The organism is Arthrobacter sp. 2RAF22, assembly GCF_052115325.1.
Classification (GTDB): Bacteria; Actinomycetota; Actinomycetes; order Actinomycetales; family Micrococcaceae; genus Arthrobacter.
Map to the genome: position 1 here is coordinate 57,672 of NZ_JBFRGL010000010.1, position 55,969 is coordinate 113,640.

General features: G+C 63.6%; 54 protein-coding genes (1 of these 54 running past the window's edge). 29 read left to right on the plus strand and 25 right to left on the minus strand.

Annotation, left to right across the window (positions count from 1 at the left end; genetic code table 11):
• Both AB4068_RS09905 and AB4068_RS09910 read left to right on the plus strand, forming a co-directional pair.
• Positions 1–147, plus strand: the 3' end of a protein-coding gene (locus AB4068_RS09905) for a type II toxin-antitoxin system PemK/MazF family toxin (RefSeq protein ID WP_284989914.1). It extends 180 nt beyond the left edge of the window; the window shows 147 of its 327 coding nt (coding positions 181–327); its start codon lies off the left edge, out of view; the stop codon is at positions 145–147.
• A 97-nt stretch (positions 148–244) separates the two neighbouring features.
• Positions 245–1,645: an MFS transporter gene (locus tag AB4068_RS09910; RefSeq protein ID WP_284989916.1), complete on the plus strand. Its 1,401-nt coding sequence runs from the start codon at positions 245–247 to the stop codon at positions 1,643–1,645.
• Positions 1,646–1,664: 19 nt separating this feature from the next.
• On the opposite strand, the gene AB4068_RS09915 is transcribed toward AB4068_RS09910, so the two are convergent.
• Both AB4068_RS09915 and AB4068_RS09920 read right to left on the minus strand, forming a co-directional pair.
• A complete protein-coding gene (locus AB4068_RS09915; RefSeq protein WP_441433277.1) occupies positions 1,665–4,055 on the minus strand; it encodes an ATP-binding cassette domain-containing protein in 2,391 nt (796 codons plus the stop codon).
• 55 nt (positions 4,056–4,110) lie between these two features.
• On the minus strand, positions 4,111–4,470 hold the full coding sequence (locus AB4068_RS09920; protein WP_441433278.1) for a VOC family protein: 360 nt from the start codon (positions 4,468–4,470) through the stop codon (positions 4,111–4,113).
• 214 nt (positions 4,471–4,684) lie between these two features.
• Here AB4068_RS09920 and AB4068_RS09925 point away from each other — a divergent pair, with 214 nt between their 5' ends.
• On the plus strand, positions 4,685–5,116 hold the full coding sequence (locus AB4068_RS09925) for a YybH family protein (RefSeq protein WP_306961911.1): 432 nt from the start codon (positions 4,685–4,687) through the stop codon (positions 5,114–5,116).
• On the opposite strand, the gene AB4068_RS09930 is transcribed toward AB4068_RS09925, so the two are convergent.
• The 3 genes from AB4068_RS09930 to AB4068_RS09940 all read right to left on the minus strand — a co-directional run bounded on the left by AB4068_RS09930 (position 5,113) and on the right by AB4068_RS09940 (position 6,234).
• On the minus strand, positions 5,113–5,583 hold the full coding sequence (locus AB4068_RS09930; protein WP_441433279.1) for an NUDIX domain-containing protein: 471 nt from the start codon (positions 5,581–5,583) through the stop codon (positions 5,113–5,115). The two genes, AB4068_RS09925 and AB4068_RS09930, sit on opposite strands and share 4 nt — an antisense overlap.
• 19 nt (positions 5,584–5,602) lie before the next feature.
• Entirely contained in the window at positions 5,603–5,809 is a 207-nt protein-coding gene (locus tag AB4068_RS09935) for a hypothetical protein (protein WP_441433280.1), read from the minus strand.
• 62 nt (positions 5,810–5,871) lie between these two features.
• Entirely contained in the window at positions 5,872–6,234 is a 363-nt protein-coding gene (locus AB4068_RS09940) for a TetR family transcriptional regulator (RefSeq protein ID WP_441433281.1), read from the minus strand.
• Positions 6,235–6,316: 82 nt separating this feature from the next.
• Here AB4068_RS09940 and AB4068_RS09945 point away from each other — a divergent pair, with 82 nt between their 5' ends.
• Positions 6,317–7,096 (plus strand): SDR family NAD(P)-dependent oxidoreductase, encoded by a 780-nt coding sequence (locus AB4068_RS09945; RefSeq protein ID WP_306961905.1) that lies wholly within the window; start codon positions 6,317–6,319, stop codon positions 7,094–7,096.
• A 69-nt stretch (positions 7,097–7,165) separates the two neighbouring features.
• On the opposite strand, the gene AB4068_RS09950 is transcribed toward AB4068_RS09945, so the two are convergent.
• Positions 7,166–7,417 carry a DUF2630 family protein gene (locus AB4068_RS09950; RefSeq protein WP_059389430.1) on the minus strand — a complete coding sequence of 84 codons (252 nt, stop codon included), beginning with the start codon at positions 7,415–7,417 and terminating at the stop codon, positions 7,166–7,168.
• Positions 7,418–7,575: 158 nt separating this feature from the next.
• Between AB4068_RS09950 and AB4068_RS09955 the strand changes: the two genes are divergently transcribed.
• On the plus strand, positions 7,576–8,187 hold the full coding sequence (locus AB4068_RS09955; RefSeq protein WP_284989927.1) for a J-domain-containing protein: 612 nt from the start codon (positions 7,576–7,578) through the stop codon (positions 8,185–8,187).
• 9 nt (positions 8,188–8,196) lie between these two features.
• Here the strand turns inward: AB4068_RS09955 and AB4068_RS09960 are convergent, their stop codons facing one another.
• Both AB4068_RS09960 and AB4068_RS09965 read right to left on the minus strand, forming a co-directional pair.
• Positions 8,197–9,000, minus strand: coding sequence for an SDR family NAD(P)-dependent oxidoreductase (locus tag AB4068_RS09960; RefSeq protein ID WP_441433282.1), 804 nt, complete (start codon positions 8,998–9,000; stop codon positions 8,197–8,199).
• Positions 8,997–9,743, minus strand: coding sequence for a hypothetical protein (locus tag AB4068_RS09965; protein ID WP_441433283.1), 747 nt, complete (start codon positions 9,741–9,743; stop codon positions 8,997–8,999). The genes AB4068_RS09960 and AB4068_RS09965 overlap by 4 nt, the downstream gene beginning before the upstream one ends.
• A gap of 79 nt (positions 9,744–9,822) precedes the next feature.
• Between AB4068_RS09965 and AB4068_RS09970 the strand changes: the two genes are divergently transcribed.
• A complete protein-coding gene (locus AB4068_RS09970) occupies positions 9,823–10,332 on the plus strand; it encodes a MarR family winged helix-turn-helix transcriptional regulator (RefSeq protein WP_059389432.1) in 510 nt (169 codons plus the stop codon).
• A 141-nt stretch (positions 10,333–10,473) separates the two neighbouring features.
• Positions 10,474–10,776 carry a DUF4193 domain-containing protein gene (locus AB4068_RS09975; protein WP_059389433.1) on the plus strand — a complete coding sequence of 101 codons (303 nt, stop codon included), beginning with the start codon at positions 10,474–10,476 and terminating at the stop codon, positions 10,774–10,776.
• 54 nt (positions 10,777–10,830) lie between these two features.
• Here the strand turns inward: AB4068_RS09975 and AB4068_RS09980 are convergent, their stop codons facing one another.
• On the minus strand, positions 10,831–12,333 hold the full coding sequence (locus AB4068_RS09980) for a CYTH and CHAD domain-containing protein (protein WP_441433284.1): 1,503 nt from the start codon (positions 12,331–12,333) through the stop codon (positions 10,831–10,833).
• A gap of 190 nt (positions 12,334–12,523) precedes the next feature.
• Between AB4068_RS09980 and AB4068_RS09985 the strand changes: the two genes are divergently transcribed.
• The 3 genes from AB4068_RS09985 to AB4068_RS09995 all read left to right on the plus strand — a co-directional run bounded on the left by AB4068_RS09985 (position 12,524) and on the right by AB4068_RS09995 (position 14,201).
• Entirely contained in the window at positions 12,524–13,192 is a 669-nt protein-coding gene (locus AB4068_RS09985; protein ID WP_306961893.1) for an alpha/beta fold hydrolase, read from the plus strand.
• 205 nt (positions 13,193–13,397) lie between these two features.
• On the plus strand, positions 13,398–13,667 hold the full coding sequence (locus AB4068_RS09990; RefSeq protein WP_307053902.1) for a nuclear transport factor 2 family protein: 270 nt from the start codon (positions 13,398–13,400) through the stop codon (positions 13,665–13,667).
• 234 nt (positions 13,668–13,901) lie between these two features.
• Positions 13,902–14,201 carry a hypothetical protein gene (locus AB4068_RS09995; protein WP_172465630.1) on the plus strand — a complete coding sequence of 100 codons (300 nt, stop codon included), beginning with the start codon at positions 13,902–13,904 and terminating at the stop codon, positions 14,199–14,201.
• A 147-nt stretch (positions 14,202–14,348) separates the two neighbouring features.
• Here the strand turns inward: AB4068_RS09995 and AB4068_RS10000 are convergent, their stop codons facing one another.
• Together AB4068_RS10000 and AB4068_RS10005 are read right to left on the minus strand one after the other, a co-directional pair.
• Positions 14,349–14,690 (minus strand): hypothetical protein, encoded by a 342-nt coding sequence (locus tag AB4068_RS10000; RefSeq protein WP_059389438.1) that lies wholly within the window; start codon positions 14,688–14,690, stop codon positions 14,349–14,351.
• A gap of 173 nt (positions 14,691–14,863) precedes the next feature.
• The gene (locus tag AB4068_RS10005) at positions 14,864–16,573 is read right to left on the minus strand and encodes an alkaline phosphatase family protein (RefSeq protein WP_441433285.1); all 1,710 of its coding nucleotides are present in this window, start codon (positions 16,571–16,573) and stop codon (positions 14,864–14,866) included.
• A 630-nt stretch (positions 16,574–17,203) separates the two neighbouring features.
• On the opposite strand from AB4068_RS10005, the gene AB4068_RS10010 reads away from it, so the two are divergent.
• The 9 genes from AB4068_RS10010 (at position 17,204) to AB4068_RS10050 (ending at position 25,722) form a co-directional block, all read left to right on the plus strand.
• Complete coding sequence (locus AB4068_RS10010; protein WP_441433310.1) at positions 17,204–17,821, plus strand: hypothetical protein; 618 nt, start codon at positions 17,204–17,206, stop codon at positions 17,819–17,821.
• A 96-nt stretch (positions 17,822–17,917) separates the two neighbouring features.
• Positions 17,918–18,535 (plus strand): hypothetical protein, encoded by a 618-nt coding sequence (locus AB4068_RS10015; protein WP_441433286.1) that lies wholly within the window; start codon positions 17,918–17,920, stop codon positions 18,533–18,535.
• Positions 18,532–19,131, plus strand: a complete 600-nt coding sequence (locus AB4068_RS10020) for a hypothetical protein (protein WP_441433287.1) — start codon at positions 18,532–18,534, stop codon at positions 19,129–19,131. The genes AB4068_RS10015 and AB4068_RS10020 overlap by 4 nt, the downstream gene beginning before the upstream one ends.
• Positions 19,128–19,751: a hypothetical protein gene (locus tag AB4068_RS10025; RefSeq protein ID WP_307053899.1), complete on the plus strand. Its 624-nt coding sequence runs from the start codon at positions 19,128–19,130 to the stop codon at positions 19,749–19,751. Before AB4068_RS10020 ends, AB4068_RS10025 begins: the two co-directional genes overlap by 4 nt.
• 205 nt (positions 19,752–19,956) lie before the next feature.
• Entirely contained in the window at positions 19,957–21,036 is a 1,080-nt protein-coding gene (locus AB4068_RS10030) for a hypothetical protein (RefSeq protein WP_441433288.1), read from the plus strand.
• An 11-nt stretch (positions 21,037–21,047) separates the two neighbouring features.
• The gene (locus AB4068_RS10035; RefSeq protein WP_306961882.1) at positions 21,048–21,707 is read left to right on the plus strand and encodes a hypothetical protein; all 660 of its coding nucleotides are present in this window, start codon (positions 21,048–21,050) and stop codon (positions 21,705–21,707) included.
• Positions 21,704–22,447 carry a signal peptidase I gene (locus tag AB4068_RS10040; RefSeq protein WP_306961880.1) on the plus strand — a complete coding sequence of 248 codons (744 nt, stop codon included), beginning with the start codon at positions 21,704–21,706 and terminating at the stop codon, positions 22,445–22,447. The genes AB4068_RS10035 and AB4068_RS10040 overlap by 4 nt, the downstream gene beginning before the upstream one ends.
• Positions 22,448–22,563: 116 nt before the next feature.
• On the plus strand, positions 22,564–22,983 hold the full coding sequence (locus AB4068_RS10045; protein ID WP_059389446.1) for a hypothetical protein: 420 nt from the start codon (positions 22,564–22,566) through the stop codon (positions 22,981–22,983).
• A gap of 225 nt (positions 22,984–23,208) precedes the next feature.
• Positions 23,209–25,722, plus strand: coding sequence for a LuxR C-terminal-related transcriptional regulator (locus AB4068_RS10050; RefSeq protein ID WP_441433289.1), 2,514 nt, complete (start codon positions 23,209–23,211; stop codon positions 25,720–25,722).
• Positions 25,723–25,786: 64 nt separating this feature from the next.
• Here the strand turns inward: AB4068_RS10050 and AB4068_RS10055 are convergent, their stop codons facing one another.
• Complete coding sequence (locus AB4068_RS10055) at positions 25,787–27,961, minus strand: transglycosylase domain-containing protein (protein WP_306961877.1); 2,175 nt, start codon at positions 27,959–27,961, stop codon at positions 25,787–25,789.
• Positions 27,962–28,166: 205 nt separating this feature from the next.
• Here AB4068_RS10055 and AB4068_RS10060 point away from each other — a divergent pair, with 205 nt between their 5' ends.
• The 4 genes from AB4068_RS10060 to AB4068_RS10075 all read left to right on the plus strand — a co-directional run bounded on the left by AB4068_RS10060 (position 28,167) and on the right by AB4068_RS10075 (position 32,001).
• Entirely contained in the window at positions 28,167–28,439 is a 273-nt protein-coding gene (locus tag AB4068_RS10060) for a hypothetical protein (RefSeq protein ID WP_441433290.1), read from the plus strand.
• Between the two features lie 73 nt (positions 28,440–28,512).
• Complete coding sequence (locus AB4068_RS10065) at positions 28,513–29,445, plus strand: threonine/serine dehydratase (RefSeq protein WP_284989942.1); 933 nt, start codon at positions 28,513–28,515, stop codon at positions 29,443–29,445.
• Between the two features lie 97 nt (positions 29,446–29,542).
• Complete coding sequence (locus AB4068_RS10070; RefSeq protein WP_332602997.1) at positions 29,543–30,127, plus strand: adenylate kinase; 585 nt, start codon at positions 29,543–29,545, stop codon at positions 30,125–30,127.
• 41 nt (positions 30,128–30,168) lie between these two features.
• Positions 30,169–32,001, plus strand: coding sequence for a glycoside hydrolase family 15 protein (locus tag AB4068_RS10075; RefSeq protein WP_307053946.1), 1,833 nt, complete (start codon positions 30,169–30,171; stop codon positions 31,999–32,001).
• On the opposite strand, the gene AB4068_RS10080 is transcribed toward AB4068_RS10075, so the two are convergent.
• Positions 31,981–34,590, minus strand: coding sequence for a bifunctional lysylphosphatidylglycerol flippase/synthetase MprF (locus AB4068_RS10080; RefSeq protein WP_441433291.1), 2,610 nt, complete (start codon positions 34,588–34,590; stop codon positions 31,981–31,983). The genes AB4068_RS10075 and AB4068_RS10080 overlap by 21 nt on opposite strands.
• Positions 34,591–35,020: 430 nt before the next feature.
• On the opposite strand from AB4068_RS10080, the gene AB4068_RS10085 reads away from it, so the two are divergent.
• Positions 35,021–35,668 (plus strand): SGNH/GDSL hydrolase family protein, encoded by a 648-nt coding sequence (locus AB4068_RS10085; protein WP_441433292.1) that lies wholly within the window; start codon positions 35,021–35,023, stop codon positions 35,666–35,668.
• A gap of 99 nt (positions 35,669–35,767) precedes the next feature.
• Positions 35,768–36,013 (plus strand): hypothetical protein, encoded by a 246-nt coding sequence (locus AB4068_RS10090; RefSeq protein ID WP_059389455.1) that lies wholly within the window; start codon positions 35,768–35,770, stop codon positions 36,011–36,013.
• 61 nt (positions 36,014–36,074) lie between these two features.
• Here AB4068_RS10090 and AB4068_RS10095 read toward each other — a convergent pair whose 3' ends face one another.
• The 6 genes from AB4068_RS10095 to AB4068_RS10120 all read right to left on the minus strand — a co-directional run bounded on the left by AB4068_RS10095 (position 36,075) and on the right by AB4068_RS10120 (position 44,027).
• The gene (locus AB4068_RS10095; RefSeq protein WP_441433293.1) at positions 36,075–37,460 is read right to left on the minus strand and encodes an AAA family ATPase; all 1,386 of its coding nucleotides are present in this window, start codon (positions 37,458–37,460) and stop codon (positions 36,075–36,077) included.
• Positions 37,461–37,489: 29 nt separating this feature from the next.
• Entirely contained in the window at positions 37,490–38,644 is a 1,155-nt protein-coding gene (locus tag AB4068_RS10100; RefSeq protein WP_441433294.1) for a serine hydrolase domain-containing protein, read from the minus strand.
• A 257-nt stretch (positions 38,645–38,901) separates the two neighbouring features.
• Entirely contained in the window at positions 38,902–39,714 is an 813-nt protein-coding gene (locus tag AB4068_RS10105; protein WP_284753733.1) for a bifunctional allantoicase/(S)-ureidoglycine aminohydrolase, read from the minus strand.
• A 10-nt stretch (positions 39,715–39,724) separates the two neighbouring features.
• Entirely contained in the window at positions 39,725–40,993 is a 1,269-nt protein-coding gene (locus AB4068_RS10110; RefSeq protein WP_441433295.1) for a DUF6986 family protein, read from the minus strand.
• 2 nt (positions 40,994–40,995) lie between these two features.
• A complete protein-coding gene (aceB, locus tag AB4068_RS10115; RefSeq protein WP_306961862.1) occupies positions 40,996–42,591 on the minus strand; it encodes a malate synthase A in 1,596 nt (531 codons plus the stop codon).
• Between the two features lie 14 nt (positions 42,592–42,605).
• Positions 42,606–44,027 (minus strand): NAD-dependent malic enzyme, encoded by a 1,422-nt coding sequence (locus AB4068_RS10120; protein ID WP_441433296.1) that lies wholly within the window; start codon positions 44,025–44,027, stop codon positions 42,606–42,608.
• 210 nt (positions 44,028–44,237) lie between these two features.
• On the opposite strand from AB4068_RS10120, the gene AB4068_RS10125 reads away from it, so the two are divergent.
• Positions 44,238–44,993 carry an IclR family transcriptional regulator gene (locus AB4068_RS10125; RefSeq protein WP_059389461.1) on the plus strand — a complete coding sequence of 252 codons (756 nt, stop codon included), beginning with the start codon at positions 44,238–44,240 and terminating at the stop codon, positions 44,991–44,993.
• A 163-nt stretch (positions 44,994–45,156) separates the two neighbouring features.
• Here AB4068_RS10125 and AB4068_RS10130 read toward each other — a convergent pair whose 3' ends face one another.
• From AB4068_RS10130 to pucL, 4 genes are all read right to left on the minus strand, one after another.
• Positions 45,157–46,719, minus strand: coding sequence for an NCS1 family nucleobase:cation symporter-1 (locus AB4068_RS10130; RefSeq protein WP_441433297.1), 1,563 nt, complete (start codon positions 46,717–46,719; stop codon positions 45,157–45,159).
• Positions 46,720–46,873: 154 nt separating this feature from the next.
• Positions 46,874–47,698 carry a MurR/RpiR family transcriptional regulator gene (locus tag AB4068_RS10135; protein WP_441433298.1) on the minus strand — a complete coding sequence of 275 codons (825 nt, stop codon included), beginning with the start codon at positions 47,696–47,698 and terminating at the stop codon, positions 46,874–46,876.
• 119 nt (positions 47,699–47,817) lie between these two features.
• Positions 47,818–49,308: a nucleobase:cation symporter-2 family protein gene (locus tag AB4068_RS10140; protein ID WP_306961853.1), complete on the minus strand. Its 1,491-nt coding sequence runs from the start codon at positions 49,306–49,308 to the stop codon at positions 47,818–47,820.
• A 218-nt stretch (positions 49,309–49,526) separates the two neighbouring features.
• The gene (gene pucL, locus AB4068_RS10145; RefSeq protein ID WP_441433299.1) at positions 49,527–50,441 is read right to left on the minus strand and encodes a factor-independent urate hydroxylase; all 915 of its coding nucleotides are present in this window, start codon (positions 50,439–50,441) and stop codon (positions 49,527–49,529) included.
• Between the two features lie 416 nt (positions 50,442–50,857).
• Here pucL and AB4068_RS10150 point away from each other — a divergent pair, with 416 nt between their 5' ends.
• Entirely contained in the window at positions 50,858–51,034 is a 177-nt protein-coding gene (locus AB4068_RS10150; protein ID WP_172465634.1) for a hypothetical protein, read from the plus strand.
• Between the two features lie 131 nt (positions 51,035–51,165).
• Here AB4068_RS10150 and AB4068_RS10155 read toward each other — a convergent pair whose 3' ends face one another.
• A complete protein-coding gene (locus tag AB4068_RS10155) occupies positions 51,166–51,933 on the minus strand; it encodes a DUF2510 domain-containing protein (RefSeq protein WP_441433300.1) in 768 nt (255 codons plus the stop codon).
• Positions 51,934–51,973: 40 nt separating this feature from the next.
• On the minus strand, positions 51,974–53,536 hold the full coding sequence (locus AB4068_RS10160) for an 8-oxoguanine deaminase (protein WP_307053945.1): 1,563 nt from the start codon (positions 53,534–53,536) through the stop codon (positions 51,974–51,976).
• Between the two features lie 220 nt (positions 53,537–53,756).
• On the opposite strand from AB4068_RS10160, the gene AB4068_RS10165 reads away from it, so the two are divergent.
• Together AB4068_RS10165 and AB4068_RS10170 are read left to right on the plus strand one after the other, a co-directional pair.
• Positions 53,757–54,251, plus strand: a complete 495-nt coding sequence (locus AB4068_RS10165) for a nucleoside deaminase (RefSeq protein ID WP_441433301.1) — start codon at positions 53,757–53,759, stop codon at positions 54,249–54,251.
• A 15-nt stretch (positions 54,252–54,266) separates the two neighbouring features.
• The gene (locus tag AB4068_RS10170; RefSeq protein WP_441433309.1) at positions 54,267–55,838 is read left to right on the plus strand and encodes an NCS2 family permease; all 1,572 of its coding nucleotides are present in this window, start codon (positions 54,267–54,269) and stop codon (positions 55,836–55,838) included.
• Positions 55,839–55,969 lie beyond the last annotated feature (131 nt).

Consider the following 55,969-nt stretch of genomic DNA (forward strand, 5'->3'; position numbering starts at 1 on the left):
GGCTTGCGGCAGGAAAGCCACGTGATGATCGACAAGTTGACGACGGTCCGGCGTTCCAACGTGCAAAGCCGCGTCGGCCGTTTGACATCCGCACAGCTCGTAGAGATTGAAAGAGCTTTGCTGGTGTTCCTTGGACTTGCCGGTTAGCGCATCGCCGGGTGGCGGCACCTCCGTTGGGGGTCACTGCCAGTACCCCTCAAGACAGAGACTCCCTGATGTTCTCAACACGCTGTTTCCTTAAATCATGACTCGTCCCGAAACCACGTTGCCGGCTCCGGTTCCTCCCTCGTCCATGGCCGATGCGCCCCGCGCACGGCTCACGCTCATGATTGCGTCGCTGGGATTTTTCCTGATCACCCTCGACATCCTGATCGTCAACGTCGCGCTCACCAGCATCGGCAAGGAACTCGGGGGCGGAACAGCCAGCCTGCAATGGGTCATCGACGGCTACACGCTGATGTTCGCTTCGCTACTGCTGTTCGCGGGTAACCTGTCGGACCGGATCGGCGCGAAAAGAGCGCTGGGATGGGGCATCGCACTGTTCCTGGTGGCGTCGGTCGCGTGCGCCCTCGCGCCGACGTCGGGGATCCTCATCGCTGCCCGCTTCCTCCAAGGAGGTGCGGCATCGATCATGCTGCCGGCGTCGATGGCGCTGATTCGGCAGGCCTTTCCCGATCCCCGCCGTCGCGCACATGCGCTGGGGATCTGGGCAGTCGGCGGGGCCGTGGCTGGAGCAGTGGGACCCCTTGTCGGCGGGCTCCTCACCACCCTGGACTGGCGGCTCGTATTCGGCATCAACCTTCCCGTGTGCATCGCGATGCTGGTGCTCCTGGCTTCCGTTGCCACGTCGCCCCGACGGCCGACTCCGTTCGACTGGGCCGGGCAGGCTGCGGCGATCGTTGCCCTGACCACGTTGATGTATGGCCTCATCACGGGAGGGACCGAGGGGTTCGGCACGGTGCCCGTCATCGGGAGCCTGGTACTGGCAGCCGTAAGCCTCACGGCCTTCCTCTTGATTCAGGCGCGCGGCCGGCACCCGATGATGCCGCTTGAACTGTTTCGCTCCACCGGCATGAGAATCTCGCTCTCGGTGGGCTTCGCGTTCATGGTGGGCCACTTCGGCACGGTGTTTGTCGTCAGCCTTTTCCTCCAGCAGCACCTCGGGCTGACGCCACTTCAGGCCGGTTTCACGTTCCTTCCGTCCGCGGCGTTCAGCATCGTCGGCAACATCGTCAGCGGAACCCTCTCGAACCGGTTCGGGACGCGGGTGCCGGTGGTTGTCGGATTGACGTCCATGGTGGTGGGACTCACCGCGATGCTTCTCACCGCACCGTTGGGATCGCCGCTACTCGTCGGTGCCTTCCTGATTTTCACGGGTTCCGGCGGATCGATCGCGATGCCGCAGGTCACCGCCGTCGTGCTCGCGAGCGTGCCGAGCGAAAAGGCGGGCACGGCCAGCGCAGTCTTCAATACTTTCCGCCAAGTGGGCGGCGCCGTCGCCATCGCAGTCTTCGGCGCCCTCATCGCCGATCGCAGCAACTTCGTCCACGGGATGCAGACCAGCTTCATCATCGCGGCGTCGCTGCTCCTCCTTACCGCGTTCGCCAGCCTCTTCCTCCATTCACCGGGCGCCGCCAAAAGCTAGGGAGCGCCCTCCCGCGAGCTCACCGGCCGATGTAGGCCGCCAAATGCTCGCCGGTAAGGGTGGATCGCCCTGCGATGAGGTCGGCGGGGGTGCCCTCGAAAACGATCTGTCCGCCGTCGTGACCGGCGCCGGGGCCAAGGTCGATAATCCAGTCGGCATGCGCCATGACCGCCTGGTGGTGCTCGATGACGATGACCGACTTCCCGGAGTCGACAAGCCGGTCCAGCAAGCCGAGCAGCTGTTCGACGTCGGCCAGGTGCAGGCCCGAGGTGGGCTCGTCGAGAACCAGCACGCCGCCCTTTTCGCCCATGTGGGTGGCCAGCTTGATCCGCTGCCGCTCGCCGCCGGAAAGGGTGGTGAGCGGCTGGCCGAGGCTGAGGTATCCGAGTCCGACGTCGGCCAGCCGCTGCAGGATTGCGTGCGCTGCGGGGATCCTGGATTCGCCCGCGGAGAAGAACTCCTCGGCCTCTTTCACTGACATCGCCAACACCTCGGCGATGTTGCGGCCGCCGAGGCGGAATTCGAGCACCGACGCCTGGAACCTCTTGCCTTCGCATTCCTCGCACGGAGTGGAGACCGTGTCCATGAACCCGAGATCCGTGTAGATGACGCCCGCGCCGTTGCAGGTGGGGCATGCGCCCTCGGAGTTGGCACTGAACAGCGCAGGCTTCACGCCATTGGCCTTCGCGAACGCCTTCCGGATGGGCTCGAGCAGACCGGTGTACGTCGCGGGGTTGCTCCGCCGCGAACCCTTGATCGCCCCCTGGTCAATCGAAACGACGCCGTCCCGCTTGGACAACGAGCCGTGGATCAGCGAGCTCTTGCCGGATCCGGCGACGCCCGTGACGACAACCAGGACCCCGAGCGGAATGTCGATGTCGACGTCGCGCAGGTTGTTCTCGCTCGCGCCACGGATCTCCAGTGCGCCGGCGGATGCCCGCACCGTCTTCTTGAGGGTTGAGCGGTCCTCGAGGTGGCGCCCGGTCAGGGTGCCGCTGGAACGCAGCCCTTCGAGGGTGCCTTCAAAGACCACTTCGCCACCGGCGGTGCCCGCGCCGGGACCGAGGTCGACGACGTGGTCGGCGATCGCGATCGCCTCCGGTTTGTGTTCCACGACGAGTACGGTGTTGCCCTTGTCCCGCAGTTGCAGCAGCAGTTTGTTCATGCGCTGGATGTCGTGCGGGTGCAAGCCGATGGTGGGCTCGTCGAAGACGTAGGTGACATCGGTGAGCGAGGAGCCCAGGTGCCGGATCATCTTCGTGCGCTGTGCCTCACCGCCGGACAGCGTTCCGGCCGGCCGGTCGAGCGAGAGATAGCCGAGCCCGATCTCCGCGAAGGAGTCGAGGAGGTGCCGCAGTCCCTTGAGGAGTGGTGCCACGGAGGGTTCGTCGAGGCCGCGCACCCATTCGGCAAGGTCGCTGATCTGCATCGAGCAGGCGTCCGCGATGCTGATTCCCTTGATCTTGGACGAACGGGCCGCCTCGGTGAGCCGGGTTCCGTTGCAATCGGGACAGATCGTGAAGGTGATGGCCCGCTCCACGAAGGCGCGGATGTGTGGCTGCATTCCCTCCGGATCCTTGGAGAGCATGGACTTCTGGATCTTGGGAATCAGGCCCTCGTAGGTCAGGTTGATTCCCTCGACCTTGATCTTGGTGGGCTCCTTGTGGAGCAGGTCGTGGAGTTCCTTCTTGGTGTACTTGCTGATCGGCTTGTCCATGTCGAAAAAACCGGAGCCGCTGAAGATGCGCCCGAACCAGCCATCCATGCTGTAGCCGGGGATGGTGAGCGCGCCCCCGCTAAGTGACTTGCCGGCGTCGTACAGTTCGGTGAGGTCGAAGTCGGTGACCGAGCCCCGTCCTTCGCAACGCGGGCACATGCCGCCGGTGATGCTGAAACTCCGCCGCTCCTTCGTGGTGGTACCGCCGCGCTCGACAGTGACCGCGCCCGCGCCCGAGATCGAAGCGACGTTGAACGAGAACGCCTGGGGCGATCCGATGTGCGGCTGGCCGAGCCGGCTGAAGAGCATGCGCAGCATGGTGTTCGCATCCGTGGCGGTACCCACGGTGGAGCGGGGGTTCGCGCCCATCCGCTCCTGGTCGACGATGATCGCCGTCGTGAGCCCCTCGAGCAGGTCCACATCCGGCCGCGCCATGGTCGGCATGAACCCTTGCACGAAGGTGCTGTACGTCTCGTTGATCATGCGCTGCGACTCCGCGGCGATCGTGGCGAACACGAGGGAGCTCTTGCCCGAACCGGAGACGCCCGTGAACACCGTCAACCGACGCTTCGGCAGCTCGATGCTGATGTCCTTGAGGTTGTTTTCCCGTGCGCCCTGTACGCGAATCAGATCGTGGGTGTCGGCAGTATGAAGCTCAGGCGACTGGGTGTCCGTGCTCGTGGCCGTGCTCATCGTGTCTCCATCTTTTACGCGGGGTCGTCTTCGGTCTTCGTCGGCTATCGCTTGGCTAGTGAGGATCCTGAAGCAGCCCGAGGACATTGCCGTCCGGGTCGGTGACGGTGGCCACCAAACGGCCGCCCCCGACGTCGCGGGCTGCTTCCTTCAGCGTAGCGCCGGCGGCAGTCACCTCTGCCAGCTTTGACTCGATGTCCGAAACGTGCCAGTAGGCGACGGGCGAGGTCATGGCTTGCGGTCCGCCTCCAGGGACGAGCCCGATGTGCTGGCCCGCGACGTCGAAGCCGACGTAATACGGTCCGTCGGCCTGCGGCGGCGTCCCAAGCAAAGCGGTGTACACCGCCTTCGCGGCGGCGAGGTCGGAAACGGGATGCAGCACGGTCTTGATTCCCTCGTTGGAAGAGTCGCTCATGATCACTCCTGAAGTCATTAGGGGACGAAGCTGGCGTGGACGGTGTTGTCCATGACCGCCATTCTAGGCGCGGCCCGGGAGCGGCGCTTCTCCATTCCTGACCGGTCTTGTTGCGGGATATTCGTTGTATGGACATCCCCGGTGAGTGGTGCCACCATGGCCGAATACGGGGCCTTGGCGCCGCGCCAGGGCAAGAGCGTGGCTGGAGGAAGCAATGCCGGAATCCGATCTCGACCTGATGGTGGAGAAGTACCACCGAGCGCTCGATGCATTCATCAAGGGAGACCCCGGGCAGCAGAAGAAGCTATTCTCAAAGCGCGACGACGTCACGCTCGCTAATCCTCTCGGCCCGCCTGCGCGGGGCCCGAGTGCAGTCGAGGCGACCATGGATCGGGCGTCTTCCGGGCTCAGGGAGGGCGAGCCGATCAGGTTCGAGCGAATCTCCGGCGATGCCGGGACGGAGCTTGCGTACATCGTCGAAATTGAATGGGCGCGGGCCAAAGTTGGCGGATCTGATGAGGTGTCCCCGATTCCCCTTCGGGTGACGACGATTTTCCGCCGGGAAGACGGTGAGTGGAAGGTCGTCCACCGGCACGCGGATCCCATTCTTTCCCCGCGGCCAATCGAGTCGCTCGTCCAGAGCTAGTGTGGCCCAAGGTGCCGGATCAACGCGTCGAGGATCGGCACCTGCCCGCTCACCAATTTGGTGCGGGCGACGGCTTCCGTGGCCCACATGGCGTCGTCAATCTCCGGATAGCTCCGGATGACACCTGATCCGCGCGGCCACTCAAGCTCGAACGTGTTGCTCACGATGTTCTCCGGTTCAAAATCCGACTCCGCCGTGAAAGCCGCAACGAGTTTGCCCGACGGTTGCCGGAAGATGCCTAGCTGGTGATAATCGACGGCCGGCGGGGGAGTGCCTATCTCCTCGGCGAATTCGCGCTTCGCGGCCATCAGGGGGTCCTCATCCTCGAGGTATTCGCCTTTGGGAATTGACCAGGCGCGTGCATCCTTGTGGGCCCAGAAGGGTCCGCCCATGTGGGCTATCCATACTTCCAATTCCGTAGTGGAGCTCCGGCGGAACAACAGAATGCCCGCGCTTCGAACTGTCATTTGCCCTCCCAGGCACAGGTTATCCGCCGGGCCGGGAAGCCGGAACCCGCAGTACGCCAACGGCCTCCGCCAGGTAAGGCCCCGGATCCGGATCCGTGCCGGCGGCCCATTGCATCCAGGCCTCGAACGTCGCCCCGAGATAGGCGGCGCACAGATAGCGTGCCGCGCTTTCGCGGACGCCGTGCGCAACGAGGTAAAGCCGTGCCCGGTCCCGTTGTGGAGCCAAGGCATCGTAGCTCCTGCTCGCCAGCTCCGGGTGCTCTGCGATCAGGCGCAGGCGCCCTCGCGTTACGGAAAGATCCGGGATCGCCGAAATCCCGGCGATGGCGGCCGCCCGCAGTCCTGCGACGCTCCGCCGTCGGACGCTCCGCCGTCGGACGGCTCCGCTGTGCGGGCGGCCTCCAGCACACGGCCCGAAGCTTCCACTACCGGTTCCATGCCGCCCCAGACGAGATCAGCCTTGCTGGGGAAGTAGCGGTACAGGCTCTTCCGCCCGATTCCCGCCTCGCGCGCGATGTCCTCCATTGACGTCCGCTCGTAGCCGTTCTCGGCAAAAAGCCGGAGCGCGACGCCGGCCACGGCGTCGGGATCAATCGTCGCCGGGCGTCCGGTGGAGCGCCCGATGACGGGCTTCGTATGGTCTGAGGGCATCTCTCCAGTATCCACTCTTACATAATGACACGGAGTGTCATAAAGTGGACGGAAAGCCACCAGCACCTTCAGGAGGAACAACATGGGCAACGAAACTCCATGGCAGGAAGCCGCCATCAATGGCCGTTTTGCCGGGAAGACAGTCATCGTCACCGGAGCTGGCTCGGGCATCGGCCAAGCTACGGCCCTGCGCATCGCGAAGGAAGGCGGCAGGGTCATCGCCGCCGACATCAGCAAGGAGCGCCTTGACGCCTTGGTGGAGGAAAACAGCGGCCTGGACCTGCTGCCCGTGGCCGGCGACATCTCAACCGAGGAGACCGTTGCCGCCGTCGTCGTCGCTGCCGGCGGCCGTGTGGATGCCCTCGCCAACATCGCCGGGATCATGGATAACTTCACCCCGATCCACGAGGTGGACGACGCCATGTGGGAGCGCGTTTTCCGGATCAACGTCACAGCCCTCATGCGCCTGACCCGCGCCGTGGTGCCCTTGATGTTGGAGGCCGGCACCGGCTCCGTGGTCAACGTCGCCTCCGAGGCCGGGCTGCGCGGCTCCGCCGCCGGCGCGAGCTACACGGCGTCGAAGCACGCCGTCGTCGGACTGACCAAGAACTCGGCCGTGATGTACGGGCCGAAGGGGCTTCGCTTCAACGCCGTTGCCCCCGGGCCAACCATCACCAACATCGAGGCAACGTGGGGCTCCCAGCTGGCCGCCGAACGCCTCGGTCCGCTCATGCAGGCCACTGTCCCCACGCCGGCGACGGCCGCCCAGTTGGCGGCATCCATCACCTTCCTGCTCAGCGACGACGGCACCAACGTCAACGGCGCCATCCTCGCGTCCGACGGCGGCTGGTCGGCGCTGTAAGGCGGCTCTCTAGGCAAGACGACGACGGCGGGAGCGTCCCGCCGTCGTCGTCCTGGGTTTCCTGCGACTTCAGCCCGTGTAGCCCTCCACCTGCTTTGGGGGCCGTGGCTTGGCCTCGTTCGGGTTCTCCCCGTATTGCCTCTTGGCCCGCCGCTGGCGCAGCAGGTCCCAGCTCTGATCCAGGTCCTGTTCGATGCGCTCGAGCCTTGCCCGGTCGGGGGCATGCGCAGGACCCGGCGGGGCCGCCTCTGCCTTCTCCCGGAGTTCCCGCTCCTCCTCCACAAGTGACTGGATGTGGTGCAGAATGCCCTGTTCGTCCATGGTTACCTCTTCCTGAACTAGCCGTTACCAGTCAGGTTAGTGAGCTGCGCTAGGCGTGAACAGAGGCGGTGTTTGCAAGTGCCATCCCGCCAATGTCCCATTTGCGGAATACTTGGACGCAGATCCAGGATTTCCGCAAGCGAAGGCGGTGATTAGCCGTGAACGGCGAAAACGGTGCGTTCAAGCGCCGGCTGGAGCGAGCCATGGAGCTGCGGAATGTCCGCGCCACCGGCATGACGGCCGGGGAAGAAGCGGAACTCGAGGCCGCCGACGACGAAGAGCGGCGGAAGCGCAAGAAGGTGGACGACGCCGCTCGGGTGGAATACCTGATCCGCGACGCCATGGCGCAAGGGAAGTTCGACAATCTGAAGTACGCAGGCAAGCCGATCCCAGGGCTGGGGGAGCGCTACGATCCCGATTGGTGGGTCAAAGGCCTCATCCAGCGCGAACATCTCAGCGGCCTCGGCCCAAAAGCCATTCTGCTCCGCACCGAGGATGCCGAATTGGATGCGAAGCTTGACGCCCTGTATTCGGAAAAGCAGGTGCGCGATCTGGTGGAGGACTTCAACGCCCGGGTCATTGACGCGCGGCGCCAGCTCCAGGGCGGTCCTCCAGTGATCACGAAAACCCGCGATATCGGCGTCGAGCTGGAACGCTGGCGCGAGCGCCGTGCTGCGGCTGCCGAGGCAACCGCGGCCCAGGAAGCCGTGAACCAGGAGCTTGTGGACACGCGGCCGTGGTGGCGCCGCATCTGGAGCGGCTCGGGGTAAGTGGGGACCTCAGCGATTTCTGCCGGTGTTGAACGCAGGCGTTCCGGCCAGCCGGCCGCCGTCGACTGCGAGCACGGTTCCAGTGACGAACGAGGACTGCTCCGAGCAGAGCCAGACGGCGGCAGCGGCAACCTCGGCCGTGGAGCCGATCCGCCCGAGCGGCACGGCGGCGGCCACCCGATCCTGGGCGGATTGGCCGGCCCCGGCCAGCCGCTCGGTGAGGATAGGGCCGGGAGCGATCGCGTTGACCCGGATCCCGTGCGAAGCGTAGTCGAGCGCGGCCACCCGGGTCAGGCCGCCGACGCCGAACTTGCTCGCCACGTAGCCGCTCATGCCGGCGACTCCTTGTTCGCCGGCCGTGGAGGACATGTTGACGATCGCTCCGCCGTTCCCGCTCGCCAGCATGAGCTCGATTTCGTATTTCAGGCAGAGGAACACTCCGCGCAAGTTGACTGAGATGGCGCTGTCGAACTCCGCGCTCGCCCATTCGGCCAGGGGCGCCGGCGTCCGCCCGCCGCCTGCGGCATTATTGACGGCGACGTCGAGCCGGCCGAAGCGGTCCAGGATCTGGGCCAGCAGCGTCTTCACCGAATCTTCATCGCCCACATCCACGGACATCGCTACCGCTTTCCCGCCACCCGAGCTAATGGCGGCGAGCTGCCGAGACAGTCGAACACTGTCACGGGAGGCAAGGACGACGTCGGCACCGGCACCGGCCAGCGCAGCCGCGATCTCCGCACCGATTCCCCGGCTCGCTCCGGTCACAAGCGCGACCTTGCCTGACAGGGGACGGGTGGAATCCGCCGTCGTCATGGCGCTGTCCGGCTTGTCCGCGGCGTATGCGGCCGGGGCTCTTGGTTCGCGGCCGCGCGGTTGCGGGGGAGCAGGAAGCCTGCGGCAACCAGCCAGAGCAGCCCGCCGAAGCGCCCGAGCGGCAGAAGGAGCTGAAGAGGCTCGATCGCCATCGACAGGAAGCTCAACTCTGACAGTGCGGCGATGACCAGGCCGGTCCAAGCCAACCAACGGGGCATGAAGCCAAGGATCAGGGCCGGGACGGCGATTCCCGCCATGAGGAGGCCGGTTCCGACGACGAAGCCGACCCCACCGGTAATGAATGCGAGGAACGCGAGTGCGTGCGTCAGCGTCACATCCGTGGTGATTTCCGGCCGGCTCAGCAACCAGGTCAGGGAGCCCGACACCATGAGGAAGATGGCCGCGCTGACTCCGCCAAAGAAGCTGATGGCCGGTCCGGGAACGCGTACGCCGAGCCGGAGCTGCCGGGCGTAGACGGTGGCCGCGTAGATCCCCAAGGGCACGGCAGAACCGAATTGGAGCATGCCGCCGACCCGCACCGCGGCGACGTTTTGCTGGAAGAAAGCGGCCACCTGTCCGGTTGAAGCAAAGGGCGAGACGAACGTTTGGCCGCCCGTCAGGATTGCGGACGTGATGAGGCTGGCGAGGAAGATGCCCAAGCTGACCAGGGCGAGAATGCCGGGGTGCGGGCCGCCTGACCTGGCTGGACGGCCGCCCTCGCCGGGAATCGAACGACTACTCATGGCTGAACCTTTCCTAATTGCATCACTACTGAAATAGTTCACCTACAGAATTATTCTGTCAAGCCTGTATTCTGAATCCATGGACTTAGCCACACCGGGCCGGCCGAACCGGACCGCTTTTCTCTTGTCGCAGTTAGGCGCGGTCGCGTCGTCGCGCTTTGCCGACCGCACACGGGAGATCGGCCTCACGCCAAGCGACGCCGGCGTCATCCGCCTGCTCGGACGCGCCCCCGGGTTGAGCCAGCGCTCCCTCGCGGACAGGCTCGGCGCCGTCCCCAGCCGGGTGGTTTCACTCATCGACTCGCTGCAGGAGCGCGGCCTTGTTGAGAGGATCCGCAGCAGTACGGACCGGCGGAACTATGAACTGCACCTCACGGACGCCGGCAAACGCGTGTTGCGTGAACTGCGAGGTATCGCGGAACAGCATGAAGCGGAGCTTCTGGCCCCCCTGACAACGGAGCAGATTGGCCAGCTTGACGTGCTTCTCGCCCAACTCGCCAGCGGCCACGGGCTGGACAAGGACCTCCACCGCGATGTCGGTCGCCAGGCCGGAAGCGATGCCGGATCCGACGGCGTACGCAAGGCCTGATCGGGCGCCCGGGTCCCGTGCCGCCGTCGGGAGCTCTCATGACGATCGGGCCACGATTTTTGCCACTATGTGGGGAATAGCAGCTGCATGGTGTATGTTGCACATTCGCCAGCAAATACACAAGAGAAGAGATAACCCCAGGTGGCAACCGATTACGACGAACTCCGCTCCGACGTCGCGGAATCCCAAAGCACGTCACTCCAGGCCCTGCAGTCTGCCAATGCTCCGGACGCCCGCAGCGTTGTTCGGGAGCTGGACGAGGCCGATGCTTTTGAAGGCAATGAGGTGCCAGGCGGCGAATTCGTAGCCGAGGAACTCATCATTGCAGTCGTTCCCCAGAAGGAAGACGAGTTCACCTGCTACTCGTGTTTCCTCGTCCGTCACCGCTCCCAGATTGCCCGTGAAAAGAACGGCCACGCGTACTGCGTGGAGTGCGAAGGCTGAGCCTCTGAGGCCCAGCCCCGTGCCGCTTAGCCGCCTTTCCCGCAGTTGCGTTCATCACAGGGAATTCAGGCGCTTCTTGGCGAGCTTTTCATAGCGGGCCCCGGAGTCCGCTGCTCGCTGCTCTTCGGCAGCGAGCAAGGGAGCGAATGGTGAGTTGTCCTCCACCGATCCGTCGGTATCGCTTGCGAGCCGGAGCAGTATTGAGCGGCTGACAACGCTGTCCTGATGCTCTCCCAGGACCTTCTGGATCTTCTGGGCATTCCGTGCCAGCTTCACGGCGGGTTTCTTGTGGACGTCCGCCAGTGCTTCGGCCGCATGGCGCAGCCGTTTCGCGTCTTTGCGGACCTGATGCAATGCCCTGTCGCCTTCGACGCCGGTTTGCCCTGCGGCTGCCTTCTGGGACCGGCGCAGCCGCTTGATCGCCCTACCGGCCAGCTTGGCCGTGACGGGACGGGCCTTCTTCCCGGCGCGAGGCTTCGTGGGAGGCTCGTCGCGGAATTCCTCAAGTGACTCCAGGAGCCGGAAATAGCGTTTCGTTCCTAGAGAGCGGAGCATGTTGCGATACCCGGAGTTGAAGGCTGTCTCAAGTTCGTCATCGATCCTGCTGGCAGCTGAAGCGGGCACTAGGCCGTCGGGTTGCTCATTCATCAGTTCCCCGATCCGGTCGCGCAGCACCTCGGCATCCCGGGCCTTGCCCAGGACCTTGCCCAGCCATTTCAGTTCGGTCTGGAGCTGATCCGCGGCGTCGGCGTCGAAGAGCTTGCCGTAGGCGGACAAAGTTGAGCGGAGCCTCCGCGTAGCCGAGCGCATGCCGTGAACGGCGTCGTCGGCGCCTTGCCGGACTCCGGAGTCCAGTTGGGTGATTTCAGCTATCTGCGCGGCGATGTAGGAAACTATTGCATCCCCGGCAGAGCCCTTCGGACGGGCTTTGGGCGGCGCCGGTACCGCAGCTGGCCAGGACGTTCCGAATGCGCGGGCCAGCTTGGACGCGTGCCCCGATGGGGTTGCGCCGGCCCCGGACAAGACGCGGTCCGCGCTCTCAAACAGGGCTTCATCGCCGTGCACCAGCTCGATTTCCCATTCCCGCCATTGCCTCTCCAATTGAGTTGGGTGCAAGGTCTCGGCGGTCACGTGGTCATCCACGAAGTCGGCCAGGGTGACGTCCTCGCTTCCGTGTAGCCGGTGAAGAGTGCGGCGGGTGTGGATCCGGGCCACAGGCCTGAGCTCATCGCCGCGGGTGAACACAAGGAGCCTCTCCGCGAGTTCCTCGGGGACAATCTCGGGCTGACCCAGCGGCGCATGGATCTCCACGCGATTGTCCCTCTCTGCCGGCAGTTTCAGGTGCCAGCCTGAATCGGTGCCGCCGGTGCGGCGCCGCAAGGTGATGCGATGCTTGGCAAGGATGAGGCCTTCGGTGTCGAAGTAGACGGCTTCGAGCTGATGATCTGCAGGGTCTGCGACCTGTTCGACGCCGGCAATGTCCTCGAACGCGGGAAGAGGCGTTTCCAGGTCAGCGTCGTACTTGCGTTCTGTTTCCACGGATTCCTGGGTCGACATTCCGTTTCCCGTCCTTCTCGTAGTTGCCCGCGCCTATAGGCATCCTCCCACCAGGCCTTCTGCAGGGAAAGACCGGGCGAAGGGATCTCATCGGGTCCCTTGCGGGCGCGTCGATCTGGGGAAGAATGTGGGGCATGACTTCGACGCCGAGCCTTGGTCCGTTCGTCCATGATTTCTTCGGGGACGCCTCGTGAGCGCGTTCGTGCTGGTACCCGGAGCAGGCGGCTCAGCCTGGTATTGGAGCCGCGTCGTCCCCCTCTTGCAGGAAGCAGGCCACGATGCTGTTGCGGTTGATCTGCCGGGAGACGACGAAAATGCGGGTTTGCCTGAGTACGCGCGCTTGGTTGAGGCGGCAATCGGTGGCCGGCCCGACGTCGTGCTCGTTGCGCAATCGCTTGGCGGTTTCACCGCGCCCATGGTGGGTGCCCGGACCGGCGTCGCAGAGATCGTCTTAGTGAACGCAATGATTCCCAACCCGGGTGAGACCCCTGGAACATGGTGGGACAACACCGGCTGGGAAGACGCACGCAAGCGTGCCGCCGCGGCCGGCGGTTACGGCAAAGAGTTCGATGTGAACGAGTACTTCCTCCATGACGTTTCACCGGAGGTCGCGGCCGAGGGCGAACCGCACCAGCGGCCCGAGGCAAACGCAGTCTTCGCGTCGAGCTGCGACTTCGTGGAGTGGCCGGCCGTGCCCATCAGGGTGCTCAGCGGCGCGGGGGACCGGTTCTTCCCGCTCGAGTTCCAGCAGAGGGTCGCGCGGGATCGCCTCGGGCTCGAGCCGGATGTGCTGCCCGGCGGGCATCTCCTTGGGCTGTCGAATCCGGTTGGGGTGGCCGACTACCTCTTGCACCGCTGAGCTTTTACCACTCCGGGCGTCCGATTCCCTAGACCGGAATCGACGCAAGCCCTAAGATCACTCTGACGGCACCAGCCCTGGCTGATCGATGTCCGTCGCGGTCTCACCCTTTAGCGTGAGCGCCGGGTCCGTTCCGCGACTCCTGGGTCTTCGAACGGGCCCGGTCGACCTCCGCTGGGACCATCTATCCAGAGGAGGCCTTCCTATGAGTGAAGCCAACAAGGAACTGGTACGGCGCCACTTCCAGGAAATCTGGAACCAGAGACAACTGGACGTTTGTGAGCAAATCATGGCCGATTCATACGTCGAGCACGCCCAGGCTCCTTTCGGGACTACCGAGCCGGGCGCCGTCGTCGGACCGCAAGCGATGCGCGCGACCGTACAGTGGCTACTTGCCCAGTTTCCCGACATGACCATGACGCATGTCCGCGCGTCAATCGCACTGGTTCAGGATCGAGGACGGCAAGCTGGCTGAGCATTGGGCCACTCGCGATGACCTCACCGCAATGCTCCAACTTGGCGTCGTCAGGCAGCCTGGTCCGCCTAAAATCGTGACGATCATCCAGCGAATAGCAGGGCGCAGAAGCGGGACATGACCCAACGCCCTCGCTGCGTTCGACGCAACCTCGCGATAGTTAGAGAGTAATTACTCGTAGAGGGTGACTGCGGCCTTCCAACGGAGGATGCTTGATTGTTGGGAGGGAAAATCATGACACGAGATGTGACTCATTTCGAGCGACTTTCGGCGTGGACCGAAAACGACATGAAGCCAGCCGTCGGCAAGTTGTTGCGCGGTGAGGGTTTGCCTGCCGAAGCCCGGGAAAGCAACCATCCCTCGCCCCTGGATTTCCAGATCCCTGAGGAACTGGACCGTGCCTTGGAGTCGGCTTCGCAAACGCTCAGCCTCACGCCCAGCGAGATCCTGCGCGAGGCCCTGTCCGAATGGCTGGGGAGCCACGGACAGCCAGCCACGGGCCACCATCCGTTCGGGAAGCACACCGCGCTTTAACGTGCGCTGGGCTGCGGGTTGCGGAGCTGCAGCTGTTACTGGTGGCTGCCCTGAACGGCGTCTCCGTGCCGCGCAGAGCGGAAGGGCGAGGCCGCCCGAGGACTGGGCGGCCATGGCCAGTCCTCGGGGAGGTAATGCAAACTGTCTTTAGCCGCCGCAATACTTGCTGTAATTGGTCCCCGCGTTCTGGTAATCGTTCTTCATGGCATTGAGCTTCGCGGTATCCGGGTTGTCCTTCGAGGACTCGTCCAGGTAGTCCACAAGCGTCTTCAGGGTGGGCTTCAGCTCATCCGAGGACACGGCTTCGATCGGGCGGAGCTGGTTGGCTACCCGGATGGTTCCCGTTTTGTCCGTGGTGTTCGTGGGGTTCGAGATGACGGTCTTGACCCTGCTGCAGGTGTCCGCGGTGCTCAGCTGCTGCGATGCCGAGCAGGCTGAAGCGGAGAGGAGGAGCCCGGCCGCGAGCAGGGTTGTGGTGATTTTCTTCATGGTTCCCTCAGTAGTTGCTGACGTTTGATTGTAAGCAGACGGGGCGTCGCGCCCAATGCAGGCTTAGCCGGCGGACCGGTCCATTTCGTCCAGCCCAGGGTCGGATGAGTACAAGGGAGGGGCCCCTCGGCCTTCCGGCCGTGGAACCCCTCCTATGATTTGAGCGCGCTGGATCAGCGCTGGGGGAGGGTTTTGGTCCCCTCGATCTGCACTGCCTGCAGCTTGTTYGGGTCCAAGCCAAGCGTCTTCAGGATGGTCGGAGCAATCTGCGTCGTCTCGACCGCGGTGGTCACGGTCCGGGCGTGTTCGTCGTTGGCGCCGGAGACCACGAGCGGCACATCGCGGTCGTCGGCACTGGCTCCGCCGTGTTCGGCGATCTTGGCCTTGCCGCCGGTGTAAACCACTCCGGTCTGCGCTATGCCGAGGATGTCCGGGTAGCGTGCATCGCTGGTTTGGGTGCCGAAGTAGTTTGCAACTTCGCTGCCCGCATAGACCTTGCTCAAGCCTGAGGTTGTCACGGTCTTGGCGGCGCCGTTGATGTCGTTACCGGCGGCAGGGTGCGCTGCCAGGTAGTCCTTGGCGAACTGCGCTGCGGCCTGCGAGTGGTCCGAAAGCCAGAGCTGCATGATGTCGTCGTCGGTGGAGAACGCCACGAGGTCTGCGGAGCCGGGGTGGGCCGACTTCCACGTTGCGTTCAGGCCGTCGATGATTGCGCTGTCAGGCACCCTCGTCAGCGTCGAAGCGTCCATCGGCGACTGCCCGTGCTTGGCAGAAAGGATCACCGTGGTGTCCTTTGCGTGGCCGGAGGCGGCAAGCGCGGACTCGAGCTTACCGACAGAAGCGTTGACGAAGTCAAGGGCTTTGCTCAAGAGCGGCCCGGGAACGGTGCCGCCCTGGAGGTAACCGCCGGTGAGGCCGTCCGACGTCGGGAGCTTCTGGGCCGTCGACACGGCCTGGAAGTTCATCCCGAAGATTCCAGGTACTGCGGCCATCTTGGTGCCGGAGTGGTCCTTGCCGTCGATTTCGTTCAGCACGGCCTGGACCTTGTAGCCGTCGTACTGCTGGGTTGCGGCGTTGTCCTTGGTCCAGTCGCCATTGAAGGGAGCGGGGGCGATGCTGTTGATCTCAGGGGTGAACAGGTCATCCAGGCCCTTGCCTGAAGGGCCGTTCAGGATCTCGTAGGCCGGGTGCTTGTCCGACCACGCCGTGGTGAGGCCGGCGCTCTTCGCCACCTCGAAGACCGTGTTCACCTTCAAGTACTGGTGCGGATAGACCGGCTTGCACGTCGCCGGGTCAACCGGGAGGGTGGCCGGGTCGAGGAGTGCGCCGGGCTGCCCCGTCATGTTCAGGATGCTGGCCGGAAGCCCGGCCAGCCCTTGGCCGGCGTCGAGGGCGTTCTGGTTCCTGTCCGCGGCTTCGGTGAAGGCCACTTCGGCGCCGGGCGCCGTGTTCTTGCAGTCCGTCGTGCCGGCCGGCAGGAGCGCCCTGTTGAACGTGTCGTCATAGTAGACGCCGGTGGTCCCGGGATTTCCGCCGGTCAGCTGGCCCACCATACCGGGGAAGGAGTCCGAAGGCACGGGTGTCTGGGCGTGCGTGTAGCTTGTGCCGCGGTTGACCAGCGACGCCAGTGCCGACGTCGGGTGGTTCTGCACGTACAAATCCAGGTCCTTCTGGTGGAGGCCGTCCACCGAAAGCAGCAGGACGTGCTTCGATGTTTCGCCCTGGCCGCCCTGGGCCTTGCTGTCGGATCCTTGCTGGCCCTGGACATCCTCGCCGCCGCGTGAAGCGTCGTCGGCCATCGCCGGCGCCACCGCGGATCCGGCCATCAGTATGGCGCCCAGGACCGCTGCTGTGGCAAGCCCGTTTTTCTTGGCTGTCTTCATCAAAATAAGACCCTTCGCTATTGCGTTCTTATCGATCGAGAATGCGTCCCCGGATGATTCTTGTTGCGGGGAAGGGATCTGTCCCGCCGATTGGGCCTCACTGTGGAAACGTTCATGACAGGTTCAATTGCGGGTAGCCGAACTCTTCCGAAACTCACAGGAAATCTGCGTACCCCGGGGGTGCGGACGGGGGTACGCCGGCTTTTGTCATCGGTACGGCCCTAGAAAGACGTCGTTAGCGGCGGCCACCCAGCCAGTGGGCGGCAAAGTACCTCTGGACCCGTTACCGTGGCGATCGCCGTGCATCAGTGGGCCTGGCTTCGTCCGCAGCGAGCAATTCTGCCAGCGCGAAGGCGAGAACTTCGGCGCTGAACCGGCTCCGCTCTTCGGAGGAGTTTTCAACGGAGTTTGAGACCGTCGACACTCAATGATCCCTCTCGGCACCACCTAATTTGCCCCTTTTTGCCACTCAATTGCGGGGAAACACCACTCAGTGGCCCAATTGCGACCTTAGTTTCTTGTTGGTTGCACACCGCGCGCCGGTGTTCAAGGGAATGTACCTGTCCCTTGCCGATGCAGTCACTCGCACTGTCGGCGAACCCGCCGACAACCTCGTGAAAGGAACTCCTCTTGACTACCAAACTTCGCTCCGGTCGTAAGCGTGCCCTGCTAACCGGTGGTTCGCTGCTGGGCGTCACCGCGCTGCTGACGGCTGCTGCGTTCACCGACTTCGCCAACCTGAACATTGGCAACGGATCCGCTGATTCCGGCGTTGGCGGCAACAACCGCTTCAACATCCAGGTGGTTGGAACGGACACCGCCGGCCTGCCTGTTCCGGGCACATGGCAGGAAGCAAACACTGCCGCAGGTGTGAACGTCAAGGTTCCCGGCGCGGACCTGATCACCCCGGGCGACACCGTGTCCGTGTCGATCCCCTTCCGCAATGAGAGCCCCGCCCTCGGCGCAGCCATCACCTTCGGGTTCCAGGACCGCGCCGGCTACACCTCCAGCCCCGCATTGGTTAGCGCCCTCCGCTACAGCGTCACCTTGGACGGCAAGGCAATCGCTACCAACGTCAAGCAGGCCGACGTGACCGCCCTCGACCTGGGCACCTACACCGCCGGGAAGGAAGGCGTCCTCGGCGTCAGCATCAACCTCCCCGACCAGGGTAGTGCAGCTGCCAACAACGCACTGCAGGGCCAGGTCTCCTACGTCCAGGCCCACTTCGACGCCTCCTCCGTCAAGTAGTCGGAACGACAACAGGTGGGGGCCTTCGGGTCCCCACCTGCACTTGGCCTACGGGGCCTCAATGAACGGAGCGCTCGGACCCATGAAGGACACAGTATGAGGACTCAACGCCGCGGGCGGGTGCGGCTGTTACTCGCAACCGGATCCCTGGTTGCGGCGGGTACGCTGATCACCGCCGCCTCATTTACCGACAGCGCTGACGTTGACGTCGCACTGGACGGATCCCGCAATACCTTTGACATTGTGGCCGCAGGGAAAGCTGATCCCTCATGGCTGCCAACGCCCTCAGATTGGGACCAAGCCAACCCGCGAGGATTGCGCATCATCCTGACCGGAGATAACAGCGGGTACACCATGGCCCCAGGCAGTGTCCTGGATTTGAGGATCGCGGCGAAGAACAACAGCCCTCGCCTGTCCAGCCTCATTGGCCTGCGCATCCTCGACCCGCTTCCACGCGGCGCTGAGAAAAATCCGCAGACCGGCACCTACCTGGAACTCTTCGACCAGCTGGTTTTCACAGTTTCGGATGGTGGCAAGGTTCTCCTTGACCACGTCCCTGCAGGGCAGTTGACGGCAATCACCTGGCCTGATCCATTGCGTGTCGGCGAATACAAGCTTCTCGATGTTCGGGTCGAACTTCCGGACACGGTGGACAACCGATGGCAGATGGCCGCAACAGATATCCAGTTCAACTTTGAGGCGGTGAACCCATGACTAGCAGGACGGTGAAGCGTGACGGATGGAAGCGGCTGACCCTTGGGCTCGTGGCAGGCGTGCTGGTTCTCGGCGCCGGCACCACTGCGGCCGCCTTTTCGGACTTCGCCCGCGTGAACCTGGGGACGGGCATCGCTGGTTCAGGGCTCGGCAATCCGAATCGCTTCGACATTGCGGTAAGGGACAGCACGGGAGTGCTTCGCGATGCTGATACGCCGGAGACGGCCGTCGTCCTGCCGCTGTCAGCGGGAACGGTCTTCTCTGAAAGCAAACCTGTTGAGTTCGATGTATCGGTAACGAACCGAAAACCAGGGGTGAACGGCAATTTGACGGTCTCCCTGTACGATCCAGACCCACAAAGCGGTGATCTGTTCGGCACGCTGCTTTTCACGGTCTACCTCGACGGCGCAGCAACGCCCGCGATCGCAAACGCCACCGCACAGCAGGTCAACCAGGCTGGCCTCACGTTCCAGGACGTCGCTCCGGGTGAACAGCGTGCTGTCCGCGTATCAGCGGTCTTGGCGCCCAACAGTGGGGCACAGGCGAGCGGAAAATCCACCCAACTTGGCGTACTGACCAACGGAGAAAGCAAATGATCGCGCCCCGTAGCATCCGCGCGCTGATCGCGGTGATTGCCGCGGTCTTCCTTGGACTTGTGCAGTCTGCCGGCGCCTCGGCTGTGGCCTCGGATCTCATCGATACGGCACCGACGTCGCTAGTTATTGACGCTCCGGCTCCTGGGGAATCTCAGAAATGGGATATGTCCGTCAAGAATCTAGTCGACTCACCGGTGCCGCTTGCATTGGAGATTTCGGGACGTTCCGATGTCCTCTTCTCCGGAGCCGCGCCGATGGAACTGACGATGAATACTCCAGATGGCACTGCTGTCGTCGAGCGGATCCGTGTTGGAGAAGTGCTCGGGCGCACGATCAGACTGCCCGAACTTCAAGCCGGCGCCTCATACAACTTGGTGGGGACTGTGACGCTTCCACGCGACGCTGACAATTCCTACCAAGGCGCTGGCGGGAACCTGAAATTCCACTTCGTCACAAGCATTGATCGACCCAATGTCACGCCAGAAAAACCCGCGTCTGGATCCGATCTTGCGCATACAGGCCTCAGGAACTTGATTCCAGTCGGTGTCGCGGCCGCGCTCCTGCTGGCCGTCGGCTTTGGCCTCATCCTCGTTCGTCGAAAGAAGCCCGCTCATGAGTAAGCCTTCAAACATTTCTCGTCGGCAATGCCTCGCGGCGACGGGCCTGTTTGGGCTCGCCACGTTTGTCGGTGCTGCTCAAATTCCCGTAGCCACAAGTGCCGCGTACAAGGATAAGACGCACGCCCGTTCGGAGGCTATCCCAGCGAATGCCGGGCCTCCGTTTGCCGTCGGCGTCTCCAAGAACTCCCGCATGGTAGATACAGGGATGGGAGTCGGAAACGACGGAAACGTCTACGTGTGGGGCCTTACGTTCTACGAGATCAACGGCGATATTCCCACCTCCGGGTGGCAGAAGCCGCCGCAGAAGGTCGCCGGCATTCCCGACGGAATTGTTCGGCAAGCGACCGGCCAGATATACAACGCCAACGCACTGGACAAGGACGGCACGGTCTGGGGATGGGGCTCTTACAACTTCCGTGACGGCACAGACGCGCCGAAGCCCAATGGCAACGCGAAGCAAGTCCGGATAAACACGGCGTGGAATGGTTCCGGGGCAATCCTGGACAAAATCATCGCGATCTCCTCCACTGAATATGCCGGTGCCGGAATCCGAAGTGATGGCACCATCTGGCATTGGGGGTATCCCCTTGGCTACGGCGGAAACGCTGCCCCGGGTGCAAGCCAGCTTGCCGGACTGCCGGACCCCTCGGTCGCTGGTAACCGGCCTATTTACCTCAAAGGCGCCTACACCAACTTCTTCCTCATTCTGGAGCGCGGCGACGTCTACTATTGGGGAGGCATAGGCGGAAACAGTCTGCCCTCGGGCCTACTCGACACAGGTGCGACGCCCAGGCTCGTCAGTCCGCTTGCGCCTTGGTTCAAGCGAAACGTGGCGCCTGGCGCTCCATATATTGTTGCGGTCGACGGCGGCATCAACATGGGTGGTGCCCTGCTCTCCAACGGACAGGTACTGAGCTGGGGAACTGACGCTAGCCGTACCGGGCGAGGTCCAACCACCACACCGACGGTGCCCACTGTGGTTCCCTCGCTGTCCCAGATTAAATCCATGCAGTTCGGGTTCACCGGTGTTGCATTGCTCAACGGCGACGGAGAGCTCTGGGGCTATGGCGCTAGCGACGATTACGGTCAATTCCCGCAAAACCCGACCCGAATCGATACTGGCGTTGTGGAGTACGGATCGGGCCAAGGGTTCTACCTCTGGCAAAAATCTGATGGTTCCTTCTGGGGCAGGGGATACAACCCCCAAGGAGCGATTGGGCTCCCCATCGGAACTCAAATCGCCAACCGCAAGGTCTCGTGGGATCTCGGAATGGTGACGAAATGAGGAAGCTGACTATGAAACGACCGGTATGGCAAGGGGTGGGGCAACGGAGCGGGAAACTCCGGCTCGCAGTCACGGCAGGCGCACTTGTCGCGGCGACCGTTACGGCCACGAGCGCTGCGGCATACGACTTCGCCAATCTAAACATCGTCGGCGAGGCCCTCATCGAGACTCCGCGCTTTGATATTGGCGTTGTGCGGGACAACGGAACCGTGGAACAAGCCGATACGGAAGCCGGATTTGATTGGGCCGTCGCGGGAGCGGCTGACCTGATACCTGGCAGGTCGGTCGTCACCATGATCCCGGTGTTCAACAACACTTCTGTCTTCAAGGCGGATACGAGTTTCAAAATCATCCTTCGAAACGGCGATGGGACGGTTGCTGCAGGGGTACCGAATATTCTTCCGTTCCTGACGTTTACCGCAGCGGACGAAACGGGCAAGGTGCTGTTCACCAATGTCAGGTGGGACCAAGCAAAGGGATCGCTGGGTGTCCTTGAACCTCGCTGGGGTGCGGTGTTGAACCAGGGAGATGCTTACACTCCTGCCGCGGACGGTTCTGCGAAGAAATTGAAGCTCACTATCACCTATGTAGACGGCCCGGACGTGGAGAAGTACAACGGTGGACAGACGGCGCTCGCCGTGCACTTCGACGCGGTTTCAGTTGCCCCGTGAACACTCGTAGTGGAAATCCGGAAACGCACCGGTTGACGGGAAGCCAAGAGGACCAGGTAGGCGCCCGGATGGGCAGCCCGGCGGACCTTGAGGAAGAGCACGGCGGGATTGATGAACTGCGGAGCGAGGCAGGGGGTGAGCCGGCAAAGGGAGAATTCCGGCAGGAGGAGGTCCCTGAGGAGACGTCGGAGCAAGTGCGCCAGCATCCTGCGTTCCGGGCTTACGGTGCTTTCCGCTCGATCCTCTTGTCGCTCGGTGCGCTCCTGGGTGCCGCTTGTATTCTTGTGTTCGCTGTCTCGCTTCTCTTCGGAATTCGGCCCCTTGTTGTGGTTTCGGGATCAATGGAACCGACAATACCGGTGGGGTCGGTCGTCTTGTCGCAACAAGTACCTGCCGGCGAAATCGAGGACGGCAGCATTGTCACGGTGGAGCGTCCACGCGGCTTGGGTTTGGTTACGCACCGGCTAGTCAAGTCCGTTCAACCAACACCAGACGTCTACGAGTACACGCTCAAGGGGGATGCAAACACCCAGAACGACCCCGAGCCCTACAAGGTGACTACTGCCGGAAAATACATCTGGCACATCGTTGGGCTTGGTTATCTGGCAGCCGTCCTGCAGTCCTCATACGGCATCTTCATCGCCGGTGCGGCCGGGCTTGCGTTGCTGGCCCTGTTCATTCTGGACCCGGCGCGATTGGCACAAGGTTCTGCTGCCAGAGCACGCAGGCGGAAGTGCTGATTAAATTGCAGGATCAGCTACTCCCCGGGGCCCGAATGAGTCATGTTCATGACTGGCTTGTCCGCTCCCGTCTTTCGGGACGGAGCGGACGCCACAGGTCCCCCACGGCTTCTGGTTTGCCAGCCCTTTCCTTGCTGCATTTCGCTGACAAGTACTCTGCCCGGGCTGGCGAAACCGTATCCTTCACTGCATTGATCCATAACGCTTCACAGGGGCCTGTCGCAGCAGTGGAGCTTATTTCGCGTTCATTGACCAACGCCAACGTTGAACAGTTGGCGTTCGATTCCCAGCCCGGCCCTGAGCGAATGACCATTCCATATCTCGGATCTGGCGAAAGCGTGAGCTTGGACTTTGGCTATATCGTCCGCCAATCCGATGTTCTCCATGGCGGCGAGATCGTCAGCGCCATGGAAATACGATTCGCAACGGATTGCGGATGGGCCTGGGACACATGCGAGGCCGTGGTCAACATGCGCGGTTCCCATCGCGGTAGTTGGCTGCAAGGCCCGGAGCAGACAGCCTCCAGTGATCTTTGAGTGATCGTCATAATTTTGTCCTGGTTGCCTGATTCCGCATGGAAGCGCCGCAATCTTCAGTCCGCGCCTCCTTAGCGTGTTTGAATGTTCGGGCCGGACTCGTCTCGATATCCGTGGTGAAGTACTTGCCGCGGGTTCAAATGGTAGTGGGCGGAGAGTTAGGAGTCTTCAGTGTTCCAGGAAGAAATACGCCGGGCACTAGGCTTTGCTAAACGTGGGGTTAGCGTGCGAATTGTTGGTCGCGCTGGAAGCGGGCGGTCGACTGCAATCCGCGAAATCATCACGGAGCTGGAAAAGACCGGCGCCGAGGTTTACAGCCTGTTTGGAGCCCGCCTTCTCCAACAGACGCCGCTCGCCGGAATCGCTTCCCTTGGCCTGGATATGCGAGGGCGCCATACGGGCCCTTTGGGCATGGCTGACGTTCTCGCCGAACAACTTTCGCAACGCGGACCAAGGATCATTGTGGTCGACGATATCGACCTGCTTGATAATGAGTCCCTCGCTGTCCTGGACATCGCGCAAAGACGGTCCCAGAGGCCGCTGATCATGTCGATGGACGATTCGCCCATTTATCCGAGGACCTCCGTGCTCGTCCCGGAACGATGGCCGGAAGCACAAGTCCGGCTCCCATCACTCCGCTACGACCAAGTCAATCAGCTTATCGCCGAAACACTTTCTGCCCCCGCGGACGTCGATGTCACCGCCCACATCCTGATGAAGTCCGCGGGCAACCCCAGGTTGGTGGTAAGGATCGCCCAAAGCGGCGTCCTCAACAAGCTGCTAACGCTCTGCGAGGGAGAGTGGCGAATGACCGGCCATACCCTTTGGAACGAGGATCTCCGCGGAACGGCCGAAGCACTCCTCCAAGGCCTCGAACCCGACGAGCTTCTCGCGCTGGACGCATTGTCGATGCTAGGCACCCGGTCGGTGGCTTCCTTACATTCGATCGTTGCCACAACAATGCTCGACAGGCTCGAAGGGCGTGGTCTGGTCGCTGTGTCCGAAAACATCGACGGAGAGCTCTGCGTGGCCTCAAATCCGCCCCTCCTGGTTGATTACTTTCGTGATAATCACGTTTTGTACTCTCGTCGGGTACTGGTCAAACGGATCGAAAACGTTGCCGAGGCGCTCGCGCCCGCCCCCGGGAATGGGCGATTCATGACGCCCTCCGTTGCTGCCGCCGTCGGGCAGCTGAGGGAAGAATCAGGAGCGGGGGGCACGCTGGCTGCCCGTCACTTCCAAGAACAGCTGCGCGTGCGGGAGGAAGCCCATTACGAACAGTGGGAGGCGGACCCAAGCATGGCCAACTCGGCCGCGTTCCTCAAGTTCTACTGGGGCGGACCCATAGACCCGGAGCGGATCGAACACGTCTTTGCCCACACCGTCATGGTCAACGGCAAAGCGGAGGACTCCCTTTTCTTCACTATGACGCGGGCGCTCTGGGCAATCACTCGCGGTGATGACGTAGCAGCAGCTCAAGGTATGCTCTCCGAACTTGCTGCACTCAGTCCCCAGCAGGAGGCCGAGGCCGAGGGTTTCGGCCTGTTCCTCGCCGCCTCGTATGACCGAATGCCGGCAAACCTGGGCGAGATCCTGGACAGCTACGGAAACGCGCATCCGCAGAGTGGGGTCCTGACCGTGGTACGGGCCATATTGGAGGTCTACCGCTTCGATGGACTGGCAGCACTCAAGGCACTGGAGTCAACTGATGATTTCGGTTTGGCGTCGGGCATCGAGCCATTCGTCCGGGGACTGGCCCTGCTTGTCGCGGGGCGCTTAGACGAGGCTTTGGTGTTCTCCCTGAACAGACGCATCGAGGCCCGCCGCGGCCTTGACCGGTTCGGCTTCAGCGCGAACAGCTACGTGGCCGCGCTGGCTCTTACACAATCGGGGTTCGGCCAGCATGCCGATCTGATGATGAGCAGCGTGTTCGCGCTCGGCCGCCCAGGATTCCTCGCGAGTGCCCTGCATGACGCCATGCTTCGACTTGTGGGACTCCGGGCTTTGATGGACGAAGAGAAAGAGCCTGCCTCGGTGGGCGCCCAAGCGAGGACGCATGTAGCCGATATCGGCCCTCTTCCGGGGACTGGCAAGGGCGTTTTTGACCTCCTTGCCCAGCGGTACGACGATCCGCAGTCGTTTGACGCGAGTGCCATTACCCTCATCGACGCCCAATTGGATCGCGGCTTCCTCACGGAAGCCGCCTACACTTCGGTTTTCATCATGTGCCTGCTTCCGAGCCGTGAGGTCCTTGAGAGGGCGGAACACGTCTTTCGGAACTCGAAGGTCACATCCCACAACCAGTTTTTGGCCATAGCCGAAGCAGTGGTAGACGATGACCACGGGCTGCTCAAGGTCCTCTTGGACAAATACCGGCCGGATGCTGATCTGCACGCTGTCCGGTTGCTGCTCAAAGGCGCATCCAAGCGTCGTCTTTTGGAACGGGTCAGGACGGCGGCTGCTGCTATGCAGCAGGCAGAACGGCTTTTCGACGGCAGGTTTCCGATGGCAGGCGAACACCTCAGCCTCAATATTGGTCATGAACTGTCGGCGACCTTGTCGGTCCGGGAGACCGAAGTCGCAATACTTGCCGGTAGTCAAACAAACATCGAGATTTCTGCCCGGCTCGCGATTAGCCTGCGCACGGTCGAGAACCACATCTCGAGGGCGCTGAAGAAGACAGGCATGACCACCCGTCAAGCCTTGTACCGCTACGTGCAAGGCTCGATTCGTGAGTGACCAGCCACCCGGCGTCGACGTCTCCGAAGTGACGATCCGTGCTACTGGACAGGAATTCTGAAACTCAGGGTGAAGGACTCGGCGTGGGCGTCCCGACCATGGACGCAGGTGGCACCGGGAAGGCTGTTGCCGGATACAGCCCGGCGACCTGCGTCATGTAGTTGGCCCATTGCGGCCCTGCCAGCATGTAACCGTCGATGGCGGTGTAGAACTTGCCGTTGATGGTGACGTTCTGTCCGGCCCGGCTCTGTCCTGCCATCGTGTCGCCGAAGAAGGACGCCGTCGCGAGCCCGGTGGTGTATCCGACCACCCAAGTAGAGCCATTGCTGTTGTTCGTTCCCGTTTTTGCCGCGGTAGGGAACAAGGCCTGGACTTTCGGTTGAATGTAGATACCGGATCCCCGTTTCAGGACGTCTTGGAGAACCGAGTTGACGCCGCGGGCAACGTCGGGCTTGATGGCCGGGCGGCAGGAACTGGCTTGGGCCGGCAGCTTCCCGCCGGATGGATCCGTGATGCCCACAATCGCGATCGGCCCGCAGTACGTGCCGTCATTGGCGAAAGTGGCAAAGGCATCGGCCATCACGAGTGGGGACACCTCGGTGCCGCCGAGGAGATTGCCCAATTGGTGCATGTTCACGGGTGCAGTGTCCACGCCACTGTGGAGACCCACCGCATCCACCACTTTCTGGATGCCGCAGAAGTCCAGTTGGCTCGCCTCGGCAAAAGTTGCGGTGTTGATGGAGTTGTAGAGCCCGTAGTTGACGGGCATCGGGCGGTAGTAGCCCTCGTCGTTGTTGCGGAGATCGTCAGCCGTGCCAAGGCCCGCGATTTTCTGGGCCGTGCTGTAGCCGCCGAGTACCTTCCCGCAGCTGTCCCTCCAAGGGAATCCGAGCGGATAGACCCTCCGCGACGCGTCCACCACCGTGGTCAAGGACTTGCCCTCGTTGAGCCACTCCGTGAAAGTGAATGGCTTCATTGCGGAACCTGGCTGGAAGCCCCCGGCTCCGTTGAGGTCATTGCCGTTGGCGTCAACGGAATCAACGTTGAAGTTGAGTTGGGTATCGAATTTGCCGGGCTCGGCCAGGAACACCGTGTTCTGTGCCATGGCCAGGATCTTTCCCGTGCCGGGCTGCACCGAGACCAGGGAGGCGCCCCATTTGTCCGGGTTCGCTCCTGCCGTGGCATCGACCTGCTGCTGGGCCACCGCCTGCAAGCGGCTGTCCAAGGTGGTGCTGATCGTCAGGCCGCCGCGATACAGGAGCTCTTCCCGGTCAGCCACGGTGGCACCGTATGCAGGGTCGTTGAGGATCAGGTGGGAGATATAGTCGCAGAAGTACACTGCCATGTCCGCAGCCGCGCAGCCCTGCTTCCCCGGCGTGATGTTGAGCTTGAGGGGAGTGGCCACCGCGGCCGCGTAGGCTGCCTGCTGGATCTTGTGCTGGGCGAGCATATCGGCCAGCACCAGGTTGCGCCGTTTGATGGAGTTGTCCGGATGGACGGACGGGTCGTAGTAGCTGGGGCTGTTGACCAGGCCGGCGAGCAGGGCCGCCTGCGGAAGGCTCAGGTCCTTCGCGGAAACGCTGAAGAAATGCTCCGCCGCGGCTTCGATGCCGTACGCGTCCCGGTTGAAGAACACGATATTGAGGTAGCCCTCCAGGATCTGGTCCTTCGTGAACTTCTTCTCGAGTTCGACGGCGAGTTTCATCTCCCGCACCTTGTCACCCAGGGTTTTCTGGCCGCTCAGCACCACTTGCCCGGTCTGGCCTGCCGCCAAACGGGACTCGTTGAGTACGTTGGTCACGTACTGCTGGGTCAGGGTCGACGCACCCTCGTTGGTACCCTTGGTGAAATTCGAGGCCAATGCCCTGAGGATCCCCTGGGGATCGATGCCGCCGTGCTCGTAGAAGCGGTTGTCCTCGACGGCTACAATCGCTTCCTTGATGTACGGCGACATCTGGTCCAGGCTGACCCGGACACGGTTCTCCGCATAAAAGGTGGCGATCGTCTTTCCGTCTGCGCTGAGCACTTTGGTGGACTGCGACGGCGAATTGACCACCAGATCACCCGGGAGGTTGTCGAAGTACTGGATCGAACCACTGACAGCCATCCCGGCCGACGCCACGCCGGGGACTACTAGCCCGGCGGCCAAGACGCCACAAACAGCACTCACCAGGAAGAATCCGAAGATCCTTCGCAGGACCCTGGCCAAACCATTTTTCGGGTTGTTTTTCCGAGCCATTTTTCCAGCTATCAACCGTGCGTCTTTTCAGATTACGCCGCCATTCCACCCGTCACATAGGCTCCCGAATCCGTGGCGACACGCCCCCCTTGGTTATGTTCGTCACTTCGCCCGCGCGCTGGCCGTGTCCGGCGTTTTTCCGGATGCATACTGAAGTTATTCGGGCGCGGTGATGGAAGGCAGGTGGCAGCCGGTGGAGACGCTGATGGCTGTTGTGAGGAGCGAGTATTTTCCGGCGGGAGCAGTGCTCGTGGGAGTGGTTTTGTTCTGGACAATCGGCTTGCTCGGCGGCCTCTCCTGGTTGAGCGGAGCGCAGCAGCCCTTGGCCATCCTGACGTGGATGATCTTCATCTACGGCGTGGTCGTGCTGTCTCCCCTCGCCGGAATCTGGGCCGCAGTGGACCTTGCCCGCCGTTGGCTGCGGAACCGCCGGGCCCGCCGGCAACAGCTCGGAACGGCCGACGTCGAGTCCCTCTAAGCGTGGGCCCGGTAAGCGATAGCCTGAGGCTAGCGCCTGCCCAGGATCTGACTGCACGGAACGAGGACCTACCATGATCACACGCGTCGACGTCGATGAAGCTGCCGCCCGGATTGCGGGGAGGGTCCGCCGCACGCCCGTTTTCGAGGCGGATGCCGGGACGGTGCCAGGGCAATTGTGGTTCAAATGCGAGTTCATGCAGCACACCGGGACGTTCAAGGCGAGGGGTGCCTTCAACCGCGTGCTTGCCGCCCGGGAGCGCGGCGAGCTGAAGGACAATGTTGGAATCGTCGTCGCCTCGGGAGGCAACGCAGGGCTTGCGAATGCCTACGCCGCGGCGCAACTCGGAGTGCCCGCAACCGTTTTTGTCCCCGAAACCGCACCTGCCGTGAAGGTCAAGAAGCTCAAGGCCAGCGGAGCCTCGGTGGTCCAGCGCGGCAGCGAATACGCCGAAGCGTTTGAGGCCGCCCTGGACTACGCCGCGGAAACCGGCGCCGTCTACTGCCATGCCTACGACCAAGCAGAAATCGCCGCCGGCGCCGGCACTGTCGGCTCGGAGCTGCTGGAACAGCTGGGAGAGGTGGACACCGTTGTAGTGGCCGTTGGAGGCGGCGGGCTCATGGCAGGAATCGCGGCCGCCGTCGAAGGTCACGCCAGGGTTGTCGGAGTCGAGCCGGACAACGCTCCCACCCTCTATTCGGCCCTCGCTGCAGGGGAACCTGTTGATGTGGCCGTCTCCGGGATCGCCGCGGATTCCCTGGGTGCCCGGCAGATCGGCAGGATCGGTTTCGAGGTGGCCGTCCGCACAGGCGTCCGGACGGTCCTGGTGTCCGACGACGACATCGCCGCGGCGCGCTCACTGCTCTGGGAGCAGTACCGGATTGTCGTGGAACATGGCGCAGCCGCCGCTTTCGCGGCCGTGAACTCCGGAGCGTATGTTCCGGCAGCAGGGGAACGGGTGGCCGTGATCCTGTGCGGTGCCAACACCGACCCCGCGACGGTCTGAAGCAGGCTGCCTTGGCCCTGCCGCGAGCGCTCCACAGTTGCTAAGCTCGAGCCACAATGCCGGGGCACGCAAACCGCTTCACGAACGGGACAGTATCATGACGCGATTGATCATCATGGGCCCTCCTGGCTCGGGCAAAGGTACCCAGGCTGAGCACATCGCCGGTCATTTCGGCATACCTGCCATTTCCACGGGAGACATCTTCCGCGCGCACGTCGGCGGCAAGACGGAACTCGGAGCCGAGGCCAGCAAGTACATGGACAGCGGCGAATTCGTGCCGGATCACGTCACCAACGCCATGATCCGCCAGAGGCTTGGCAACACCGACGTCCTGGCAGGATTTCTCCTTGACGGATATCCCCGCACCACGGCGCAGATCGAGGCTTTGGACGGCATTCTGGCCGGCAACCGGCAGCAGCTGGATGCCGTCGTCGAACTGGCGGTCGACGACGACGAGCTCGTCGCGCGGATGCTCCGCAGGGCACAGGTGCAGGGCCGAAGCGATGACACAGCACCGGTGATCCGGCGTCGCCTGGAGCTCTACCGCAACGAGACACAGGCGGTGGTCGAGCGGTACTCCGAGCGTGGGATAGTCCTCGCCGTCGATGGCTCCGGCCGGCGGGAAGAGATCACGGCCAAGGCCATAGCCGCCATTGAATCAGCACTAGGAAAGGGACAGTGAACGGTCAACCGCCTACCGGCCAAAGAATCGAAGACTATGCGATGATCGGGGACCTGCACACCGCAGCCCTGGTCAGCACGGCGGGCTCCATAGACTGGCTGTGCCTCCCGCGCTTCGATTCGCCGGCGTGCTTCGCCGCGCTCCTGGATTCCCCCCAGGCGGGGCGTTGGCTCCTGGCACCTGAAGCCGGGGGAATTTGCACGCGCCGCCAGTACCGGGACGGGACCCTCATCCTGGAAACAGAGTGGGAAACCAAAGAAGGGCACGTCCGGGTCATCGACTTCATGCCGCCGCGCGACGCCGTCGCGGACATCGTGCGCGTGGTGGAAGGGATCCGCGGGACGGTCAAGATGCGCGGGGAACTGATCCTGAGGTTCGACTATGGGCACGTGGTGCCCTGGGTCCGCCGCGACAGGCACGGCCTCCGCGCGGTTGCCGGTCCGGACTCCGTCTACCTCAAGACCCCTGCGCCGTTGGTAGGCAAGGACTTCACCACGGTCAGCGAGTTCACCGTGAACGCGGGTGACCACGTGCCCTTCGTCCTGACGTGGGCGCCCAGCCACGAACGGCGGCCCCGCACCGTCGAGGCGGATATCGCCCTCGAAGACACCTCGGCATTCTGGACGGATTGGTCCAAGCGTTGCAACGTCCGGGGGCCTTACCGGAAAGCCGTCCAGCGTTCCTTGATCACGCTGAAGGCCCTCACCTATGCGCCAACCGGGGGCATCGTTGCCGCCGCCACTACTTCGCTCCCCGAACAGATCGGCGGACCGCGGAACTGGGACTACCGCTATTGCTGGCTGCGTGATGCCACGCTGACCCTTCAAGCCTTCCTGGCCGCGGGCTACACCGAGGAGGCCAGCGCGTGGCGGGATTGGCTACTCCGCGCAGTGGCAGGCGACCCGGCCGACCTCCAGATCATGTACAGCCTGCACGGTCGCCGGCGGTTGCCCGAGTCGGAGCTGACGTGGCTTTCCGGATACCAGGGTTCCAAGCCGGTGCGCATCGGGAATGCGGCAGCGGAGCAGCTCCAGCTGGACGTCTGGGGAGAAGTCCTGGACTGCCTGTCCCTGACCCGGGCATCGCTGATGACCGTCGGCGATGAGTCCTGGGCCATCCAGACCGCCCTCATGCGCCACCTTGAGAGCACGTGGGACAAGCCGGACAACGGGCTCTGGGAAGTACGCGGCCCGCGGCGCCACTTCGTGCATTCAAAGGTGATGGCCTGGGTTGCGGCGGACCGCATGGTCCGCGGAATCCGTGAAGCCGGGATGCCCGGTCCGCTGGATCGCTGGGAGGCTTTGCGGGACACCATCCACGACGAAGTCATGACCCACGGATTCGACGCGGAGCGCAACACGTTCGTCCAGTCCTACGGGAGCAAGGAGCTGGACGCGAGCCTTCTCCTCATCCCCAAGGTGGGCTTCCTGCCGCACGACGATCCGCGCGTGATAGGCACCATTGACGCCATCCAGCGTGAGCTGACCGAAGACGGCTTTGTGCTGCGCTACCGCCCGCAAGACAGCAACGACGGACTGCCGGGCGGGGAGGGCGTCTTCCTTGCGTGTTCCTTCTGGATGGTGGACGCACTCTTGGGCGCCGGGCGCCGGGCAGAGGCGACAGCCCTCTTCGAGAGGCTCCTGGCCCTGCGCAATGACGTGGGCCTGTTGAGCGAAGAATGGGACGCACACGCGGGCCGGCAACTTGGCAATACTCCCCAGGCCTTCAGCCATTTCGGTTTGGTGCTCAGCGCCTTGCAACTTCACCACGGCAAAGCGCACCACAGCAATGTCCCGATCGGCGGGGTCCCGGCGTCGGGCGCTTCGGCAGAGGCGCAAGAGCCGTCGTCGGCCTCAGGAGCGGTTTCGCCCTGACGTTCCGGAGCGCTTGGGCCATCGGAAGATCCGGCCTGCCAAGGCCAGGCCCGCTCCGAGATTGAGCGTTGGCAGGTAGGCCCGTGCCACTGCGGTCCCAACGGCAGGCAGGGAAGCGGCGTCGGGGTAGAGCATGTAGAGCGGCTCGTATCGCGGCCGGAATTTTGCTTTGAATGCCAAGAGGGACCGGAATCCGTAGACCGGTTCCAATGTCGCCCCCAACCAGTCGAGCAGGCGGTCGAGGTTGCCGGGAGGGCGGGATCGCGGCTTCGGGCGAGGCATCTCGGAAGGGTCCTCTTCGGCCCGAGCCAGGGGCGCACCGGAGAGGCTCACGAATTCGCATCCTTCATCCTTGAGGCTGAGGGCCGCGGACGCGATGAGGAATTCGATGCTGGCCCGGAAGCCGCCGCTACGGCGACGCATGAAATCGAGGGTCCAGCCGACGATGTGACCGTTGCGGTATACAGGCAGCCAAGAGGTGACTGCGTGGACCGTGTGGCGTTTGTCGATTGCAAGGAGGCAGCGCACCTCCGGATCGTCGAGTTCGTCGAGGCTGCCCAAGGTAAAGCCCATTTCGGGCATGTTCCTGTCTGCCACCCATTCTTCGGAGATTTCCTCGATCTGGACCTGGACCGAGAAGGGAGCCGAGGCGTAGCTCGTCCATTCGTAGCGGATGCCCGCCTTCGATGCGTTGTTCAACGCCGTACGGATGTCCTGGAACTTCTTTCCCTTGAAGGAGACCGAATGCAATGGCAGGACCGTTTCCTGGGCTACCTGCGCAGAGCTCCATCCGGCGGAATCCGCATGGTCGCGCAACTCTTGGGGCACCGAGTAGAAACATGGCGTCCACCCGTTGCCCCTGCAATAACGGGCAAACTCTTCGAAGACGGCGGTTTTCTCGGAGGTGGGTCCCACCGGGCCGCCGAGCGTGAGGGCGACCCCCGTGCTCACGCGGTAGGCAACAAAGGACAGCCCGGAAGGGGAGAACCAGTACATGTTTCCCGGCCACGTGGTCATCCAGGACAGTGAGCTTCCCTCCCACGTCTTGATGACTTTCCGGGCACGCTCCGTACTGGCGTCGTGCCGGGTGTGGGCCTGGTGGAGGAAGGTCCTGAAGATCAGGACACCGGCGACCGCCCAAAAGACGACGCCGACGCCCTCGTACACGAGAACGGCGGCCGTGCCTTGGGGGAAGATCGCCGGGGGAACATCCAGGACGAAGCCCAGCGGAAGGAAGCGGTCCGGGACATCCGCCAGTAGTTCCGGTAGTCCCGGAACGGGGGAGAAGTCCTGGGCGAGCAAGAGGCCGGCGCCGACATAGACGGCACTGAGCACGGCAGCCATCGCAAGTACACGCACCGCGAGGCGTCGGTAGGTCCCCTTCGGGGCCTGGACATGAAACAAGCGCCGGGTCGCGAGCAGAATGATGGTCAGCGCAAGGGGCAGGAGCAGCGGCAGGGCAAAAGTGAACGGCTGCGAGGAAGCCGATCCTTCGATTGCGACAATCCCCTCGCTGGCGCCGGTGTCTGAAGTAGTCTGCTGCAAGACTCCGGCGAGTGCGATTCCGGCGAGAACGGAAAGCCCCACCTGGATCAAAAGGGTCCCCACCCAGGCAAAGCGCCGTCCGCGGCGCAGGCCCTCCGCAAGCAGCAGCAAGAGGAAGGACGGAAGGATGGCCATGAAGATCCCACCGGCCCCGGCACGTAATTGCAACTGCGCGACCGCACAGTCCTTCGCTTGCGCCGGATCGGAGCAGACGTTCTGGAGTGCTTGGGGATCGACAGGCTGGATGTTGGTGAACAGGAAACGCAGGATGGACAACGGCCCCACCGCATGCGGGATGAGGCCGGCGACTACCGGACCGATCGCCGATGCGGCAAGGAGAAGCGAAAGGAGCACCCGGCCTTCGTGCCGGGAACTGACCGGGCGTGCAAACCTCGGCCGGCGGCCCATGAGCAGGGGCCCGAGAACCGTGCCCGCGGTTGCGGCGCCGAGCCTGACCAAGTCTGCAAACCCTCCGCTGTAGAGGGCCAGGAGGAGCAACAAGGCGAAGACGACAAGCCGGATCCGGCGCCTCCACAGGGTTGCCATGGACGCAGTACCCGCCATGGCGGTACCGATGATGAACGCACTCGGACCCACGAAGAGGTGGCTGCCTATCTCGGCTGTCCAGTTACCGAGCAAGCCTTGGGCCAAGGCAAGGAATCCCAGGGCAATGCCAACGCCCAGAATCTGGCTGGAGACCGCAGCGATTGCGTACGCCCGCTGTCCCATCCGGCGTTCCAGCGGGAGGCCCAGCAACAGCACCAAAGCAGTTTCCAGCACATAGCCCGTCAGGTCCCTGGCCCAGAAGGCGGACGTCGCCGCGGCCCACCAGTGATCAGGTACGGAGCGAGGCGTCAGTGCGAAATTGAGCCGCAATTGAGCGTCCGGCCCCGTGGCGAGGCTGGAGGTCAGCGCTCCCAATCCCCAGAAAACGATGACAAATCCCAACGTGAGCTGCGCTGAGCGCAGTCTTTCCGTCCATGATCGCCGCGAACGGACATCGGGGACGGAGCGGGTGTCCGGCTCGGGCGCCGGTGCGTGCACGTGGTTCCTATCTGTGCGTCGGAATGATGGGGGTGCGAAATGAAATTCTTCCACACCGGCCATCCGGCGAGGATAATTCCCACCTCGCCGTGACCTTCCCCGTCCCGATCCAATAGACTCCGACGTAGGCAGGCTGTCGGCTCGTTCCGCCACCGGTCTATGAGCAATGGAAAGTTGCTTTTACAGCGCTAATACGAACAGAAAGCAAGCCCGGGACAGGCCGATGCACAAATCTCGCATATTCCGCTCCGCCGCAGCCGTGATCGCCGCCGGAGTACTTTTGGCAGGCTGTTCGCAGGCGCCTGCTGAACCGGGCGACTCATCCAGCGGCAGGCAGACAGCGGCACCCGTTGCACCCTCGGGTAGTCCAGCCGCAGCGGGCCAAAGTCCCAAGAAACCTGAGTCCGGACAAGATCCGTCAAAGCTTCCCGTGGGGTCCTTGTACAAGAACCCCAGCAACAACCGGAACGAAATCATCCTCGCGGACGTCCGGCACACCGCCGTCCTCATCGGGGACTCCCAGTCTGAGCCCCTGGGCTCATGGCCGCGGGGGGCTTTGGGCTCGCTTGGTTACAAGGTGTACTCCGTGGCCCGGGGCGGTACAGGATACGTCGCCGCGACGAGCAGCAGCGGAAACTATATCGACGCGCTGCAGCGCGGAGACTGGGTCCTGCCCTACGGGACGCCGCCGCTGATCGTTGTCGAAGGTGGAGGCAACGATGCCTCCCACAACGCCAGCGACGAGCAGATCACGGCCAACGCCAACAGGCTCCTCGCCGCCCTCAAAAAGAGGTACCCGCAGGCGAAGCTCGTGATGATCGGAACCCTTGCCAGGGGTGCCAACGCGGGCGGGGGGCGCCGCACCGAGGTTGACGCGTTGCTGGGCAATATTGCGGCCAAGGCCGGTGCTCCGTTCTTTAGCGTCGGGGACTGGATCAGCAAATACCAGGTTGCCGGGGACTTGGTGGACGGCGTCCACCTGAACGCTGCCGGGCACGCCAAACTCACCGGTGTACTCGCGGCGGACATGGCCGCAGCGGGACTTAGCCTGCAGCCGGGCCCGAGGAGTGCATCATAAGAGTTGCGGCCACCGGAGGAAGCCGGAAACTGCTTCCGGCTAGTGTCCGGACCGGACCGAGGTCTGGCAGAACGTCGCGAGCCGGAGAACAATTGATCTATGGTCAGCTATTCAGCCCTTGAAGACGCGTCCAGCAAGAATCCGCATGACTGGGGCCGGGCGATGGCAACGGCGATGACAAAGCTCCTGGATGCGGCGCGCATTGACGGACGGCATTTTGAACACGAGTTCCTCTATGGCGAGGAACTGCGCTTGAGGATCGACGAGAACAACGACGGAGCCACGGTCAAGCTCACGTGGACGCCCGCCGACCAGGAACCCGAACAGGAGAAGTCTCCGGCCTGAGTGATTCCTGTCGCCGGATTGGCCCTGGCGCCAAGGACAGTGCTCACGATCGACAACGTGGTTACTCCGCGCTCCCGTTGCTTCCGAGCAGGCTACGGGTCAGGGCCTCGCCGTCGGCCATGAGCTGTCCCACCGCGGTGCCCAGGTGCGGGTCTCCGGGAGTCTCGTCTGCCAGCGCGGCGGCGACCACCGAGCGTCGGATCAGCTCCTTCGCGAACGACGCCGTGGTGCCGGCGGTCCGGCCTGCCGCGGCTTCGATCGCCGAGGGGGAGAACGCGATTCCGTTGGAATACAGCCGCAGAAGTTCCACCCGCTCGTGCTTGGACGGAAGCGGGATTTCCACTGCCAGGTCCACGCGTCCTGGCCGCTGGGCGAGGGCCCGTTCCAAAAGTTCCACCCGGTTGGTGGTCAGAACGAACGCGACGTCGGCGTCGTTGTCCAGCCCGTCCATGGCGTCGAGTACCTCGAAGAGCAACGGTTTGGGCCCGTGGCCGAAGCTGCGGTCCTCGGCGATCAGATCGCAATCCTCCAACACCACGATGGACGGCGCCAAGGCCCGCGCGATCTTGGCCGCCTCGGAAATTCTGGCGAGTGAGCCGCCCGAGAGGAGTACCGCCGTCGTACCTTCGCTTTGGCTCAGCAGGTACCGGACCGTGTGCGTCTTGCCCGTCCCGGGCGCTCCATAGAGTAGGAGGCCGCGTTTGAGATGCTGACCGTGTGCCGCAAGGATGTCCGCTTGCCGTGCGATGCCAAGGGTGTGGCTCTCCACCTTGCTGAGGAGCCCGTCCGGAAGGACCACGTCACTGCTGGCAAGCTGCGGCCGCCGGATGAAGGTCACTCCGCTGATGCCCGGCCCGTAGTCGCTGGCGGAGAGCGAGATGACTTGGCCTCTGAAAACGCTCTTGTGCTCCATTTCGCGCCGTACCTCGGCCAGGAACCTCGACGCGACGGCAGGGTGGGTGGCCAGGACTTCGAGCGACGCAGTCTGCCGGCCACGCTCGATCTTGGCACCACGTTGGAGGACCGCTATGGGTGATCCGGCGTAGCTGAAGAGCCAGAGCCCCAGCGCAACGGCCTGGCGCTGTTGGTCCGGACCGGTGGCCAAGTTGCTGTAGTCCGGCTGGCTGAGGGGAAACCTCGGGTAGCTGCGGGATTGCTGCAACATGTCGCTGAAGGACATGTGGTGGCGCTGATCGCCGCCGCCGATTCCTACCAGCCGCCGCTCGGGGTCGCGGCCGGCCATCCCTTCCATCACGATGTCCACATCCACCAGACGGTGCTGCGGGATCTCCTCCGTCACGACGGACAGTTCATGGGCGGGAACCGCGAGGTGCCCGGTCAGTGCCGGTAGAAGTTGTTCGCCGTCGTCGCCATGGTCAAAGCCAAGCTGGGAGAGCCTTGTCAGTGTTCCGAAGTCCTCGATGAATTTCCCCAATTTTTCATCCATGCACAGACCCTAGCAGGATGCGTCGTGACTCAGCACAGCCCGTTCATCGTGGCGATGGCCACCTGCCGGAGCTGCTCGAACTCCGCTTGGCCGCTGCCATCCGTCGATTCAATGTGTTTGTCCGTGTCGGATGGATAGGCGAAGCTCATGGCTATCTGGCGGCTCCCGTCGCTCGTGGACAACGCGATGCTCGCAAACCAGGTGCTGCCGCCGTAGCCGTAGTAGAAGCCGTTCGTGCATTCGTCATTCCACCGCTGCAGCCCGAGTCCGTGGTTCTCCTGCCATAGGGTTTGCATGTCGCGGAGGGTGCTCGCCGTGAGTAGCCTGCCCTGCATGAGCGCTGCGTAGAACGTGTTGATATCGCCCACCGTGGAGATGACGCCCTCTGCGGGGGAACCGACGAGATACTCCGGCTGCGAGGCGTTGACGCGCTCGCCGTCGATGAATTCATAGCTCTGGATCATGTCGCGCGCATCCCGGTCAGGTTCGGATGCCAGCGAGGTGTGGCTCATTCCCAGCGGCACGAAGATATCTGACTTCAGGACATCGCCGATCGGCCGGCCGCGGAGCTTCTGCACTATCGCGGCCAGGGCGAAGTAGTTCGCATCCGAGAAGCGGAACAGCTGGAAGTTCGCGTGCGTCCACGGCACGGTCCCGGCCATGCGGAGGTAGTCCTCGATGCTGAACCTCGTGTCGATGGCCCGCTTGGTCGGCATGGCATCCAGGATGGCAACAGGCGCGTCGGGCAGGCCGGAGCTGTGGTTCAACAGGGAGCGGACTGTGACGGGGCCCGGCGGATGGACGAGCTGCCCGAATTCCGGGAAGTACTGAGTGACAGGGTCCTCGAGGCCCAGCTTTCCTTCCTGGACCAGCTTGAGCACCGAGACCGCCACCATGGACTGGGTGATGCCGCCGGCCTGGATCCGGTCGGTCACGGCCACCGGTTCGCCGGTCTCGACGTCTTGGCTGCCGTAGGCCTGGGACCATTCCCGGCCCCGGACTTTGATCTGGACGACGACGGCCGGCGCACCCCGGTTGAGCATTTCATGCGCGAAGAAATCCGCAACGGGGGATTCGGGTACTGCCCCTTGGGAATCGGTCGACGAGCTACTCGCCGGGGGTTCAGCCGTCAGAGGGTAGGTGCATGAACCGGACGCCAGGATCAGAGCCAGGACGACGGCCATCCGCGCTCGCCGCGAAGTCCGGGATACGCGGGAAGTCCGAGAGGCCCGCGCCGCCTCCATGGCTGCCTCCTGAAGCTACGCTGCGGGGCAACGGGCCAGGCGCCCTTGCCCCCGTAGTTTCGATCGTCCTCTTCGGAAGCGAGGGGGTCAACGCCGAAAACGCGGGCGCGCCCCCAAACCCAACTGACTCGCAGTAGGTGTCGTTATGAGCGCTCATAACGACATTAACTGCGAGTCAGTTGGGGTGGCCCGAAGGCCTAGGTCAGCTTGACCTGACGGTTGACGTCCTTGTACAGCAGGTAGCGGAACGGACCCGGGCCGCCGGCGTAGCAGGCCTGCGGGCAGAAGGCGCGCAGCCACATGAAGTCTCCCGCCTCCACTTCGACCCAGTCATTGTTGAGCAGGTACATGCCCTTGCCCTCCAGGACGTACAGGCCGTGTTCCATGACGTGGGTTTCCGGGAATGGGATGACCCCGCCGGGCTGGAACGTCACGATGTTCACGTGCATGTCGTGGGCCAGGTCGTTGGGGTCCGCGAAGCGTGTGGTTGCCCAGACGCCGTTGACGTCCGGCATTTCCCCGGCCTCAACTTCGTCGTCGCTCGTGACGAAGGACTTGGCTTCATAGCCCTCAAGGCGCTCGTAGGCTTTGCGGATCCAGTGGAAGGAGACGATGTCGTCCGAGACGTTCTCAAGGCCCCAGTTGGAACCGGCAGCGAGGTAGGCGTAGCCGCCCTCCTCGAGCTGGTGCAGTTCGCCGTCGAGGGTCAGGTTGACCTTGCCCTTGGTGACAAAGACGACGCCTTCGACGCCGGCCTCGAACTCGGCCTTGGGAGCGCCCCCACCCGGGCCGATCTCAACGATCAGCTGGGAAAACGTGGTGGCGAATCCGGAGATAGGGCGGGCAATGATCCAGGAACGCGTGTTCGAGAAGCCCGGCAGGTTGCTGGTTACGATGTCGGTCAGCACGCCCTTGGGGATGACCGTGTAGGCCTCCGTGACGATTGCGCGTTCGGTGGTGAGGTGGGTCTGCGGCGGCAGGCCGCCCTGGGGATAGTAGTACTTGCCCATCATTGGATCCTTACTCGGAGGTGGTGTGTGCGAGCCGCGGATGCGCCAGTGCAGTCAGCCGGGGGAGTTCGACGCCGGCAAGCGCCAGCACTTCTTCGGAACCCACCGCTCCACACTGGACGCCGCGCAGGACGAAAGCGGCCAGGGCCCGGGCGGTGGCGGGTTCGTCCATGACGCCGCCTTCGGTGCGCTCCACGTAGTTGCGCAGGCGGGCCGGGGCGGCCGGCAGGCCCTCGCGGTAGAAGGCATACGTCGCGGCGAAACGGCTCGGCAACTGGGCAGCGTGCAGGTCCCAGCCCTGGTAGTAGCCGCGTTCAAGGGAGCGGCGGACCAAGCGGCCGTGCAGCTTCCACGCGTTTTCCACGTTGTCGCCCACCGGGATGATGTTGGTGGAGCCGTCGGAGAGCCGGATGCCCGTTCCCGCAACGGCCAACTGCATGACTTCCTTGGCGAAATCGGCCACCGGGTGCTCCATGGACTGGTACTCCGCGGAGATCTGCAACGAAGCCGAGTAGTCGTAGGTGCCGTAATGCAATGCGCTGATCCGGCCCGGAACTGCGTGCGGAAGCTGGGCCACGGGAGAGGTCCCCTCCGGGCCGAGGATCAGTTGCGGCGTCTCCACCTGGACCTCGAAACGGAGCTGGCCCGCCGGGAGCGTGTGGATCTCCTCCAGTCGGGAGACCGCGAAGTCCATGGCCTGCACCTGGGCCACCGTGGTGACCTTCGGCAGGGTCAGGATGAGTCCCTCGGGCAGTTCTCCGGCCGAGGCCAAAGTGGAGACGAACAGGTCCAGGGTCTTCAGGCCACGTGCCCGGGTGGGGGCCTCGAAACACTTGAACCGGATGCCGATGAACGGCGGCGCGGACCCCGCGGCAACGGCTTCGCTGACAGCCTGGGCAGCCGCTACGGCCGCGACGTCTTCTGCTTCGTCGCCCCGGTCGCCGTAGCCGTCCTCGAAGTCGAGGCGCAAGTCCTCGATCGGTTCACTGCGCAACTTGGCAGCCACACGGGTGGCGACGGCGGCAGCCAGTTCGGGCTCCTGGCCCAGCAACGTACCGAGCCTTTCGAGACCGCCGTGGGCCTCCGCCGTCGTGATTGCCTGGGCGCCCCATTCCGCCGACAGCGACGGCGTGAAACGGTCCGCCGGGACGTACACCGTGTGCACGGGCTGGCGGGTGCCGTCGTCGCCGGGGTAATTGCGCTCCAGCAGCTGGTCGGTGGCGGCAAGTTGGGAGTCGATGGCGGCGAAATCGGCCGCAGAGAAGGAGGATGCGGCCATTCCTACACCAGCTCGTAGGCGGGAGTGGTGAGGAAGTCCGTGTAGTCCTCGGAGAGACAGATGTCCGCGATCAGGCGGCTCGCCGGCTCGTAGAACTTCTCGAAGGACTCGGCGTCGACCTCGCTGCGCAGGCGGTCGGTCTCTTCGCCGAGGATCCGGGTGACCAGCTCGCGGGTGACCGTGTTGCCGGTGTCGGCCAGGACCGACTTGTTGCGGATCTGCTGCCACACCTGGGAACGGGAGATTTCCGCCGTGGCGGCGTCTTCCATGAGGTTGTGGATGGCAACGGCGCCGCTGCCCGAAAGCCACACCGCGGTGTACGCGACGGCGACGTAGAGGTTCAAGCGAAGCCCCGCCTCGGTCACGTGGCCACCGGCGGAGGAGATGTCCAGCAGCTGATCGGCGGTCACGGAGACCTCCGGGCGCTGCTTGTCCAGCTGGTTCGGCTTGTCGCCGAGCACGGAGTCGAACACTTCGCGGCACGTGGAGACGAGGTCCGGGTGGGCCACCCAGGAACCATCGAAACCGTCGTTCGCCTCGCGGGTCTTGTCCGCGCGGACCTTCTCGAAGGCCTGGGCTGTGACTTCGGGTTCGCGGCGGTTCGGGATGACAGCAGCCATGCCGCCCATGGCGAAGGCGCCGCGCTTGTGGCAGGTCTTGACCAGCAGTTCCGTATAGGCGCGCATGAACGGGGCCGTCATGACCACGGACGCGCGGTCCGGCAGGATGAAGGACTCGCCGGCGTCGCGGAAGTACTTCACGATGCTGAACAGGTAGTCCCAACGACCGGCGTTCAGGCCGGACGCGTGGTCGCGCAGTTCGTAGAGGAACTCGTCCATTTCGAACGCGGCCGGGATGGTTTCGATCAGCATGGTGGCGCGGACGCTGCCTTGCGGGATGCCGAGGTAGTCCTGGGCGAAGACGAAGATGTCGTTCCACAGCCGGGCCTCGAGGTGGCTTTCCATCTTGGGCAGGTAGTAGTACGGGCCGTGGCCGTTGAGCAGGAGCTGCTTGGCGACGTGGAAGAAGTGCAGGCCGAAGTCCACCAGCGCGCCCACGGTGGGTTCGCCGTCGAGCAGCAGGTGCCGTTCGTCCATGTGCCAGCCGCGGGGGCGGGCGACGACGACGGCGAGCGGCGCGTCCGTGCGGAGCCGGTATTCCTTGCCCTCCGGGGAGGTGTAGCTCAGGGTGCCCTGGGCTGCGTCGCGGAGGTTCAGGATGGCGTCGATGACGTTCGCCCACGTCGGGGTGCTGGCGTCCTCGAGGTCGGCGAGCCATACCTTGGCGCCGGAGTTCAGGGCATTGATGGCCATCTTGGCCGGGGAGGCCGGGCCGGTCATCTCGACCCGGCGGTCCTGCAGGGCCACGGGTGCTTCGGCGACCTTCCAGTCGCCGTCGCGGATGTCCTGGGTTTCCGGCAGGAAGTCGAGGCGGCCGGTGCGGGCTACTTCTTCGCGCTTGGCGACGCGGGCCGCGAGGAGCTCGGTGCGGGTGCCCGCGAAACGGCGGTGCAGTTCCTCCACGAAGGCCAACGCCTTGGGAGTCAGGATCTCCTCGGCTCGTTCGATCGGCCGGGGGTCTGTGACTGTGAGAGCCATGGGGTGGTCCTTTCCTAGAGAGCGCCGGCGGCCTGCGTTTGCTGCTTCCGCGCGTTTGCGTTTGCTGCATTTGCTACGGCTGCGGCGACGTCGGCTGCAACGTGGGGGTCGAAGACGCTGGGGATAATGTAGCTCGCATTCAGTTCATCATTTGCGACCCGGTTGGCGATAGCCTCTGCCGCGGCCACGAGCATTTCCGGGATGATGTCCGATGCTCCGGCGTCGAGCAGTCCGCGGAAGAAGCCCGGGAAGGCCAGCACGTTGTTGATCTGGTTGGGGAAGTCGCTCCGGCCGGTGGCCACCACCGCTGCGTGCTTGGACGCGATCACCGGGTCGATTTCCGGGGTGGGGTTGGCCATGGCGAACACGATCGCGTCCTCGGCCATCGAGGCGACCTGCTCTTCGCCGATCACGTGCGGAGCGCTGACGCCGATGAAAACGTCAGCACCCTTGAGGGCTTCGTGCAGCGTGCCGGAGAATCCGGCCTCGTTGGTGTTCGCGGCGATCCAGGAACGGTGCTCGTCGTCGTACTTTTCGCCCGAGTGGATAGCGCCGGAGCGGCCGGCGGCGACGATGTGCTGCGCGCCCTGCGCCTTGAGGAGCTGGATGATCGCAGAGCCGGCAGCGCCGACGCCGGAGACAACGATCTTGACCTCGGACAGCTTCTTGTCCACCACGCGCAACGCGTTGACGAGGGCCGCGAGGGTGACAATCGCCGTTCCGTGCTGGTCGTCGTGGAAGACGGGGATGTCCAGCTCGTCGCGGAGCCGCTTCTCGATTTCGAAGCAGCGCGGGGCTGCGATGTCTTCAAGGTTGATGCCGCCGTAGACCGGAGCCATGGCCTTGGCGATCATGATGATTTCTTCAGTGTCCTGGGTGTCCAGGCAGACCGGCCAGGCGTCGACGTTGGCGAACTGCTTGAACAGCGCGGCCTTGCCTTCCATGACAGGCAGTGCCGCGGCCGGGCCGATGTTGCCCAAGCCAAGGACGGCCGAACCGTCGGTGAGGACGGCGATGGTGTTCCGCTTGACCGTCAGGTTGCGGGCAGCTGCCGGGTCCTCGGCGATGGCGAGGCAAACGCGAGCGACGCCGGGAGTGTAGGCGCGCGAAAGGTCGTCGCGGTTGCGCAGGGCCACCTTCGGGACGACCTCGAGCTTGCCGCCCAGGTGCATGAGGAAGGTGCGGTCCGAGACGTGCTGGACCGTGACGCCGTCGAGCGCGTTGAGGGCGTCCTTGACGCGGTTGGCGTGGTTTTCGTCCGTGGTGTTGCAGGTGACGTCAACAACCAGGGTGTCGTGGTGCGACTCGGTCACATCCAGCGCGGTGACGGCCGCACCGGCAGCGGCGACCGCAGCGGCCAGCTCGCTCGTGGCAGTGAAGCTCGACGGCGCGGCGACGCGCAGGGTGATCGAATTTCCGGGGCTCGGGTTCGCCATTGAATTTCCTCCTCGTACAGGCCCATAGCGGGCCTCCGCTCAAACCGAATGTTTTCGTATTATGGATATTATTATCTACAAAGTGGAAACACAAGCCCTGATCGGCAGGCAAGCATTCCGGCGTCGCGTGCTGTATCTTGAGTGTTCTAAGCAATTCTTTTCACGATGCGGATAAGAGTTGTCGGATTCCGAGCCATAGGAGACAACGGAATGGCTGAAAAGCCCTCGGGAGGCGTGCAGTCCGTCGAGCGCGTCTTCGAACTGCTGGAACTCATCACCGACGCCGGCGGAGACGTCACGTTGAGCGAACTATCGTCGTCGACAGACCTGCCGCTCCCCACCATCCACCGCCTGCTGCGCACTTTGGTGTCCCTCGGCTACATCCGGCAACTGCCCAATCGTCGCTACGCGCTGGGCCCCCGGCTCATCCGGCTTGGCGAAGGCGCCAACAAGCAACTCGGAGCACTGGCCCGCCCCCAGCTGAAGTCCCTCGTGGACCGGCTCGGCGAAACGTCCAACATGGCCGTGCTGGATTCCGACATGGTCATCTACGTTGCCCAGGTTCCGTCCCTGCACTCCATGCGCATGTTCACCGAGGTGGGCCGCCGCGCCCATACGCACGACACCGGCGTCGGCAAGGCCATCCTGGCCCAGTTGGACGACGAAGTGGTCCGCGGGATCGTGGCCCGCACGGGCATGCCGACTCCCACGGCGAAGAGCATCGGGGACATCGATTCCCTGCTCGCCGATTTGAACCGGATCCGCGAACGCGGCTACTCGATCGACGAGGAAGAGCAGGAAATCGGCGTCCGTTGCTTCGCGATGGCTGTGCCCAACGCTCCGACGCCCACGGCTATTTCGGTTTCCGGACCGGTGTCCCGCGTGGACCAGCACTTCGCCGACCGCGCCGTGCCGTTGCTGCGCGAGGCCGCGCTCGCGATCTCGGCCGAGCTGAACCAGAACTAACCGTCCCGGACGCTCGCTCACCTATGTGGGGTTTTTGGCGGACGCTCGCTCACCTATGTCGGGTTTCGGGCAGACGCTCGCTCACGGGGTGAGCGAGCGTCCTGGAATTTGGCCCTATAAGTGAGCGAGCGTCCGGCGGTTTCTGTTTGATGACGGCGGGCGCTCAGGCGAGGGCGCCGTCGTTCACTTCGACGCCGTTAGGCTCCAGGTTGATCATGGGGGATCGCTTTTCGAAGTACCAGAAGGTCAGCAGGCCCAAGGCACAACCGAGGAACCAGCTGTAGTTGCCGATCCAAGTTGCGTTGACTGTGGTGGCTCCGGAGTCAAGGAGCGCTTTGGGAATCAGGACCGAGGCGATCGACACTACGCCGCTGATGGCCACTGACTTGACCGCGTTGGGGTTGTAGCCGTTGCGGAACCAGTACTTGCCGCTTGGCTTCATCGTGTACATGTCCTCAACCCACACCTTCTGCTTTCCCACGAGGTAGTAGCCGGCGATGAGGATGCCGAAGAGCGGGCCGATGAGCGCCCCCAGAACGCCGAGCGTGTAGTGGATGGCGTCGTCGTTCGAGTACCAGTTCCACGGGGTGAGGATGACGGATCCGACGGCGGCGATCATGCCGCCCATGCGCCAACTGATTTTCTGCGGGCTCACGTTGGAGAAGTCGAACGCCGGCGAGATGAAGTTGGCCACGATATTGATGCCCACGGTCGCGATGACAAAGGTCAATCCGCCGAGCAGCACGGCGAACACCGAATCGATTTCCTGCACGGTCTTGACCGGGTCCGTGATGAGGTGCCCAAAGACCGGGGTGGTGGCCGACGCCGTGATGACCGTGAGCAGCGAGAAGAACAGGAAGTTGACGGGCAAGCCCAGGAGATTGCCCTTCTTGACGGCCTTGAAGCTCTTGCCGTAACGCGCGAAGTCGCCGAAGTTGAGCATGGGGCCGGAGAAATACGACACCACCAAGGCGATCGCGGAGATCATGACCGGGATGGACGCAGCGAAGTCGAGCGGTTCGCCGGCGGAGAGGTTGAGGCTGATGTTGCTGACGCCGGCCTTGGATACCAAGTAGATGGCGAGAACCAACATGACAACGTAGACGGCCGGTCCGGCGAAGTCGATGAATTTGCGGATGCTTTCCATTCCGTTCCAGAACAACGCGGCCTGGGCTACCCAGAGGATTCCGTAGCAAATCCAACCCAGGGCAGAAAGGCCAAGGAAGCCGTACTGATGGACGTCGTACAACGGCTTCATGGCCGGGAAGAACTTGAGGAACACGATCACCAGKGCTTCGGAGGCCAGGAAAGTCTGCACTCCGTACCAGGCGACAGCGATGAGACCGCGGATGATGGCCGGGATGTTGGCACCTTTGACGCCGAAGACGGCCCGGTTGATCACGGGGTAGGGGACGCCGGTCTTCTGACTGGGCTTCGCCACGAGGTTGCAAAACACCTGGACAATCACGATGCCCACCAGCAGGGCCACCAACACTTGCCAGCTCGCCAGGCCGAGGGCAAAAAGGCTGCCCGCCGTCACATAGCCGCCGATGCTATGGACGTCCGACATCCAGAACGCGAACAGGTTGTAGCTGCTCCAGCGCTGGTTGTTCAGGGGCACCAAGTCTTCGTTGCTGAGCCGCGGGTCACGGCGTGTGGCGGCTTCATCAATCGGGTGGCCAAGTAGGGTGCCGGTCTTCTCTGGGGCGAGTCGTGCTTCGGCCATCGGTTCCTCGAATCAGGGTTTTCCACGACCGGGGCAGTCGTTTCACTGGTTCAATTCAATGGAACAGATGTTTCAGTTCAGTTTCCGGACCGCTAACTTTTCTTTACGCTTGGCGCCGGGCCCGGCGAGCGAGCCGAGCACGGCCGCCTTCGGACTACCGTCGCTCGATCTCTTCCAGTGAGTCGAACAGCCCGGTGATTTCCCGGACGCGATCCCTTCCTGAACGGCCCTTCGCCGCCAACACGCCGTTCGCGAGGACGCTCACGAGGCACATGGCCGACGCATAGCTGTCAAAGGCGGCGCTGCCCTCCACAGGGCATTCGATCCAGACGGAGGCGTCGGCCGCCAGCCAGCGCGCGCTCGGGTCTCCGATCAAGATGGTGCTCGCGCCGGTGGCGGTAGCGGCCTTCAGGACACGGTCGAAACGGTCGGGCCTGCGCCGGAATCCAAGCAGAACCACGACGTCGTTCCCGTCCAGTCCGGCGAGCTCCTCGCCCACGCTTTGGCCCGGCTGAGGGGCCAGAGCCACCGACGAACGGCACTGGAGAAGCTGCTGCCGGAAATGGAGGGCGACAGGGAAACTGTTGCGGAAACCGATCAGAAGGACATTCCGGGCCTCAGCCAGTTGTTGTGCCACCTTGAGGAGGCGATCGTCGTCGAGCGTATCGAAAAGGCGGTCCAGGTTCTGCTGCTCCTGTGCCAAATGCAGGGGGATCCCGCCGTCGGCCTCCTGCCTGGCGAGCGGCACTCCGCTGGACCTCAGGCTCCGGGTGTGTTCCTTGACCTCGTTGAAATCGGCGAATCCCAGGCGGCGGAATAGCCTGCTCATGGTGGCCTTGGAAACGCCGCTAAGCTGGGCGAGCTCGGCCGCGTTGTAGACCGCAAGGTCGCCCAAGCGGTCCAACAGGGTATCCGCGGCCTTTTGCTCCTGCGGCCCAAGCTCCGAGTAGTGTTGTTCGATTCGCTCATCGATCCTCATGAAACAACCGTCTCACGCGGACCCGTAACTAGCGCGAAATGGCAGGTGCTGCCCCATTCCTTGGCTGAGGAATAGGGGCAACACCTGCCAGTTCGGCGCAGAAAGGCGCTTTAGAACCGTCAGTGCTCGACGGCGGTGGACGACGTGAGTGGCACTTCCTTGCCCTCGGCGTCGATCAGTTTGCCGTTCTCGAACCGGTCGCCGTTCGCAAGGCACGCAATGTCCGATTCGGTGACCACGCGTCCCGTGCCTGCGACGAACACGGACTGGTTGTCCGAGTTGCCGGCCTTGAAGTGGTTGAAGAGCACGTTCAGCAGGATGGCCATGATGGCGGCCGAGCTGATGCCCGAGTGGAAGATCGTGGAGAACCAGGACGGGAACTGGTCGTAGAACTTCGGGGCGGCGATCGGGATCATGCCGAAGCCGATGGACGCCGCCACGATGATCAGGTTCATGTTGTTGCGATACTCCACCTTGGAGAGCGTCCGGATGCCGCTGGCGGCCACGGTTCCAAAGAGTACGACGCCGGCGCCGCCCAGGACGGGCGTCGGAACCGCTGCGACTACTCGCCCGAGGACTGGCAGCACGCCGAGAACCACCAGGATGAGTCCGCCGGCGCTGACCACGAAGCGGCTCTTGATGCCGGTGATGGCCACGAGGCCGACGTTCTGGGCGAAGGCGCTCTGGGTGAAGGAGTTGAAGAGGGGTGAGACGGCGCTTGAGAGCATGTCCGCGCGTAGTCCGTTTCCAATGCGCTTGGAGTCGACCTTGGTGCCCACGATTTCGCCAACTGCGATGATGTCCGCCGAGGTCTCGGTCAGGGTGACCAGGATGACGATCAGCATCGAAACGATGGACGCGATTTCGAAGGTGGGAGCACCGAAGGCGAACGGAGTGGGGAAGGCAACGATCGGACCCTGGCCGACCTTGGAGAAATCTGCCATGCCCGTGGCGAGGGCGATGACGGTCCCGATAGCCATGGCAAGGAGGATGGACAGGCGGGAGATGGCCGCGTTGCCGATCTTGCTCAGGAGCAGGACGATTCCCATCGTGGCCGCGGCGAGTCCGATGTTCGCCATGCTGCCGTAGTTGGGTGCCGCGCTGTTGCCGCCCATGGCCCAGTTCGCTGCGACGGGCATGAGGGTCAGTCCGATTGTCGTGATGACGGTACCCGTGACCACAGGCGGGAAGAATTTGATGATCTTGGAGAAGAGGGGAGTGATCGCCAGGCCGATCAAGGACGCCACAATGACTGAGCCGAACACCGCCTGGATCCCGCCGCCCCCGTGGACGATCGCCACCATGGTGGAAACGCCGGCGAAGGACACGCCCTGGACCAGCGGCAGCTGCGATCCGAAGAACGGGATGCCGATGGTCTGAAGAATGGTGGCGAGGCCGCCGACAAACAAGCAGGCCGCGATCAGGAGGCCGATGTCCTGCGAGGACATGCCCGCGGCGGCTCCGATGATGAGCGGCGGGGCGATGATGCCGCCGTACATGGTCAAGACGTGCTGGAAGCCGTAGGCGAACGTGCTCCCGATCGAGAGGCGCTGGTCCTCGGGGCGGGCTGGCCCGGACCCTGCGGGGCGGGTTTTCTTCTTGGTGTTCATGGCAGACTTTCTTGGTTCATGGCAGACGTCTTTGTCTGGCTAACGTTGTCTGGCTAACAAGGTGGTTTTGGGTACGGTCGCCCAACTGACTCGCATTTGATGTCGTTTTGAGGCTCCAAAACGACATCAAATGCGAGGGCCCACGCCGCCAGGGTTCCCTGGCCGAGCTTGCGAGGCGAGGGAGGCGGTGGGGACCAGTTGGGCGGGTGTTTAGAGGCTTAGCAGAAGCCGGCGATGCCGTTCCACGCAGCCGGGGCCGGTGTGGTGTTATCGCGCTGGACCGTGGCTTCGATCAAACCGTACGGGCGGTCGGCGGCGAAGAAGACCTCGTTGGGGTTGTCGAGGCCGAACGGGCTGAGGTCCACCAGGAAGTGGTGCTTGTTGGGCATCGAGAACTTGATCTCGTCCACTTCGCTGTGGGCCTCGAGGACCTTCTTGCCCATGTCGAACAGGGTCTGCTGCAGGGCGTGGGAGTAGTTCTCCGTGAAGCCTTCCAAGAGCAGGGCCTTGATGTCCTCGTAGCTCTTGTTGAAGTCGGTCCCGGCAGCGTCGAGCCCGGTGTTGTAGCGCCAGCGTGCCGAGACGTCGGTGGCGAGGATGCGGTCCGTGGTCTCGGGCAGCGTGGTGTACCGGTCGCGGGGGTAGCCGACGAAGCCGGACTGCGTGGTCTTGAGGACGGTCAGGTCCTTGAGGCCCGAGATGACGTGCGTTGTGTTGCCTTCGCGGACCACGACGGCGGTGCGGACTTCCTGCCCCTTGCGGACAAAGCTGTGGTCGTGTTCGGAGCCGTGTGCCTGGATGCGCTCCCAGGTGTAGGCCTCGGCTTCCCAACGGCCGCCCGTGACCCACTCAAAGCCCGAGGTGAAGTGTTCGCTCAAGCGCAGGAGGAAGGCTTCGGGGGAGCCGATGCCGTCGCGGGCAAAGGCGTAGATGGTGTTCTTCTGGGTGTCCGTGGCGACGACGTGTGCGTTGTCGCCTTGGAGGTGCGCAGCCTGGAAGTCGCCACGCAATTGCGAGGTGACGTTCAGGTCTTCGATCTGGTGGCGGTCGGTGTCGCGGGTGACTTTGACGACGCGGACTTCAGCCTTGCCGTACTGGTTGTCGCCGAGGACGATCTTGTTGCTCATGGTCATATCCCAACTTCTATGAGGTGGAACCCCTAAGGTCCACCAATGAAATTAAGCGCGTGTTTCGTACGCGTTTCTGGTGGAGCCGACCCAACAAAAAAGAGCCGGCATCCGTTGATGCCAGCTCATTACGACCCTGCCTGCTGCTCCCAGGTTACGTGACCTGCGCCACGAATTGAAGAAAGCGTAGCCCACCTTTGCCAGTGGTGTACATCACTTCTGGAGAATCGTTATCTACTTTCCGAATGTGACCGACGGCGGTTGGCGGCAGGGGCGCGGCCCCGCGGACACCCCTTGACGCGGTTCGGGAATCCCCTCTACCATTTCCATATAATAAAAAATGTTTTCCAAGATGTGGAAAGTAACGAAGAGCTTCAACCGCATCGCCACGGAGAACTTGAGCGCATGAAATAGGAGGACAGATGGACTCGCAGGATAAGAACAACGTCGTGGAATTCCCGGCGCCCGGCCAGGAACTGTACCTGCCGTTCGGCGCCACGGATCCCGACTTCTACATTCCGGCCGACTGTGACCGCACGCCCGGGACTTTCTCCCGTTGGTTGCGTGCCCTTCCGGTGTTCGGCCGGCAGCGTTCCTAGGGCTCCTGCCCCTGGGAATGAGGGACTCTGCGCAACAGAGCCAAAAAGGCGGGCGGCACCTGGGGAGGTGCCGCCCGCCGCTTCGGGTTGACCGACAAGTAGCGTCGCGGACAAATATCTGCCCGGCGAAGCTACATTGGCAGGGCCTTGGCGATCGTCGAAATGATCATGCTCGCTTTGACGGACACCAGGATCAGGCTCAGGGCAGTCAGGCCAATCAGTGCCCAAACCGGCGCGAGTCCGCGCTGCGGGGCGACCTTGTGGACGATCACTGAACGGCCCACGACGTAGACTCCGGCGCCGAGGAAGGCCCATGCCCAATGGAACGGGCGGACCACCCCGTCCCTTTGCAACTTTTGCCAGTCGAGGTAGGACAAGAGGACGCTGACCCCGTAGATGAGCCAGCCTGAAATGACCAGCAGGAAATAGGGAACGCTGAACGCGCTTGGATCGAGGGTGGGTACGCGCCGAGCGCCGACATACCGCAGGTGGAAGACCGGGTTCCAGAGCAACAGGATGATCAGGGTGATCACCGGCAGCAGGGTGACGAGCCAGATGAACGGATTGTAGACCGGCGTCCCCCTGCTGATTTCCGGGCGCGGCGCGGGCTGGACCGATCCCGCGTATTGCGGAGGCCCCCCGTATTGCCCGGGCCTTGCGGCCGCGGGCCACGCCGCGCCGGGCTGACCTGGGCCGGCCTGACCCGCGCCGGCCTGGCCTGCGCCGGGCTGAGCTGGGCCGGCCTGACCCCCGCCAGCCTGACCCGCGCCGGCCTGGGCCGGCGGGTTCCACGCGTTCCCGGTCCAGGCGTTACCGTCCCACCACCGTAGTTGCCCGGAGCTCGAGGGGTCCGGGTACCAACCTGGAGGAGTCGGCGTGTTGTGCTGGGGGACGGTCATGATGTGCCTCCTGATCTACGACCTAATCGAGAGGCTACTCCTAACCCCTGATGATTTTCTGTGCGGCGGCTGAATGTTTGGCAATAAGTTCCGGGATGTCCAGACCGGGAATTTGCCCGTCCACAACGCGCCATTTACCGGCCACCATGACGCGGTCGGCGCGGTCCGCCGCGCAGAGCAACAACGCCGCGACGGGATCGTGGCTGCCGGAGAAGCGCAGCCCGTCGAGCGTGAACAAGGCCAGGTCGGCCTGCATGCCGGGAGCGATCTGCCCGATGTCCGTGCGGCCCAGCGCTGCAGCGGAGCCCCGCGTGGCCCAACCGAGGGCGCGCTCCACCGGGACGTCCGCGCCGTAGCGCAGCCGCTGCAGGTACAACGCCTGCCTCGCTTCGAGGATCATGTTGGAGGCATCGTTCGACGCCGAACCGTCCACTCCCAGCCCCACGGGAACCCCGGCGGCCTCAAGTTCCAGCACCCGTGCGGTGCCCGACGCGAGCCGCATGTTCGACGTCGGGCAATGCGCGACGGCGGTGCCCGCGGCACCCAGCCGGGCGATCTCGTCGTCGTCGAAATGGATGCCGTGGCCAAGCCAGGTGCGTTTTCCAAGCCAGCCGACGCTGTCCAAATAGTCCACGGTGCGCAGCCCGAACATCTCACGGCAGAAATCTTCCTCGTCGATGGTTTCCGCGAGGTGGGTGTGGAGCCGGACATCCAACCGTTCGGCCATGGCGGCGCTCTCGGCCATGATTTCCCTGGTCACGGAGAACGGCGAGCAAGGGGCCAAGGCGATCTGGATAACCGCTCCGTCTCCGCGCTCGTGATACTTCCCGATCAGCCGTTCGCTGTCCGCGAGGATCACCTCCGGACGCTGCACGGTGGAACGCGGCGGCAGGCCGCCGTCGTCCTCGCCGAGCGTCATGGACCCGCGGGTGAGAGTCGCGCGCATGCCGAGTTCACGCACGACGCCGACCTCGACGTCGATCGCGTCCTCAAGTCCTGCGGGGAAGAGGTAGTGGTGGTCGGCTGCCGTGGTGCAGCCGGAAAGCAGGAGTTCCGCGAGCGCTACCTTCACGGCAAGCTCGAGGCTGTCCGGCGTCAACCGCGCCCATACGGGATACAGGTTCTGCAGCCAGGGGAACAGGGGAGCGTTGGCTACTGGGCCCCAGGCTCGCGTGAGGGTTTGGTAGAAGTGGTGGTGCGTGTTGATGAGCCCGGGAAGCAGGACGTGGCTGCCGGCGTCGATCGTTTCATGGCAGGGCGCGGATGGACGCTTTCCTGCGGGGACGAGCTCTGCGATTTTCCCATCGCTGACCACGATGCCGCCGCGGGCGTCGAGGCCATTGGCGGTGAACACTGCGAGGGGATTCTTGATCCAGAGCCGGGAAGAGCTTGGATCCGTTGCCGGGGCTGCTGGCTGGAAATCGGATGTCTGGGACACGGGGATCCTTGTCTGGTCGGCGTAGTTGCGTTCCAGCTCAGTGGTTCCTGTCTGCTGATCCAGGTTCCGGAGGTCAACCCTGCCGGTGGCACCCAGCGTAGGTGGCTCCCCGAAGTGCGTCAATGTGACCGGCGGCGAAACGCTCCCCTGCCGGGCACCAAGCATGAATTTCACATGTTGAAACTTTTTTTCCAGAAACTATGGCGCGGCTCACACCACCGGTGCTAATCTCAATTTGCCAAAGGCGGGCACCCGGACTCCGGGAAGCTATCTACCAGGCGAAACCTTCAAAAGCACATGCTGAAGCCTGGTAATCGCAGCACTGGTCTGTCATGTTCAGATGCCTCCCTGGTTACAGGCTTCCTCAGCACTAAGGAAGTCGCACATGAGTACCACCGTCACGGCCGAACATTTCTTGGCCACTTCCATTGAGCTGGCAACAGCCAATGTCCTCAACAGCGGCGGGCCGTTCGGCGCCGTCATTGTCACCGCGGATGGCCGCGCCTTCGAAGGCGTCAACCGGGTCACCGCTACCAACGACCCCACGGCCCACGCCGAGGTCACCGCCATCCGCAATGCGTGCCGCGAACTCGGCACCTTCGATCTCAGCGGGGCAACCCTCTACACGAGCTGCGAGCCATGCCCCATGTGCCTGGCCTCGGCGCTCTGGGCCCGCATCGGAAAGGTGGTCTTCGCAGCAAACCGGCACGACGCAGCATCCGTCGGCTTCGACGACGCCGTCTTCTACGAATACTTCGAGAACGAGGACCGGGACACGCTCATGCCGGTCACCAAGCTGGAACTGGGCGACCCCCAGGCCCTGGCCATCCTGGAACCCTTCAACACCTGGAACACGCTTGACTCCAGGATTGACTACTAGGGCCCGGTGGCTGAAATGACAATCCTGGACCCCGCAGAAATGCGAACGGCAACTGAAAAGCAGGCTGCGCCTTCCGGCGCAGGGCAGACAGAGGCACGCGAAAAGCACACGGCAACCGGACTGGCACAGCGGGGCAGCAGCCCCAGGCCCCCCGCGTCGAACTCCTTCCTGGATCGTTTCTTCCAGATCACCAAGCGTGGCTCCACGCTGGCCCGCGAATTCCGCGGCGGCATCGTCACGTTCTTCACGATGGCCTACATCGTTATCCTCAACCCACTGATCCTCGGCGGATTCTCAGCCCAGAACGCACCCACGGATGTGGCCGGCGGATGGTTATCCGCGGCGCAAGTGGGGGCAGTCACCGGCCTGACCGCCGGTGTCATGACGGTCCTCTTCGGCCTGATCGCGAACCTGCCGTTCGGGCTCGCCGCGGGCCTGGGAATCAACTCGTTCCTGGCAGTAGCCGTGATCCATGAGGTCACCTGGCCGGAAGCCATGGGCCTGGTGGTCATCAACGGCATCCTGATTGTCCTGTTCGGCGTCACAGGTGCCCGGACGGCGATCTTCAAGGCCGTCCCCAAGGAACTCAAGGCCGCCATCACCGTTGGCATCGGCCTGTTCATCGCCTTCATCGGCTTCGTCGATTCCGGCTTCGTCCGCGCCACCAAAGGCGGACCGCCGGTTCAACTCGGCAACGATGGTTCCATCACCTCAATACCAACCCTTGTTTTCATCGTCGGTCTGCTGGTCATGGGAATCCTTGTGGCCCGTAAGATCCAGGGCGGCCTCCTGATCGGAATCGTCGCCACCACGGTCCTCGCCGCCGTCGTCGAGGCCGTCATGCACATCGGGCCTGGCAGTGCCGCCAATCCCGGCGGCTGGCACCTCAACACCCCGGTATTGTCCGGCCAGCTGGTTTCGGCCCCGGACTTCAGCTTGGTGGGCCACTTCGACCTCTTCGGCTCGTTCTCGCGGATCGGCGGACTGGCGGCCACGATGCTGGTGTTCACCCTGGTGTTCACCAACTTCTTCGACGCCATGGGCACCATGACCGGCCTCGCCAAGAGCGCCGGCGTGGCCTACAAGGACGGGACGTTCCCCAAGCTCAAGTCGGCCTTCATCGTCGAAGGCCTGGGCGCGGTAGCCGGCGGCGCGACGTCGGGCTCGTCCAACACCGTGTACATCGACTCCGCTGCCGGGATTGGCGAAGGCGCCCGCACCGGCCTGGCGTCGGTAGTCACCGGGCTGTTGTTCCTGGGTTCGATGTTCCTGACCCCGCTCACCAGCGTGGTTCCGCTCGAGGTCGCAGCCGCGGCCCTGGTGGTGGTGGGCGCCATGATGATGGCGCAGATCCGCGAGATCAAGTTCTCCAAATTCTCCGTGGCCCTGCCCGCTTTCCTCACCATCGTCACCATGCCGCTGACCTACTCCATCGCCAACGGTATCGGCGTCGGATTCATCTCCTGGGCCGTGATCCACGCGGCTTCCGGGAAGGGCAGGAAGGTCCATCCGCTCATGTGGGTGGTGACCGTCGGCTTCTTGGTCTACTTCGCCCGCGGGCCGATCAGCGCGCTGATGGGAGCGTAGCCGGCCGTTGAGACGGCGGTCCGGCCGCAAATCACCGCAATGAATAGGCGTCCGCCGATCGTCACCAACCGCATCATGCGGACGACGACGGCGGGCGGCGGTGAGGTGCGGCCGCTCCGCTAAGGACCGGG

Excerpts from the sequence above, each read along its gene's own strand:
- AB4068_RS09970 (WP_059389432.1), top strand. The coding sequence starts at position 9,823 with ATGGACTTAGCCACACCGGGCCGGCCGAACCGGACCGCTTTTCTCTTG.
- AB4068_RS10140 (WP_306961853.1), bottom strand. The coding sequence starts at position 49,308 with ATGAACACCAAGAAGAAAACCCGCCCCGCAGGGTCCGGGCCAGCCCGC.
- AB4068_RS10060 (WP_441433290.1), top strand. The coding sequence starts at position 28,167 with ATGGCTGTTGTGAGGAGCGAGTATTTTCCGGCGGGAGCAGTGCTCGTG.
- AB4068_RS10160 (WP_307053945.1), bottom strand. The coding sequence starts at position 53,536 with ATGCTTGGTGCCCGGCAGGGGAGCGTTTCGCCGCCGGTCACATTGACG.
- AB4068_RS10000 (WP_059389438.1), bottom strand. The coding sequence starts at position 14,690 with ATGAAGAAAATCACCACAACCCTGCTCGCGGCCGGGCTCCTCCTCTCC.
- AB4068_RS10075 (WP_307053946.1), top strand. The coding sequence starts at position 30,169 with ATGATCGGGGACCTGCACACCGCAGCCCTGGTCAGCACGGCGGGCTCC.
- AB4068_RS09990 (WP_307053902.1), top strand. The coding sequence starts at position 13,398 with ATGAGTGAAGCCAACAAGGAACTGGTACGGCGCCACTTCCAGGAAATC.
- AB4068_RS09920 (WP_441433278.1), bottom strand. The coding sequence starts at position 4,470 with ATGAGCGACTCTTCCAACGAGGGAATCAAGACCGTGCTGCATCCCGTT.
- AB4068_RS09910 (WP_284989916.1), top strand. The coding sequence starts at position 245 with ATGACTCGTCCCGAAACCACGTTGCCGGCTCCGGTTCCTCCCTCGTCC.
- AB4068_RS09995 (WP_172465630.1), top strand. The coding sequence starts at position 13,902 with ATGACACGAGATGTGACTCATTTCGAGCGACTTTCGGCGTGGACCGAA.
- AB4068_RS10120 (WP_441433296.1), bottom strand. The coding sequence starts at position 44,027 with ATGGCGAACCCGAGCCCCGGAAATTCGATCACCCTGCGCGTCGCCGCG.
- AB4068_RS09950 (WP_059389430.1), bottom strand. The coding sequence starts at position 7,417 with ATGGACGAACAGGGCATTCTGCACCACATCCAGTCACTTGTGGAGGAG.
- AB4068_RS10090 (WP_059389455.1), top strand. The coding sequence starts at position 35,768 with ATGGTCAGCTATTCAGCCCTTGAAGACGCGTCCAGCAAGAATCCGCAT.
- AB4068_RS09980 (WP_441433284.1), bottom strand. The coding sequence starts at position 12,333 with ATGTCGACCCAGGAATCCGTGGAAACAGAACGCAAGTACGACGCTGAC.
- AB4068_RS10105 (WP_284753733.1), bottom strand. The coding sequence starts at position 39,714 with ATGGGCAAGTACTACTATCCCCAGGGCGGCCTGCCGCCGCAGACCCAC.
- AB4068_RS09965 (WP_441433283.1), bottom strand. The coding sequence starts at position 9,743 with ATGAGTAGTCGTTCGATTCCCGGCGAGGGCGGCCGTCCAGCCAGGTCA.
- AB4068_RS10165 (WP_441433301.1), top strand. The coding sequence starts at position 53,757 with ATGAGTACCACCGTCACGGCCGAACATTTCTTGGCCACTTCCATTGAG.
- AB4068_RS10030 (WP_441433288.1), top strand. The coding sequence starts at position 19,957 with ATGGGAGTCGGAAACGACGGAAACGTCTACGTGTGGGGCCTTACGTTC.
- AB4068_RS10015 (WP_441433286.1), top strand. The coding sequence starts at position 17,918 with ATGAGGACTCAACGCCGCGGGCGGGTGCGGCTGTTACTCGCAACCGGA.
- AB4068_RS10110 (WP_441433295.1), bottom strand. The coding sequence starts at position 40,993 with ATGGCCGCATCCTCCTTCTCTGCGGCCGATTTCGCCGCCATCGACTCC.
- AB4068_RS10125 (WP_059389461.1), top strand. The coding sequence starts at position 44,238 with ATGGCTGAAAAGCCCTCGGGAGGCGTGCAGTCCGTCGAGCGCGTCTTC.
- AB4068_RS10065 (WP_284989942.1), top strand. The coding sequence starts at position 28,513 with ATGATCACACGCGTCGACGTCGATGAAGCTGCCGCCCGGATTGCGGGG.
- AB4068_RS10150 (WP_172465634.1), top strand. The coding sequence starts at position 50,858 with ATGGACTCGCAGGATAAGAACAACGTCGTGGAATTCCCGGCGCCCGGC.
- AB4068_RS10070 (WP_332602997.1), top strand. The coding sequence starts at position 29,543 with ATGACGCGATTGATCATCATGGGCCCTCCTGGCTCGGGCAAAGGTACC.
- pucL (WP_441433299.1), bottom strand. The coding sequence starts at position 50,441 with ATGACCATGAGCAACAAGATCGTCCTCGGCGACAACCAGTACGGCAAG.
- AB4068_RS09940 (WP_441433281.1), bottom strand. The coding sequence starts at position 6,234 with ATGCCCTCAGACCATACGAAGCCCGTCATCGGGCGCTCCACCGGACGC.
- AB4068_RS10135 (WP_441433298.1), bottom strand. The coding sequence starts at position 47,698 with ATGAGGATCGATGAGCGAATCGAACAACACTACTCGGAGCTTGGGCCG.
- AB4068_RS09945 (WP_306961905.1), top strand. The coding sequence starts at position 6,317 with ATGGGCAACGAAACTCCATGGCAGGAAGCCGCCATCAATGGCCGTTTT.
- AB4068_RS09915 (WP_441433277.1), bottom strand. The coding sequence starts at position 4,055 with ATGAGCACGGCCACGAGCACGGACACCCAGTCGCCTGAGCTTCATACT.
- AB4068_RS10155 (WP_441433300.1), bottom strand. The coding sequence starts at position 51,933 with ATGACCGTCCCCCAGCACAACACGCCGACTCCTCCAGGTTGGTACCCG.
- AB4068_RS10025 (WP_307053899.1), top strand. The coding sequence starts at position 19,128 with ATGATCGCGCCCCGTAGCATCCGCGCGCTGATCGCGGTGATTGCCGCG.
- AB4068_RS09960 (WP_441433282.1), bottom strand. The coding sequence starts at position 9,000 with ATGACGACGGCGGATTCCACCCGTCCCCTGTCAGGCAAGGTCGCGCTT.
- AB4068_RS10170 (WP_441433309.1), top strand. The coding sequence starts at position 54,267 with ATGACAATCCTGGACCCCGCAGAAATGCGAACGGCAACTGAAAAGCAG.
- aceB (WP_306961862.1), bottom strand. The coding sequence starts at position 42,591 with ATGGCTCTCACAGTCACAGACCCCCGGCCGATCGAACGAGCCGAGGAG.
- AB4068_RS09925 (WP_306961911.1), top strand. The coding sequence starts at position 4,685 with ATGCCGGAATCCGATCTCGACCTGATGGTGGAGAAGTACCACCGAGCG.
- AB4068_RS10035 (WP_306961882.1), top strand. The coding sequence starts at position 21,048 with ATGAAACGACCGGTATGGCAAGGGGTGGGGCAACGGAGCGGGAAACTC.
- AB4068_RS10095 (WP_441433293.1), bottom strand. The coding sequence starts at position 37,460 with ATGGATGAAAAATTGGGGAAATTCATCGAGGACTTCGGAACACTGACA.
- AB4068_RS09930 (WP_441433279.1), bottom strand. The coding sequence starts at position 5,583 with ATGACAGTTCGAAGCGCGGGCATTCTGTTGTTCCGCCGGAGCTCCACT.
- AB4068_RS10100 (WP_441433294.1), bottom strand. The coding sequence starts at position 38,644 with ATGGCCGTCGTCCTGGCTCTGATCCTGGCGTCCGGTTCATGCACCTAC.
- AB4068_RS10055 (WP_306961877.1), bottom strand. The coding sequence starts at position 27,961 with ATGGCTCGGAAAAACAACCCGAAAAATGGTTTGGCCAGGGTCCTGCGA.
- AB4068_RS10020 (WP_441433287.1), top strand. The coding sequence starts at position 18,532 with ATGACTAGCAGGACGGTGAAGCGTGACGGATGGAAGCGGCTGACCCTT.